The sequence below is a fragment of the Serratia sp. HRI genome, assembly GCF_010119335.3.
GTDB lineage: Bacteria > Pseudomonadota > Gammaproteobacteria > Enterobacterales > Enterobacteriaceae > Serratia > Serratia nevei.
Map to the genome: position 1 here is coordinate 5,436,008 of NZ_CP083690.1, position 54,494 is coordinate 5,490,501.

Below are 54,494 nucleotides of genomic sequence, written 5' to 3' on the forward strand. Positions count from 1 at the left end.
CGATGTTTGCGCTGATCGCGGAGCATCAGGGGCAGGTGGTCGGGTTGACGCACTATCTCCTGCACCGCAGCACCATCCAGCTGCAACCTAACTGTTATCTGCAGGATTTGTTCACTGCGGAGACGGTGCGCGGCAAAGGCGTGGCGAGGGCGCTGATCGCGGCGGTTTATGAGCGTGCGCGGGAGCTGGGGTTGCCGCGCGTTTACTGGAATACCCACGAAACCAACCAGACCGCCATGCGGCTGTATGACAAAGTGGCGGAACGCCCCGGTTTTGTGATGTACCGCAAGGTGCTTTGACGCCTGGCGAAAAGAAAACGGGCGCCAAACGGCGCCCGGAGAGAGCGGCTTAAAAATCGACCGTCGCCTGGAGGCTGAGGCTGCGCGGTTCGCCTTCAATCACGCGCAGGTTACCGGCGCTGGAGGCATAGTATTCGCGGTTAAACAGGTTTTTCACATTCAGTTTCAGCTGGGTATGTTTGCCAAGCAGCTTGCTGTCCCAGGCGACAAAGGCATCCGCCACGGTATAGGCCGGCATGGTGAAACTGTTCTCCGGATCGCCGGCGCGGCGGCCGACATAGCGTGCGCCGCCGCCGACGCGCACCTCGCCGGGCACCACCGGCAGCGTCATGCGGTGGCTGAGATACAGGCCGCCCATGTTGGTCGGGGCGTTGACCAGCCGGTTGCCGACGTTGGTCGGGTTGAGGTTGTCTTCGACGATCTCGGTTTTGTCGTAGCTGTAGTTGGCGGTGAGATCCCAGTTGCGCGCCACTTCGCCGTTCAACTCCAGTTCGACGCCGGTGGAACGCGCTTTGGGAATGCTGCGGGTCACGCCGTTGATAAAGATCGACATATTGCTTTCATCGATACGATAGAGCGCCAGCGTGGCGTCGAACGCCGGGGCGATCTGCCATTTGCCGCCCACCTCATAGGTGGTGCCGGTTTCCGGCGTGGCGACGTTGCCGTTATCGTCGATGGCGGTGGACGGCGTGAAGGAACGGCTGTAGTTACCGTACAGAGACAGGTTCGGCGTCAGCTTATACACCAGCCCCGCCTGCGGCAAAAACTGATCGTCTTTGTCATTGAGCGCATTTTTCGGCTTCTGGAAACCGTTGCTGTTGTTCTGGTAATACGACTGATAGCGCGCGCCCAGCACCGCGATCCATTGATCGGTGAGATGAATGCTGTCCTTGGCGTACAGGGAACGGCTGAACAGCGTGGCGCGCAGGTTGCTTGACGCGTCGCTGTAGGTGGTGCTGTCGGTGACCGGCGTTTCGCCATACGCCGGATCGTACATGTTGAAGGTCTTCGAGACCTTGCCGCGGTAGGAATAGGCCTTGTAAGTCTGGTTCTTCTCGTAGTCCACGCCCAGCAGCAGATCGTGTTGCATGCCGAACACCTCCGGCGAACCGGTCAGATCCCAGGAATAATAATCGGTCTGGTGATTGAAGCCGCGGTTGGCGTCGGCGCGGCGCGAGACGATGCCGGTCGTGGTGTCGACCGCGGTGGCGCGCACTTCGTTGCTGTCGTAACGGCGCTGCAGCCAGGCGTAGTTGAGGCGGGTGGTCCAGATCGGATCCAGCGCATATTCATAATGGGCGTTCAGGCGTTTGTTCTTGCCCCAGGCGCGGTTGGCGTAGTCATCCAGCCGGCGGTTATAGGGCACGTCGACCGGTTTGCCGTCGATAAACGCGGTGCCGCGATCGTAAGGAATGTCGTACTTGTATTCGCTGTAGGCGATGTTAAAGGAAGCCTGGTCGCCGAACCAGCTGAGTGAAGGCGCGATCAGCGTGTGTTCGTCGCTGCCGAAGTTGCGCCAGTAATCCTCGTGCTGGCGCTCGGCGATCAGGCGAAAGGCGAAGCCGCCGCCCAGCGGGCCGGTCACATCGACGCTGCCGCTGCCGCCGCCGAAGCTGTTGGTGGCGCCGCTAATGCGGGTGTTCCAGTCATACTGCGGTTTTTTGCTGATCAGGTTGATGACGCCGCCGGGGCTGAGGATGCCATACAGCAGCGAAGCGGAACCTTTCAGGACCTCGACGCGATCGGTGGTGGCGTCCATGCTCAGCCCCTGGTTGCTGCGCACGCCGTCGATGAACACCGAACCGTCGGAGTTAACCCCAAAGCCGCGTTTGACGAAGCCATCCTCGGTGCCGCCGAGCGTGTTGCCCTGGGTGACGCCGCTGACGAATTTCATCGCGTCATTGACGCTTTTGACCTGGAAGTCGTCAATCACCTGCGAGGTAACGACGCTGACCGATTGCGGCAGTTCACCGATTGGCGCGGCGGTTTTGCTGCCGGTTGAGGCGGTATCGGCGCTATAGCTGCCGGCAGGCAGGGCGGTGGCGGTCACCGTGATGGCGTCTTCCTTTTTTGCGTCGGGCGCGGCGGCGATCGCCAGAGCGGGGAACAGGCCGGCAAGCAGGGGCAGCGTACGCAGAACGTGATTTTTATTTCTTTTATTGGGGTGGCGAAGAACTAACTGGTGCATATCATTCCATGGTGAATTATAAATAATAACGATTATCATTATAATTATTATTTACCTGGCTTGGATAGAGGGCAAAGGAGAGATCCGCGCATTGCCCGATTTTATTTTGTCATCAAAGAAAAAGACGGTGGTTTTAGCGGTAAAAATCCGACGAGTTGACCATAATGATCAAGACGGTCGGGATGCCTTGGCAGTTTCTGCGCCAGATGGGTGAGTATCGTCAATATATTGATACACAAATATATTTTTCCTTGATGAATAAACAGGTGTCCAGGCCGGCAAAACTGGCAATAATAGGCGGGTCGGCCGTTTATCTTCTCCTCATCGCCGACGGTTGTGACACGCAAAGACTGTCACCTTACGCTAGCGGAAGTCTCTGGATCCAAGATGCAAACCACCTCGTTGTCCGATACCCGGAAAATCTGGCCCGCGCTCATTATTTTTTTACTGGTGTTCACTCTGTGTCTGCTGGGCATCGTGAGCCGTCCCGGCAGCTTTCTGGCGCTATTCTGGCCGGCTAACGCCGTGCTGCTGGCCGTTTTGGTGCGCCGCCCGCAGTGGGCGACGCGCGCCGGCTGGGGAATGGCGGTGCTGGGCTACCTGGCGGCGGATCTGTTGACCGGCAGCGCGTTGGAGAAAGCGCTGCTGCTGAACGCCGCCAATCTGGCCGGCGTGGTGGTGGGCTATCTGCTGTTCATGCGGCTGTCGCCGCCGGCGCGCATGTTGCAACGCGGTGCGTCCAGCATGTATCTGTTCGGTATCTGCCTGGCCGCCGCCGCCGCTACCGGCTTGGTGGGGGCCGCTGCCTCGCAGTGGCTGTTCGGCAGGCCCTATTTGACCTCGCTGGCGCTGTGGTTCTCATCTGAATTCACCAACTACGTCACGCTGATGCCGTTCATTCTGGTGTTTCCCGCCGATTGGCGACATCGCCTGCGCGCGGCCTGCGCCATGTTGATACAGCGCAGCCAATGGCCGCAGGCGGGGGGGAAACTGGCGGTGTTGGCGCTGCTGGCGCTGGCGGCGGTCTGCAGCGTGCTGATCGGCGGCCCCGGCGCGGTGATCTTCCCGATGCCGGTGCTGCTGTGGCTGGCGATGTCCTTTTCGCTGTTCAGCACCATGATCGCGGTGCTGGTTTACGTGCTGTGGTGCCATCTGGCGATCGATTTCGGGTTGCTTAGCACCACGCTCGACATGAAGGTGCTGCAGAACGCGGTATCCATGCGCCTGGGCATCGCGCTGCTGGCGCTGGGGCCGATCGCCGTCGCCAGCATGAACTATGCGCGCAACGCGTTGTTGCGCACGCTGGAGCACGTGGCGAATCACGATGCGTTGACCCACGTGCTGACGCGCAATGCGTTTATGCAGCGCGGCGAGCGGGTGATCGATCAGAAAGGCGAGCTGGTGTGCGTCATGATGCTCGACATCGACTATTTCAAATCGATCAATGACCGTTTCGGCCACGCCGGTGGCGATCAGGCACTGATGGCGTTTACCCGTGCGATCGCCGCCGATCTGAACGTCAACGATCTGTTCGGCCGCATGGGCGGCGAAGAGTTTGCCATCGTCTCGACGCTCGGCCAGCCGCAGCAGGGGTTGCAGCTGGCCGAACGGCTGCGGCAACGCATTGAGGCGGAATCGATCACCATGCCGGCCGGCCATCCGCTGCAGATCACCGTCAGCATCGGCATGGTGACCTGCCCGGGCGGTTCCGGCCATAGCCTGGCCGACCTGCTCAAACTGGCGGATCTGGCGGTATACAAAGCGAAAAATGCCGGCCGTAACCGGGTCGCCACGCCGGAATCTTACCCGCCGAACGATCCGGACCGCTGAACTTCCGATCCGGGCCGCGCGCCCGCCGTCTAAACTGGTAGGGGGCACGGGCAACGTCCGCCCGTGCTGAACCGACTGTCCTTAATCAGACAAGAGGATACCAGGATGAAATACGTAGACGGGTTTGTGGTGGCGGTGCCGGCCGCCAACAAGGAGGCTTATCACCGGCTGGCGGCCGCTGCAGCGCCGTTGTTCAAAGAGTTTGGCGCCACGCGCATCGTGGAGTGTTGGGGCGATGACGTGCCCGACGGCAAACTCACCGACTTTCGCGGCGCGGTGAAGGCGCAGGAGGGCGAAGTGGTGGTGTTCAGCTGGATAGAGTACCCCTCCAAGGCGGTGCGCGATGCCGCCAACCAGAAAATGATGAACGATCCGCGCATGAAGGCGCTGGGTGAAATGCCGTTTGACGGCAAACGCATGATCTTTGGCGGGTTCGCGCCGATCCTCGATGCCTGAAGGAGGCGCCGATGGCCAGAATTACGCAACATCTGTGGTTTGAAAAAGACATGGAGGCGGCGCTGAATTGCTACGTCGCGCTGATCCCCGGTTCGTCCGTGAACTGGTTTTCCGTTCTGCCGGCGGATACGCCGAGCGGCCCGGCCGGCAGCGTGAAGCTGGCCTCCTTCACCTTGGGCGACCAGCGCTATGCGGCGATCGAGGCCGGGCCGTTGGATCCGTTCAATCACAGCTTTTCCGTGATGGTGGAATGCGACGATCAGGCGGAGGTTGACCGGCTGTGGGATGCGTTGAGCGAGGGCGGCGAAGCGGAACAGTGCGGCTGGCTGCGCGATCGCTGGGGGTTGTGCTGGCAGATCGTGCCGCGGCGCCTGACCGAGTTGATGAACGACCCCGACGCCGCGCGAGTGCGACGGGTCACGGAAGCGATGCTGCTGATGGGCAGAATCGACATCGCCGGCCTGGAAGCGGCGGCGCGGGGCTAGCGGAAAGAGAACGAGGGAGAGAAAGAATGCATCGAGAGCGGCACAGTATTGAACGCATCGGCTGGCTGCGGGCGGCGGTGCTCGGCGCCAACGACGGCATCGTCTCAACGGCCAGCCTGCTGCTGGGCGTGGCGGCGGCCAGCGCCTCGCATTCCGCGCTGATGATCGCCGGCGTCGCCGGGTGGGTGGCGGGCGCGATGTCGATGGCCACCGGCGAGTACGTGTCGGTGTCGTCGCAGGCGGACACCGAAAAGGCCGCGCTGGCCGAGGAACAGGCGGAGCTGCTCGAAGACTATCCGGGGGAGTTCCGCGAACTGACGTCTATCTACGTGCATCGCGGGCTGGATCCGGCGCTGGCCCGGCAGGTAGCGGAAAAGCTGATGGCGCATGATGCGCTGGAGGCCCACGCGCGCGACGAACTGGGCATTTCCGCCGCCACGCGCGCCCGGCCGCTGCAAGCCGCGTTGGCATCGGCCCTCAGTTTCTCTCTCGGCGCGCTGTTGCCGCTGCTGGTGGCGCTGTGGCTGCCGGTTGCCTGGACACGGCCGGCGCTGGTGGCATCGGCGCTGATTTCCCTCGGCATTCTCGGCGGCATCGCTGCGAAAACCGGCGGTGCGCCGATCTTGCCGGGCGTGGCGCGTATCCTGATCTGGAGCGCCCTGGCGATGGCGGTTTCCTCCGGCGTCGGCATGCTGTTTGGCGTCGCGGCCGGCTAGCGCCGCGCTTGCATCAATCTGCTGCACCTCAAGTTCAGTATTTATCATTTGTCAGCCGCCGGCGTTCACGGCATGGTGACGGCAACGCCAAATCAGTCAGGGACATTTATGCAAAAATCACAGATTCAACCGTGGGTTGCGCAGCATCCGCTGTTGCAACGAATGGTCGCCCTCGAGCCTATCACCTGGTTCAATCCGCGTGCGACAACGCTGGCCGCAGGCTTGCCCCATGTCGGCCTGACCGCCGCCGACGTCGCCGCAGCGGAGCAGCGCCTGGCGCGCTTCGCGCCTTATCTCGCCGCGGCCTTTCCCGAAACCCAGCCCACTGGGGGGATCATCGAATCCGAGCTGGTGGCGATCCCCGCCATGCAGCAGGCGTTGGATCGGCGCTATGGGCTGCAACTTGGCGGGAAGCTGCTGCTGAAAAAGGACAGCCATCTGCCGATCTCCGGCTCAATCAAGGCGCGCGGCGGCATCTACGAGGTGCTGACGCACGCGGAAACGCTGGCGCTGGAGGCGGGGCTGCTGCAGACCGGCGACGACTATACCCGGCTGTTTTCCGACGAGTTTCGTCAGTTCTTCAGCCAGTACCGCATCGCCGTCGGATCGACCGGCAATCTGGGATTATCCATCGGCATCATCAGCGCCCGGCTGGGGTTTGACGTCAGCGTGCACATGTCGGCGGATGCGCGGGCGTGGAAGAAGCAAAAGCTGCGCGAAAACGGCGTCACGGTGGTGGAGTACGCCGAAGATTACGGCGTGGCGGTCGAGCAGGGGCGCAAGCAGGCGGCGAACGATCCGCGTTGTTTCTTTATCGACGATGAAAACTCGCAAACTCTGTTCCTCGGCTACGCGGTGGCCGGCGGCCGCCTGAAGCGGCAGTTCGCCGAGCAGGGCATCGTGGTGGACGCGCAGCACCCGCTGTTCGTGTATCTGCCGTGCGGCGTCGGCGGCGGGCCGGGCGGCGTGGCGTTTGGCCTCAAGCTGGCGTTCGGCGATCACGTTCACTGTATTTTCGCCGAACCGACCCATTCGCCCTGCATGCTGCTCGGCGTCTACAGCGGGCTGCATGACGGCATTGCGGTGCAAGATCTCGGCATCGACAACCGCACCGCGGCGGACGGGCTGGCGGTGGGGCGCGCCTCCGGCTTTGTCGGCCGGGCGATGGAGCGCCTGCTGAGCGCGTTTTACACCCTGAGCGATGAAGAGATGTTTGCGCTGCTCGGGCTGTTGGACAAGCACGAGCATCTTCAGCTGGAGCCGTCCGCGCTGGCCGGCATGGCCGGGCCGTGGCGCGTTGCAGCCCATGCGAAGGCGCTCAGCGAGCAAGGCATCAGCGCCGAGAGTCTGGCGCAGGCGACGCACCTGGTATGGGCGACCGGTGGCGGCATGGTGCCGCCGGCGGAAATGGCGAAGTATCTCGCCGCCGGGCAGGCGGCGGAATAAGGCGCAGTAAAAAGGGGCGAAAATCGCCCCTGATTGCCTGCCGTGCGGTTACAGCTGTTCGCCGTTGCTGGCGATCACCCGGCGGTACCAGTCGAAGCTCTTCTTGCGTGAACGCTCGAGCGTGCCGGTGCCGTCGTCATGCTTGTCGACGTAGATGAAGCCGTAGCGTTTGCTGTACTCGCCGGTGGTGAACGATACGCAGTCGATGCAGCCCCACGGCGTATAGCCGATCAGGTCTACGCCGTCTTCAATCACCGCTTTCTTCATCTCTTCGATATGGGCGCGCAGATAGTCGATGCGATAGTCATCGTTGATCCGGCCGTCCGCTTCCACCTTGTCGAAGGCACCGAAGCCGTTCTCCACGATAAACAGCGGCTTCTGGTAGCGTTCATACAGCACGTTCAGCGAATAGCGCAGCCCGACCGGATCGATCTGCCAGCCCCAGTCGGAGGCTTTGACGTGCGGGTTAGGCACGTTGCCCGGGAAGCCGAACATGCCGTCACTGCCGTCCACCGCGTTAGCCTGCAGGGTGTTGCTCATGTAATAGCTGAAGCCGATGTAGTCGGTGCAGCCCTCGCGCAGGATCTGCGCGTCCTGCGGCTGCATCTCGATCTTCAGCCCTCTGCGTTCCCAATCGCGCAGCAGGTAGCTTGGGTAGTAGCCGCGCATCTGCACGTCGGTATACAGATAGCGTTGGTGCATCGCCTCGACGGCGTACATCACGTCGTCCGGCTTGCAGGAATACGGGTAGAACGGCACGCAGGCCAGCATGCAGCCGATCTTGAATTCCGGGTTGATCTGATGGCCGAGTTTGACCACCTGCGCGCTGGCGACGAACTGGTGGTGCAGCACCTGGTACAGCGCCTGTTCCGGATTGTCTTCCTGGGTGTAGTCCACGCCGGAGCAGCAGTAGCCGAACAGCGGATAGCGGTAGTTGCTCTGGTTATTGATCTCGTTGAAGGTCATCCAGTACTTCACTTTTTCGCGGTAGCGGCGCATCACCACCTCGCTGAAACGCACGAAGAACTCCACCACCCGGCGATTTTTCCAGCCGCCGTAGGCCTTCACCAGATGGTAAGGCATTTCGAAGTGGGACAGGGTGATCACCGGCTGGATGCCGTATTTCAGCAGTTCGTCGAACAGATCGTCGTAAAACTGCAGGCCGGCCTCGTTCGGCGTCGCTTCGTCGCCGTTCGGGAAGATGCGCGTCCAGGCGATCGAGGTGCGGAAGCATTTGAAGCCCATCTCGGCGAACAGCGCCACGTCCTGCTTATAGCGGCCGTAGAAATCCACCGCTTCGTGGTTAGGGTAGCGATAGCCGTCGAGCACGCCGTCGGTCATCACGCGATCCACGCCGTGCGAGCCGCCGGACAGCACGTCGGCGATGCTGGGCCCTTTGCCGCCCCGATCCCAACCGCCTTCAACCTGGTGCGCGGCGACCGCGCCCCCCCACAGAAAATCCTTCGGCAACTGTTTCATCGTCAATGTCTCATCGGTTTATTTAATGAAGGGTAATAACGCTGCATTGGGAATAGAGTAGCAAGACCGAAAGAAATGTCACGATATAACAAATCACCGTGGAAAGTGATTTGTCACAATAAAAAAACAGCCTGTTTTATTTTGCCGAATTAATATGCCCGAGCCGTTTACCGATGGTTTCAATAATGTAAAGTACGGGGATCTGCGTGGTGATATTGTGATGCCCGCCGATCAAATGCTGCGGAACGTGGTAGGAGAGGTTGAAGTCCGCCAGCCGCGCCAGCGAAGAGGTTTCGTTGTTGGTGATGCTGATGATCTTGCAGTGGTGCAGGCTGAACTGGCTGGCCAGCCGCAGGATCTCTTCGGTTTCGCCGGTGACCGACAGTATGATCGCCACCGCGTTTTTATACATGTTGCTGTTGACGGGATAATAAGGATCGTCGATGTGGGTGCTGAATTTCCCGACGTTGGAAAAGAAACGCGCGCCATATTTCCCCAACGCGCCTGAGGTGCTGATACCGACGAAAATAATCCGCTCGGCGGCGGCGATATGGTGCACCGCCTGATCGATCAGCTGATTAAACTCTTCGTTGCTGACGCTTTTAAAAAAACTGAGGATTTCGCCGATGCCGGAATCGGCCGGCGGCGCATCGGTTTGTTCCAGGTACAGCTTGAAACGGATGCGAAATTCCGAATAGCCGTCACAGCCCATTTTCTTGCAAAACCGCAGCACGGTGGTGGTGGACACGCCGGCGGCCTCGGCCAGCTCGCGGATGGTCATGTACATCACTTGATTCTTGTGTTTGCTGACGTAGGTATAAACCATCAGCTCCAGGGCGTTGAGCTCGGCGATTGCTTTATGGGTAAACATGAGTCGGTCCGGCGGCTGAAAACGGGAAGCTTATCTGCGGGTTAACATAGCAAAATTCACCGCCGCTGGCACTGCCGGGCAAAAAGAAAAGCCGCACCAGTCAGGCGCGGCCCAGGGTTCACGACGAACAAATAAAGCAAAACGTTCCGGAAGACATGCCATGAAAACGCGTTTCATCACACCGGGTTAGCATAGGTCAGCTTACTCCGGCGGCAAAATGCCGGTTTCTGCTTTCTAAAGTGAAAGAACGGCAAAGTTATGGCGCCGCATCCCTGGCGCGTGAGCGTGCCAGCAGCGGCGGCACCACCAGGTACAGGGCGGCGGCCAACGCCCACACCAGGCCGGGCCAGACATCGCGCGTGGCGGCATACAGCGCTGTCGCCACCAGCGGCCCCGCGACGCCGATCAGGCTGCCCATGCTGGCGAGCGTCCCTTGCAGCTCGCCCTGATGATCGTCGTCCACCTTGTGCGCCATCAGCGCCTGCAGCGCGGGCAACGCCATGCCGCCCGCAGCGAAAAACGGCAGCAGGGCGAACGGCACCCAGCCGCGCGTGGCGACAGACAACAGCGCCAGGCCCACGGCGTCGGCGGCCAGGCCGATCAGCAGCGCCTTGCGCTCGCCAAGCCGCGCGACCAGCGGGCCGATGGCAAAGGCCTGCGACAGCGCGTGGCAGGTGCCGTAGCCGGCCAGCGACAGGCCCGCCACCATCATGCTCCAGCCGAAACGATCCTGACCGTATAAAATCCACAGCGTGGCCGGCGCCTGCGAAACCAGCGCCATAACCAGATAAATGCCGGCCAGCGGTAGCAGGCCAGGCTTGCCGTGCAGCCGGCGCAATGACGAGAAGGGATTAAGGCGAATTTTCTCGGCGGCGCGGGGGCGGGATTTACGCGATTCGGGCAGCAGGAAAAACGCCATCACCAGGTTGAGGGTATTCATCATCGCCGCCGCCAGGAAGGGCGCATGCAGATGCCATTCGCCCAGCGATCCGCGGCCCGACGATAAAGCCGACGCCGAACACCGCGCCCACCAGGCCGAAACGCCGCGCGCGCTGGCCGGCGGGGGTAATATCGGTGACGTAAGCGGTGGCGACCGCCATGTTGGCGCCGGTGATGCCCGCCAGCAACCGCCCCAGATAGAGCCAGGCCAGCGTCGGCGCGAACGCCATCAGCAGGTAGTCGGCCGCCGCGCCGGCGAGCGAAATCAACAGCACCGGCCGCCGCCCGAAACGATCGCTCAGCGCGCCGAGGATCGGCGAAAACAGAAATTGCATCAACGCATAGGCCGCCAGCAGGGCGCCGTAATGCACGCTGCCGGCATCGAGACCGCCCAGCGAGCGCAACAGCGCCGGCAGAATAGGCATGATCAGACCGATGCCCACCGCATCCAGCAACACCGTCAACAAAATAACCAGCATGGGTTTTTTCAAAATTGTGACTCTAACAGTGATAGAGTATGGAGTATTCCACAGTTACCCTATCAGTGATAGAGAGATGAGCGAAAAAAATACTACGGCGCGTTTAACGCGTGAAACCGTCCTGCGCGGGGCGCTGGCGTTACTGGATGACATCGGCATCGACGCCCTGAGCACCCGTCGCCTGGCGCAGCATCTGGGCGTGCAATCCCCACGCTCTATTGGCACTTCAAAAACAAGGCCGAGCTGCTGAAGGCGATGGCGGAAACCATCATGTTGGACCACCGCGAAGAGGTGCCCGCCGACATCCCCTGGCAGGCCTGGGTGACCGCCAATGCGATCAATTTCCGCCGCGCGTTGCTGGCTTACCGCGACGGGGCGCGCCTGCACGCCGGCACCCGGCCGCAGGAACCGCAATTCGCCATTATCGAGGCCAAGGTGGCGCTGCTGTGCCGGGCGGGCTTTACGCCGGAACACGCCGTTAATCTACTGTTCGCCGTCGGGCGTTTCGTGGTGGGTTGGGTGCTGGAAGAGCAGCAAATGCAGCCCGACGATGCGCTGAACGAAGCCGATCGCCGGCGCTACCCGCTGCTGTGTGGAGGCTGGGAAAAGCTGCAGGACAAGGGGGCAGACGCGCTGTTCGAAGCCGGCCTCCGGCTGTTGGTCGACGGCGCCGAGGCCGCGTTGGCGAACGCCAATAATCACGGTTAGCAATCATAAAACCGGGCTTATCTATACCGCAATACGAGTATCCGCACATGCGGGTGATCTGCCAGGACGCCGCGCCGATCGTGCGGGCTTCGTGGATGCGCGGCGTTTCGGCGCTGCCCAACGTGTTCGCCCATGAGTCCTGGATCGACGAGCTGGCCTGGCGCGCCGGTGAGGATCCGATCGCGTTTCGTTTGCGCTATCTGAACGATCCGCGTGCGGTGGCCTTGATTGAAGCCCTGAAACGGCAGGCGAACTGGCAAGACGGCCCGGCGTCGATCGCCAGGGCCGCTACCTTTACCCGGCGTTTCCCTATACCGCCTTTACCCGCACCCGCGACGACGATCTGCAGGCGCTGTACGCCTACCTGATGTCGCAGCCGCCGGTCAACTCCCGGCCGCCGGCCACCGATCTGCACTTTCCGTTCAATATCCGCCAGGGCATCTTCGCCTGGAACCTGCTGTTCCTGACGCCGGGCGCGATGCAGGAAGACCCGGCCCAAAGCGCCGCCTGGAACCGCGGCGCTTATCTGGCCGAAGGGCTGGGGCACTGCAGCGCCTGCCACTCGCCGCGCAACGCGCTGTTCGGCGAGAAAACCGGTAGCGACCACCTGGCCGGCGGCGTGGCGGAAGGCTGGACGGCGCCGGCGTTGACCGGCCGCTCGCCTGCGCCACTCGATTGGACGCAGCAGGATCTGGTCGATTTCATGCGTACCGGCTACTCAGCCAACCACGGCGTGGCCGCCAGCCCGATGGCGCCGGTGATCGAAGAAGGGTTGTTCCGCTTGCCGCAGGCCGATCTGCAGGCAATCGCCGTCTATCTGCGCAGCTATCATCCTGAAACGGCGGCGGGCGCGACGGCGGCCGCGTTGAACGCTCAGGCGGAACGGCAGGTGGAGCCCCTGAGCTCGCAAGGCGAGCGGCTGTTTTCCGGCGCCTGCATGGCTTGCCACGCGCAGGAAAAAGGCGCGCAGATGGCAGGAGTGCGGCCGTCTCTGGCGCTGAACACCAACCTGTTTGCCGAGGCGCCGGACAACGCCATTCGCGTGGTGCTGGATGGCATACAGCGGCCGGCGAACGCCGAGCTGGGCTATATGCCGGGCTTCCGCCATAACCTGGATGACGCGCAGATCGCCATCCTGCTCAACTACCTGCGGCAGCACTACGCCGGTCAGGCGCCGTGGCCCGATCTGGCGGCGCAGGTCGGCCGCCTGCGCGCCGAAACCGCGCAGAAATAGCCGCAGGGACTGGACAGGCACGCCGCGTTGGCGACAATAGGACCTTTCACATGGACAGAGGCAGTAAAATGAATACGTTAGATGCAATCCGCCAGCGCCGCGCCACCAAGCAGTTCGATACGCAGCACGTGATGACGCTCGAAGAGAAAAAAGCGTTGCTGACTATCGCGCTGCAGGGCGCACCCAGCGCTTTTAACCTGCAGCACTGGCGCCCGCTGCTGATCGAAGATCGCGCCCAGCGCGAGAAAATTCGCGAGGCGGCGTGGGGGCAGGCGCAGGTGACCGACGCATCGATGCTGGTCGTGCTGTGCGGCGATCTGTCGAGCTGGGAGTCACAGGTAAAAAACGTTTGGGCCGAGGCGGCAGAGCCGGTACAGCAGTTCATGATCCCGGCCGTCGATCAGTATTATCGCGGTAAGCCGCAGGTGCAGCGCGACGAAGTGATGCGCAGCAGCGGCATCTTCGCCCAGACGCTGATGCTGGCGGCCAAGGCGCAGGGCTACGACTCTTGCCCGATGGACGGGTTTGATTTCGACGCCGTGGGCGAAATCATCAACAAACCGGCGCACTATCAGATCGCGCTGATGGTCGCCATCGGTAAGGCGGCGGGGCAACCTTATCCGCGCATCGGCAAACTGCCGTTCGACGACGTGGTAAAAACCGACCGTTTCTGATCTGAACGGTGAATGACAAAAGGGAAGGCTTGCGCCTTCCCTTATTTTTCTGCGACGCACAGTTCGTTCCAGTAGCTGAAACGGATGCGCCGTTGCAGGCGGTGATGCCACATAGAACACTCCTTCTACCCTACACGGTTTAAATAAATAGCACCGCGCCGGGCGCAAGACGAATGCCTTATTGTGCATAGCTTGCCCGCCGGATGGGATTAGCGGTATTTATTGACGTTGGCCACGGCGGAATCTAAAGACGTTACCTTATATTTCCAATAGGTTATTTTATTGGCCTGCGCTGCGCCCACCGCACCGAAATAGGTTTGCCACGCCGTGGCGCTGGTCAACAAATCGCTAAACATCTGCGCCAGGTCGGTCACGCTCCAGACGGTACGATAGCCTTTCACCGCAGAAGGCGCCGGCGGCGTATGCTGAACATAGCCACCAACCGAATACCGGTTCTCGTAGGCCATAAATACGGTGTAGACCCGTCCGTGCGGCGCCGTATGCTGGTACCAGGGGATCACCACAAAATGGTGGACGGGCGGGCCAATCATGAAATGCCAAACGGCGGTTTCCGAGTTCGCCCCAGAGAACCCCAGCGCGATATTGATATTCTTTTGCATGTCACGGTTATTTTCGATCGCGGTTCCGGCCCCGCTATCGTCCTGCGTTTTGCCATAAACGGCCCGGCTCATTTGGGCGGGGACGCCAGGGCAATTATTTATTGCCATCAGATAATTATTGCTGACGATGGCATTGATTAATGTCTCACCGGTATTGCTCATATTGATATTTTCTCCACACGCAAGGTAAATATTCTAATTATTTTCATGCTTAATAATTAGAATGGATTAAATAGGCTGAGTGGCGGCATCGATAATAAGGTTAGACAAAAAAGACTTTGGCATTCGTTTATGCTCACTTATTTTTCTGTCTCACGACGGCAGGCTCGGCTGCTGCTGAGATTGAATGGCGTTTGTAAAACATCATGCCCGCCGCGGCGCCCAGGATCGCCAGCGAGCCCAGCAGCTGCAGCAGGCTGAGGCGGTGGCCGAACACCGCCCAGTCCACCACGATCGCCACCGCCGGGTAGATGAACGACAGGGCGCCGACCAGGGCAGTGGGGATCTTCTGAATGGCGCCATACAGCAGCGTGGACATCAAACCGGTATGCACCAGGCCGAGGGTTGCCAGCAGCAGCCAGTCTATGGGGGCCGCAGGCGGCGTAGCCAGGCCGGCGAACGGCGCCAGCGCCAACGTGCCGACGGTCAGCTGAATCAACACGATCAGCTGCGGCGGCAGCGCGGCCAGTTGTTTGACGATCGCCGCCGCAATGGCGTACATCAGGGCTGCGCCCAGCGCCAGCGCCACGCCAAGCAGGTAGCCATCGCCGCTGCCGCCGTTTTGCCGGCCGGCGACGATCAACACCATCCCCGCGAACGCCAGTAGAAGCCAGCCCAGCCGATCAGCCGTCAGTTTTTCGCCGAACAGCAGCGCCCCCAGCGCCACCAACATGAACGGCTGAACGTGGTAGGTGACGGTAGCGACAGCGATCGAAGCATGCTTATAGGCGGCAAACAGCAGCGTCCAATTGAGCACCAGGGCGATCCCTCCCAGAATGGCGAAGGCCAGCTGGCGGCGGTTGATCGCGCCCTGTTTCAACTGACCGAGTGCGGTGCAGGTCGCCAGCATGGCCAGCGCGCCGAACGCGCAGCGCCAAAACACCACCGTCGCAGGCGGCTGCCCCAAAACGAGCACCGGCCACCCCACGGTGCCGGAGATGGTCATGGCGAGGATCATTTGCACTGCACCGCGCGTTTTCGTTTTCATGTTGTTTCCTTCGTTGCCTGGCCGTACTTGTGGTGAAGCGGCTTAATCATTAAAATGAACAATCGAACATTATGATGAACATGAACACGAGCGTTCGTCAAGTCGAACAAATGGATGGTATAGCGAACAATGAGTGACGATCGGATGCAGAACATCACGCCTATCGGCCTGCTGTCGGCGGCAATCCGCCGCGAGCGGGAGCGGTTGAACCTGTCGGTGACCGAACTGGCGAAGCGTGCGGGCATCGCCAAATCCACGCTGTCGCAGCTGGAAGCCGGCAGCGGCAATCCCAGCCTGGAAACGCTGTGGGCGCTGGCGATGGCGCTGGACGTGCCGGTCAGCCGGCTGATTTCACAGCCGAGCAGGCAGGTGCAAGTGATCCGCGCCCATGAAGGCACGCCGGCGCTGTCGGAGCAGGGCAACTACGCCGCCACGCTGCTGGCCACCTGCCCACCGGGGGCGCAGCGCGACATTTACCGGCTGCGGGTGCAGCCCGGCGAAGCTAAACTTTCCCGGCCGCATCCCCCCGGCACCGTCGAGCATGTGATTATCAGCAGCGGGCGAGCACGCCTCGGGCCGGCGGACCAGCCGCTGGAGCTGAGCGCCGGCGATTACATCAGCTACTCCGCCGATCGCGAGCACGTTTTCGAGGCGCTGGAACCGGAGACCACCGCCGTAATGCTGATCGAACAGGGCTAGCCCCGGCGTTGAAGGTCCGTTTATTGAAAATGATTCTCAATTATATTAGTGTGCCCGCCTGTTTTGACGCCGGGACGGGCGCGTAGCCCGGCATCGCCGTTTATTGCCCTTCAAGGACCGAAGATGAAAATCGCTATTCCTTCACTGCTGTTATTCGCCGGTTTGACGGCAACGCACCCGGCCACCGTGTTGGCCGTTGCACCGCCCGCCGCGGCGGATCAGGGCCAGAACGACACGGCCAACAATGATTTCAGCTTCGTACGCTATCGCGCGGATTACCGCGTCAACGCCAACGCCACCAACGTGAAGACGGAAAGCTACGAAGTGTTGCTGAAGACCAAGGCGGCGGTCGAGAAATTCAGCCAGATCCGCCTGAGCTACAGCGAAAAAATGGAAACGCTGGAGGTGGTCGCCGCCTACACGCTGACCGCCGACGGCCAGCGCCACGACGTGGCGCCCGATCGCATCTATACCCAGGAAAGCTACTCCAGCGCCACGGCGCCGCTGTATGCAGACCGCAAAGTGCGCGTCATCGTGTTCTCCAACCTGGCGCCGGGATCGCGCGTGGTGTATGAGCTGCGCCGCACGCAAAACACCCCGTATTTCCCCGACTATTTCGGCCTGTGGGAGACGTTCAGCGTTTTCGATCAGTTCGACGACGCCGAAGTGACGCTGCAGGCACCGGCCAAGCTGCCGATGCATATCTTCACGCGCGGCGTGGAAGGCGGGGACCAGCCGCAGATCCGCGACGGGCAGGCGCACTGGCGCTGGCATTATTCGCGCAGCGCGCCGATGAAATCACAAAACTGGGCGGCGGACAGCTGGACCTTCAGCCCGACCATCATGGCCAGCACCTACCGCGAGTGGCCGCAGTTGGCCAAGGCCTACCAGCTGAAGGCCGGCGCGGCGGCGCAGGTGACGCCGGGCATCCAGGCGCTGGCGGACAACATCACCGCCGGCATCAGCGATCGGCGCGAGCAGGCGGAGGCCCTCTATCGCTGGGTGGCGCAAAACATTCGCTACGTGGCGGTGTATCTTGGCAACGGTGGGCTGGAGCCGAATTCGGCGCAGAGCATTCTCGACAACCACTACGGCGACTGTAAGGACCACGTGGTGATCCTGGAGGCGCTGCTCGCTGCCAAAGGCATTGCAAGCTCGCCGGTGCTGATCGGCATGGACGAAGGCCCGATACTGCCTAAGGTGCCGCTGCTCAGCCGCTTTAACCACGCCATCACCTACGTGCCGGAGTTCAAACTGTACCTGGATTCCACCAATCCGTGGGCGCGGTTCGGGCAACTGCCGGAAGGCGACCTGGGGGCGCCGGTGCTGCTGACGCGCGACGCCAAACTGGCGCGTACGCCGGGCAGTGACGAGCAGCCGGTCAAGAGCGCGCTGAGCGTCGATTTCGTGTTCGACAAAGCGGGCAATCTGCACGGGCAAACCGAGCGTCGGCTGAGCGAAGTGGAAGAGATTGACCTGCGGGGCTACTTCTCGCAGATCAACCGGCAGAACCGGGCGCAGGCCGAAGCGTCGATCATGTCCGCCTCCGGCATCGACGGCAGCGGCGAGGTGGCGATGAACAGCGATCCGCTGGATCTCAAAAAACAGTTCGGTTACCGCTTCCGCTTCAAGGCGGACGACTACGTCGATTTCGGCGTAGTGGGCGGCATGACGCTGCCGAATCCGCCCGGCGGCAAATCGTTCCGCACGCTGTATACCACCACGGCGGCGCCGAGCAACGAAACGCCGTTCTACTGCAGCGCACAGCGCTACGACGAAACCTACCGTCTGCAGCTGCCGGCTAACGTGCCGATCATCGCCATTCCGCAAGACAGACAGTTCCGCAATGCGGCGGGCGACTATCGCGTAGCGTGGCGACGCGACGGGCAACAGGTGATCGTCAATCATCAGCTGCAGGTGAACGCCATTCGCGGCAAGGAAGCGCTGTGCCAGGCGCAGGATTACCCGGCGTTCCGCGAGCTGTTCCAGCAGGTGCGGCGCGGTTTCCGCGGCCAGGTGGTGTACGGCGAATTGGCCAACGGAAAATAAGCTGCTGCCCCGTCGCGTTAAGCGGCGGGGCGCAGGCCTCAATTGAACTCGCCCGCAACCTCGGACCACAGGCTGACGCGGCAGCCGCGCGCGGCGAAAGAGTCCATCTCGCGCTTGATGCCGCTGCTCTCTTGCCAACCCGGCAAGTCGAGCACGATCAACTCATCCATCGCCGCCATGAACAGGGCGTCGATCGGCGCCCACAACTTGCCGATGGCGGTTTTGTCGAGTTCTTGCAAACACAGGTTGATCGGATGCGACATGCTGACCTGGCTAAAAACGGCGCTGCCGGCGCGCACGATAGCGGCGGCGACCTCGTTGCAGGCGATAAAGCGTTGCTGCACGACGTTGGCGTCGGCGTGGCTGTAGGGGCAGGCCAAAAATATCTTTCTCATTACCGTTTGCTCTCTCGCCGATTACGCCATCATCGGCGCCGGCGCGGTCAACGTGCAGACCGGCGTAATGGATCAGAACGTCAATGAAGCGGCCATCGCGCGCAAAATGATTGCGCAGAGCCGCAAATGCATCGTGCTGGCGGACGAAAACAAGCTGCGCGGACATGCGATGACGTTGGTGGCCAAATGGCCCGAAGTCGATTATCTGGTGACCTCCGACAGCGGCAACGCGTTGGAAGGGCTGATTTTCCCGGCCAACGTCAATGTGTTGGTGGCACAGGTATAAAGGGTTATGAGAAGCCTTTCTCCGGGCCGAGCAACCCGGAGAAGGCCTCCAAACCGCTTTCCTCTAGGCGATGTTGACCTCGCGCACCTCTTTGGATCTCAGCGTTACGCGGATCGGCACCGATTTGTACGAAGGCGTGCCGCTTTCCTCATCGATGTAATGCAGCGGCACCAGCACGTTGGCCTCCGGATAGTAGGCGCCGACCGAACCGGCTGAAATGTTGTAGGCGATCACCGTGATGCCCTCCAGGCGTTGAGTGCAGCCGGGCAGCGCCGTTTCCAGATCGACCACGTCGCCATGCTCCAGCCCCAAACGTTGCAGATCGCTGTCATTCATGAACAAGACGTCGCGCCGGCCGAAGACCCCGCGATAGCGATCGTCCAGAGCATAGATGGTGGTGTTGTACTGATCGTGGCTGCGCAGCGTGATGAGCCGCAGCGTGTCTTTGTCTGCCGTTGTCTCGTCCTCATGCAGCCCGCTGAATACGGAAAACATCGCCTTGCCCGTCGCCGTCGGCCACTGGCGCTCAGTCGGCGGCAGCGGCATGCGGAAACCGCCGGGTTGACGAATGCGCGCGTTGTAATCGTCGAAGCCGGGGATGGTTTTTTCGATCAAATCGCGGATCACGTCGTAATCTTCGATCAGTTCATCCCAGGGCACCTTGCTGGCGGGCATCACCGCTTTGGCCATGCCGGCCACAATGGCGGGTTCCGAACGCAACAGCTCCGACGCCGGTTTGAGTTTGCCGGACGAGGCGTGAACCATCGACATCGAATCCTCCACCGTCACCGATTGCCGTCCGCCGGCCTGCAGATCCAGCTCGGTACGCCCCAGGCAGGGCAGAATGAGGGTTTGTTTCGCCACCAACAGATGACTGCGGTTGAGTTTGGTGCCGATATGCACGCTTAATTCCAGCGCTTTCATCGCCGGGAAACTCTGCTCGGGGTCCGGCAGCGCCACGGCGAAGTTGCCGCCCAGGCAGATCAACGCCTTCGAGGCGCCGTCGATCATCGCCTGCATGCATTTCACGGCATCATGCCCGTGGGCTTTGGGCGGGGTGAAGCCAAACACCGTTTCCAGCTTCGCCAAAAAATCGGCCGAGGGTTTTTCGGTGATGCCGACGGTGCGGTTGCCCTGCACGTTGGAATGGCCGCGCAGCGGGCAGATGCCGGCGCCCGGTTTGCCGATGTTGCCGCGCAACAGCAGCAGATCGGCGATCAGGCGCACGTTGGCGGTGCCTTTGTTGTGCTGCGTAATGCCCATGCCGTAGGTCACGATGGTGGCGTTGGATTTCGCGTAAGCGGCGGCGACCTGTTCCAGATCCCGGCGCGCCAGGCCGCTCTCCGCCTCAATCGCATCCCAACCGGTGGTCTTCAGATCGGCGGCAAAATCCGCAAAACCTTCCGTGTGCTCGGCAATAAAGGCGTGGTCCAGCGCATTGCCATGTTCGTCATCCAACTGCAGCAGCGCTTTGGCGATGCCTTTGAGCGCCGCGGCGTCGCCGCCGGCTTTGACCTGATAGTAGGTGGAGGCGATAGGGGTCGAACTGTAGGTCGCCATTTCGATGACGTTTTGCGGATCGGTGAAACGCTCGAGCGCCCGCTCGCGCAGCGGATTGAACACGATAATCGGCACTTTTTTGCGCGCCAATTCATGCAGCGTGCCCATCATGCGCGGGTGATTGGTGCCCGGATTGTGCCCGATGGAGATAATCAGCTCCGCGCTGTCAAAGTCATCCAGCGACACGGTGCCTTTGCCGATGCCGATCGACTGCGGCAGGCCTACGCTGGTCGGCTCATGGCACATATTGGAACAGTCGGGGAAGTTATTGCTGCCAAATTCCCGCGCAAACAGCTGGAACAGATAGGCCGCCTCATTGGACGCGCGGCCGGAAGTATAAAACTCCACCTGCTCCGGCAGCAGCGTCTGCAAAACGGCGGCGATGCGTTGAAACGCCTCATCCCAAGCCAGCGGGCGCAGCGTGTCGGTCCCGGCGTCATAGAACAGGGGCGTGGTCAGGCGACCATAGTCCTCCAGTTCATAGTCGGTTTTCCGCAGCAGTGAGGTCACGGTATTTTGCGCCAGGAATTCGGCCGTCACGCGTTTGCTGGTCGCTTCCCAGGTCACGGCTTTGGCGCCGTTTTCGCAAAACTGGAAGGTGGATCGATGTTCTTTATCCGGCCATGCGCATCCCGGGCAATCAAACCCGTCGGGCTGATTGGTGCGCATCAGCGTTACCGGCGCCTCCAGGGTATCCATCTGTGTGCGCACGGCGATGGCCGTCGCTTTCAGCGCGCCCCAACCGCCGGCGGGCCCATCGTAGGGATGAACCCCGGGAACTGCTCGTCTTTTCGCCATTATTGATTGCCTCCGACACCGCTTACGATAAATACAGGTGATTGATTTACTATGAATATTATCCTTATCGTCCAAGGCGGACCGCAGGCGCCGCCGTCGTTGAACGCAGGCCTGTCGATTCAGTATAGATGAGTAAAAAAGGAGACAGCGGCCATCTGTGCGGGGAGAGCGGCGGCCCGTTTAACCGGAGGTGGGCCGCCGGAGGGTTACTTTTTCACCACCAGCCCCACGCCGCGGCCGCGCGGATCGGACGCGGTTTCCGGCGTGCGGCCATCGATGCGGATAGCCTGAATGTCCCCCATGTTCCAGCCCTGATCTTCGAGGGTGTAGCCCATGGCTTTCAGCTCTTCCGCCGGTTTGCCGGTCAGCGGCGCAAAGCTGTCATAGTACAGGGTGTCCTTCGGCAACAGCTGATGGTGCACACGCTGGGCGGCCACCGCCTGCGCCAGCGGCAAATGGTAATCGTAGAGGTTGTTGATCACCTGGAAGATCGACGTGAAGATGCGCGATCCGCCCGGCGTGCCGATCACCAGGCTGACTTCGCCGTCGCGGGTGATGATGGTCGGGCTCATCGAGGAGAGCATGCGCTTGCCCGGCTCGATGGCGTTGGCGTCGCTGCCCACCACGCCGAAGGCATTGGCGACGCCGGGTTTGGCGCTGAAGTCGTCCATCTCGTCGTTGAGCAGGAAGCCGGCACCTTTGACCACCACGCCGCTGCCGAAGTCCCAGTTGAGCGTATAGGTGTTGCTGACCGCGTTGCCGGCGGCATCGACGATCGAGAAGTGGGTGGTTTGGTGGGTTTCCAGCCCCGGCCGCACCTGTTCGGTCGGCGAGATCGCCGTCGGGTTGATTTCTGCGGCGCGTTTTTGCAGGTAGTCGGGGGCGATCAGCTGCGCTTCCGGCACTTGAGTGAAATCCGGGTCGCCGAGGTAGTCGGCGCGATCGGCGAACACGCGCTTTTCGATTTCCGCCAGCAGGTGGATATAGCGCGCCGAGTTCAGCGGCACGCCCTTGAAGTCGGCGGCGCGATCTTCTTTTATCCCCAGCAGCTGCGCCAGCGCAATGCTGCCGGAGCTGGGCAGAGGGGCGGTATACACGGTGTTGCCGCGCCAGCTGATGCGCATCGGCTCACGCCATTTCACCCGATAGTCGGCCAAATCCGCCGCGCCGATCAGCCCGTTGTCGCGCTGCATTTGCGCCACCAGCAGGCGCGCGGTTTCGCCGTGATAAAAATCGTCGGCGCCCGACTTCGCAATGCGCTCGAGGGTGGCGGCCAGCTCCGGCTGTTTGAACACCGTGCCGGGCTTCATGGCGCCGAAATAGTCGCCAAAGTTGGTTTTACCGGCGAACAGCTTGTTGGCGTCTTCACGGTACTGATACTGCTGATCCGCCACGGTGAAACCTTGCCGGGCGTAGCCGATCGCCGGCGTCAGCAGTTCGGCCCACGGCAGCTTGCCGAAGCGCTTGTGGGCTTCCCACAGCCCCAGCACGGTGCCCGGCACGCCGGCGGCGCGGCTGCCCACCAGGCTGAGATTTTCGATCACTTCGCCTTTCTCGTTCAGGTACAGGGTTTTGCTGGCGGCCTTGGGGGCCACTTCGCGGTAGTCGAGGAAATAGGGTTTGCCGTCGATATACAGCGTCATAAAGCCGCCGCCGCCGATATTGCCGGCTTCAGGGTAGGTGACCGCCAGGGTAAAGGCGGTGGCGACCGCCGCATCGACCGCGTTGCCGCCGGCCTGCAGAATGTGCGCGGCGACTTTTGCGCCATACTGATCCGGGGCAGCGACCGCGCCAGCGGTCAGATCGGCGGCAAAGGCGGTGGGAACGGTGCAGGCCAGGGCCACGCTCAGAGCTATCGTTTTCAATAAACCGGCAGACATAGAAGATCCTTTTAGCGATTTTCAATTATCAGGTGAATTCAACTAATTATTTTGAAACAGCAGGTTAGCGCGTTTTCTTCGGGCTGTTGCGGCGCTTTATTGAAGGTAGCAGCGGTCAGGCGGGGCCGCCTGACCAGAGTAGCGAATCGTGACGTGGCGCGTTATGCACCGGCGGGCAACGCCGACTGCAGCCATTGGCAGAAGTGCCGGGTGAGCGGGTTGTGTTCGCTGTCGCGGTGTAGCAGCCACGCCCAGTTGGCGCCGCGCACGCGTTGCTCGGTTAACGGTTGCAGCAGCCCGGCGTCGCGCGCTTGCTGCGCCAGCAGTTGGCTGACCAACGCGACGCCCAGCCCCTGGCAGGCGGCGTCCAGCAGCAGACCGGGATCGGAGAAGTTCAGCCCGCTGTCGCGCTGGCCGACGTGCGCGCCGCCCGCCACCGTCCAGTGGCTCCAGTCCATCTCCCGTTCGCCGTGCAGGGTCATGCGCTGCTCCGCCGCTAGCGCCAGCAGGCTGGGGTGGCAGGCGGGATAGAGCCGGTCGCTGCAGAGCACGTTAAAGGTGCAGTCCGCCTGCGCGCTGAGATCGTCGCGGATCGCCAGATCGATACTGTCCGTCGCCATATTCGGCGGTTCAAAACTGGTGAACAGCCACAGGTCGACCTGCGGATGCTGCCGATTGAAGTCGCCCAGCCGCGGCATCAGCCAGTGCCGGGCGAAAGCCGGAGTGGTGTTGACGATCAGCTGATTGGGTTTGCGGTACTGATCCAAACGGCGAATGCCGACCGCCAGCTGTTGCAGCATCACCTGTGCGGTGCTGAACAAATCGTGGCCGGCGTCGGTCAGCGTTACGCTGCGGCCGGTGCGGAAGAACAGCGGCTGTTCCAAAAATGCCTCGAGGCTGCGGATCTGCTGGCTGATGGCCGACTGGGTCAGGTGCAATTCTTCGGCGGCCTGATGAAAACTGCCCAGGCGCGCCGCCGCTTCGAAACCGCGCAGTGCGCTCAAGGGGGGCCAGTGTTTTAACATTATCGATAAGCCTGTCTAATCAGATATCCACTAAATATATCGTTTGTCGCGGTGGCAGGGGAAGACTAGCATAAGATTCAACCGCATAACCGTGAATTATTCGGTTAACTTTTTGAATTATAAATGATTAAAAGAGGTCTTTAATGTCAACTCGCCGCGTGTTTATTAAACAGCTTTCCGCCGTCGCCGGAGTCGGTCTGACGGCCTCGCTGGGTGTTTCGTTACACGGTCACGCAGAAGCTGCGCTTAATCCGGCCTGGCGGATGCCCGACGAAGGGGAACCGCAGCAGCGGGCATTTCTCGCCTTCGGCGCGCAGCGGGCTATCTGGGGCGAATTCACGGCGGATGTGCAGGCGGCGCAGGGCCGTATCGCCCGTGCCATCGCCGAGTTTCAGCCGGTGACGGTATTTTGCCGCGAGCGTGAACGGCAATTGGCCGAGGCCACCTGCGGCAGTCACAATGTCAGCTATGTCGTCACCGAGCTGGATGACATCTGGGTGCGCGACTTCGGCGCCAATTTCGTCGTCAACGGCGCCGGCGAACTCGGGGCGGTGGATTTCAACTTCAACGGCTGGGGCAATAAACAGCGGCATGCCAAAGATGCGCGCCTGGCGGCGTTTGCCGCCAACCGCTACGGTGCCGCCCAACTGCGTCGCAGCGCACTGATAGGCGAAGGCGGCGGTATCGAAGTGGACGGGCACGGCACCGGCATCATGACCGAAAGCAGCTGGGTGAATGCGAACCGTAATCCAGGCTGGAGCCGGGACCGGGTGGAGCAGGAGCTGAAAGCGATGCTCGGCCTGCGCAAAATTATCTGGCTGCCGGGCATTAAAGGCCGGGACATCACCGACGCCCACGTCGATTTTTACGCCCGCTTCGTGCGGCCGGGTGTGGTGGTGGCCAATCTGGACACCGATCCGGACTCTTATGACCATGCAGTTACCCAGCAACATCTGGCGATCCTCAAGGCGGCGACTGACGCCGACGGCCGCCGGCTGCAGGTGCATACGCTTTCGCCGCCGCTGGCGCCGCGCGACAGCCGATTCAGCCGCAACAACCCGGATTTTGCGGCGGGCTACATCAACTATTTCGTCATCAACGGAGCGGTGATCGCCCCGGAGTTTGGCGACCCGCAGGCGGACCGGGCGGCGCTTGAGCTGCTGACGGCGCTCTATCCGCAGCGCAAGGTGGTGCAGCTGGAGATCGACGCTATCGCAGCCGGCGGCGGCGGCATTCACTGCGCGACCAACCAGCTGCCGGTGTAAGGCATTCACCGCGTGCGCGTCTGCGAGCCAAGCGCTGCTTGCAGCGCCATATTCAGCTTGAGCACGTTGACGCGGGGTTCGCCAAATATCCCCCAAGTAGGTGGCTGAATATGCGCGTTGATAAGCGATTCGACCTCTTGCCGGTTTTGTCCAGTATCAGCGTATTGACATCTCCGGCGGCCTCAACCGCTTTTCCTGACGTTGCCAGCATATTAAAGCGCATTGTTCTGTCGATGCCGGCAATACCGATGGTAGAACGCCATTTTGATCGTCGAGTTCGCCGAGGAGATGCACCAGCGGGGTGAAACGCTGATTGGCGCGGCGGCACCATCACCGCCACCGCATTGGCCATCTTTTTCGTCCCGCTGTTTTATGTGTTGGTGCGCCGTATGTTTACCCGTCGGCCCGCCAACCCGCCGTCACAGGCAGGAGAATAACGTGTTGCCACGAGTCATGATGTTAACTTTACCGCTGCTGACCGGCTGTATGTCGCTGGATCCGCACTACCAGCGCCCGGTGGCGCCGGTGCCCGCCGACCGCGCGCGCCAGGCATTTGGCTGCGCGCGTTTTTTTATGGAAAGTGTAAAGAAACAGAAAACCCGGCCGGCGGCCAGAACTCGCTGCGGTGAGCAGAGTCAGACAGAGAACCGCATTCATCTTTTACTCATATCGGCTCGAGGTCGTCATGGCAGAAGACATTCAGCAACAGGTCATCGCGCTTATCGCCGCCTTCAACGCATCAGGGCGGCTGAAGAAGGGCGTGGCCATTACCCCGGAAACCGAGATCAACACCGCGCTCAACCTGTCGTTCAGCGATTCCAACACGCTGATGCGCCGCTACTTCGATACCTTCGGCGTCGACAGCGGCAACTACAACCACGAACTGTATTTCCGGCCGCCGACCAACACCGGGCGCTGGTTTTCCCCCTCCGCGTGCAAAGAGCATCCCCGGCCGCTGTGCGTATCGATGCTGGTGCGTTCCGCGCGCGCTAAGCGGTGGCTGTACGACATCCACTTCCTGATCGAGCAGCTCCGCTAGCGCCGCGTTATTGCTCCAACACCTCGGCGAACTTCGCCAGCCACTGCGGATGCGCCGGCCAGGCCGGGGCGGTGACCAGATTGCCGTCGACGTGCGCCTGATCGATGCCGATCTCCGCATAATGGCCGCCGCCCAGCCGCACTTCCGGCGCGCAGGCCGGGTAGGCGCTGCAGGTGCGGCCTTTCAACACCCCGGCCGCCGCCAGCAGCTGCGGGCCGTGGCAAACGGCGGCGATCGGTTTTTTCGCGGCGTCAAACGCCTGCACCAGTGCGATCACGTCGGGGTTCAGACGCAGGTATTCCGGCGCCCGGCCCCCGGGGATCAAGAGCGCATCGTAGTGCTCTTCTTTGGCGGCGGCGAAGTCGGCATTTAAGGTAAAACGGTGGCCGGGTTTCTCGCTGTAGGTCTGCGCCCCGTCAAAGTCGTGGATTGCGGTTTGGATATAATCGCCGACGGCTTTGCCGGGGCACACGGCGTCCACCCAATGGCCGATCATCTGCAATGCCTGAAACGGCACCATGGTTTCGTAATCTTCGGCGTAGTCGCCGACCAGCATCAGAATCTTTTTCTTGCTCATGATCACAACTCCTGCGGGATAGGGATTGCCTAAGGTATAGCCCAGCGCCCCTGGGAATGCGAACCGCAAAGCGCCTATCTATACTCGTGATACTGCGGCGCTTTTCTCGCCGCTCAACCCCAGGGAGGATCCTCGATGCTGAATCTGGCTACCTTGCTTGAAGAGAGTGCGCGCACCTGGCCGGAGCGGCCGGCGGTGATACAGGACGACAACCCGCTCAGCTATCGGGCGCTTAACGAAATGGCCAATCGGGTGGCGAATTTGTTGGCTGCGCGCGGCGTGCGGCCCGGTGAACGGGTGGCGCTGGCCTGCCCGAACCGGCCGGAGTTTCCGGCTATCTATTACGGCATTCTCAAAAGCGGCGCGGTGGTGGTGCCGCTGAATATTCTGCTTAAAAGCGCAGAGTTCGACTATTACCTGGCGGATTCGGCGGCGGTGGCGCTGTTTTGTTTCGAGGGCAGCAGCGGCCTGCCGCTGGGGGAGGAAGCGCTGAGGGCGGCGGCGAAGGCGGAGCAGTGCCGCGAGGTGTTTATCATCGGCGATCGGTTGCCGCTCGAGGGGGAGCGTTTCAGCGCGGCAATAGCCGAACAGGCTACCGAATTCGCTTCGGCGACGACGCTCGAAAGCGACACCGCGGTGGTGTTGTATACCAGCGGTACCACCGGCCGCGCCAAAGGGGCGGAGTTGACTCACGCCAATCTGGTGCTCAACGCCTTGGGATCGGTGCGGCTGTTCGACGGTTCGGAGACGGCCCCCGATCGTCACCTGGTGACCTTGCCGCTGTTTCATACTTTTGGTTCGACGGTGCAGATGAACGCCGGGTTTGCCGCTGCCGCCACTCTGGTGCTGGTCGAGCGCTTCGATGCCGCGCAGGCCATCGCGCTGATGCAACGGTACGGCATCACCTTCTTCGCCGGGGTGCCGACCATGTATTGGGCGCTGTTGAATGCGCTGGATGAACACACGGATATCGAGCGCTTGCGCAGCACGCTGCGTATGGCGGTGTCCGGCGGCGCCAGCCTGCCGGTGCAGATCCTGGAGGATTTCTCGCGCCGCTTCGGCGTCAACATTCTCGAAGGGTATGGGCTGTCGGAGACCAGCCCGGTCGCCACCTTTAACCATCCCCATCGGGTAACCAAACCCGGCTCCATCGGCCAACCGATCTGGGGCGTGGAGGTGCGCCTGCTCGACGCCACCGGGCAGCCGGTCGACGGCACCGACCAGGTCGGGGAGATCGCTGTGCGCGGTTACAACATCATGAAAGGCTATCTGAACCGCCCTGAGGCGACGGCGGAGGTGCTGGAAAACGGCTGGTTCCGCACCGGTGACCTGGCGCGCCGCGACGCCGACGGCTTCTATTTCATCGTCGATCGGGCCAAGGACATGATCATCCGCGGCGGGTTCAACGTCTATCCGCGCGAGATTGAAGAGGCGCTGATTCGCCATCCGGCGGTGTCGTTGGTGGCGGTGATCGGCGTTGAACACCCGTCGCTGGGCGAAGAGATCAAAGCGGTGGTGGTGTTGAAAGAGACGGAAGAGCCGATCGAGGAAGAAACGCTGATTGCCTGGAGCCGGGAGCGGCTTGCGGCGTACAAGTATCCGCGTATCGTCGAGTTCGTCGAGCGTTTGCCGATGACCAGTACCGGTAAGGTGTTGAAGCGCTGTTTGCGCTGAGGAAAATCCGGCCTGCCGGGGCAGGCCGGGATACGGGCATTAACCTGGGTAGATGCCGCGCTCTTTACGTGCGGTCAGGATGCGCTCACAGGCCACGATGTAAGCCGCGGTGCGCAGGCTGCACTCTTTCTCGGCCGCCTTGTTCCAGACGTGGACCATGGCGTCGGTCATGATCTTGTCCATACGCTCGTTGATCTCTGACTCGCTCCAGAAGTAGCTCGCCATGTCCTGCACCCACTCGAAGTAACTGACCGTTACGCCGCCGGCGTTACAGATAACGTCCGGGACCACGGTGATGTTACGGGAACGCAGAATGTCGTCCGCTTCCGGGAAGGTCGGGCCGTTAGCGCCTTCCAGCACCAGCTTGGCGCTCAGGATTTCGGCGCGCTGACGGGTGATTTGGCCTTCCAGCGCCGCAGGGATCAGGATGTCCATGTCGACCGACCAGAACGCTTCGCTTTCGATCTCGCTGGCGCCAGGGAAGCCGGCGATCTGCTTGTGCTTGGCCTGGTATTCGGTCAGCGCGGCCAGATCGATGCCGTTGGCGTTGAACAGGGTAGCGGAGTGGTCCTGGATGGTGACGACGCGCGCGCCGACGCCGACGAACAGGCGAGCCGCTTCGCTGCCCACGTTGCCGAAGCCTTGCACCGCCACTTTGGCGCCTTCAATCTGCACGCCCAGACGCTTGGCCACTTCGCTGCCGGTGACGAACACGCCGCGGCCGGTCGCTTTCTCACGGCCCAGGGAGCCGCCGAGGTGGATAGGCTTACCGGTGACCACGCCGGTGATGGTGGTGCCGTGGTTCATGGAGTAGGTATCCATCATCCAGGCCATCACTTTGGCGTTGGTGCCGACGTCCGGCGCAGGAATGTCTTTCTGTGGCCCGATGATGAAGCCGATTTCGCTGGTGTAGCGGCGGGTCAGTCGCTCCAGTTCACCTTCAGACAGTTTGAACGGATCGACGCGGATGCCGCCCTTGGCACCGCCGTACGGCAGGTTGACCGCGGCGCACTTGATGGTCATCCAGGCGGACAGGGCCATCACTTCGTTCAGATCGACGTCAGGGTGGAAGCGGATACCGCCTTTGCCCGGCCCACGCGACAGGTTGTGCTGTACGCGGAAACCTTCGAAGTGACGGATGGTGCCATCGTCCATCTGCAGCGGGATATCGACAATCAAAGCGCGCTTAGGATGACGCAGCGTATCAACCCAGCGTGACAGCTCGCCGAGGTAAGGGGCGACGCGATCGATTTGTTGCAGATATGTAGCCCAAGCGGTGGTGCTGCTGTCTGAAGCGTAGGATAGCTTTTCCATAACCAACCTTTATATATTAGAGGTATTTATTTCGTTTAACCGTGGATTAGCAAGCGCATAACACTTTGCGACGCTAAATTTACCACTAATTATGCCGGTTGTTAGCCCCCCTCTCATCGGGCCAGCGGACGGTTTTTCGCCGCCTGCAGGGCGGCAAATGAATAGTTAATTACTTTTCATTGGCACTGAGCGGGTGCATGCATACTTTATGCATATAAAGCGCATAAAAACCCTTTTCATCTATTTTTCAGAAGCTTGAATGTGATCAAAAAGTTTCATTTTATTTAACTGCTATGTTGACAATGGCGTTTCCCCTCGGCAGCGTTAAAATCCTGTTAAAACGCCGTCTGCGGCCGTGTTTTTATCGTGCAAAGAGAAGCATAATCCGAGGCTGTTTTAATGTGTTGCGGTCGTCGAGGTAGGGTCTGACAAATGTGCTCACCTGAAACGGACGGATGACCGCGAGCGGCCACCCGTTCAGGTTTTGCCAATCAGCGTTAAAGAAGACCGCGCCGCCGTGGCGTGGTCATCCGGCACGCATTACGCGCCGGTATGCTGATAGCGTTTTAATTCCACCGGCTCAGCGCCGATACTCGCCAGATATTCTTTGACGGACGCCGGCGCGGAAGCCCGTGTAAATTGGTAGATGTTTTCATCTGCATCCAACAGCGTCTCCCATTTTACAATGTTCACCCAGCGAGGTTCATTGTCTACGCTGATGCCTGAGTCACGCGAAATGAACCCGTTCTGGTTTGAGATAAATTCCTCTTCTACACGCTTGTCCAATACGGCAAACGCTTCAGGGCTGAGTGAGGCCGGCAGTTTAAAACTTGAAACTTCAATAATGTAGCCGTTGGCGGAACAGTCCGCCATGGATTCATGGTTCATAGTAAAAGTCCTTTAAATTAAATTGCTTATACAACTCAAATTAAGCTGCATCCTTATTGCAGTACTGCAAGTTAAATTTATTCTCTATGCCAGAAGGAAATAGTTAGGAATAGTCCGAATTGACGTTTTTCTTTATGCGAAAGATGATGATTTTTATGAGATTCTTCTTGTATAAAGGAGTCCGCTAATCAATTCGCGATCGGCATGAAGTGAATAACTCAATAAAGGGATGGTGATTAATGTCATTGGAAAAGATGCGGCTTTTAAATAACAAAATGGCATGTAAATAAAGTGACTTTAAATATTTCCCTTTCCTCTTTCGTCTGGCGGGGGATATTTTTCCGACGACCGGCAATGGACAATCCTGATCCCGGGTGTGAACAATAAGGGCGCTTGCAGCGCCGCCGTCGGAGCAGGGAGCGCAAACGCCATCCACTCGGCAAGCGGCGGCAACTGCGGTATGCTAAGCGGCTGAACAGCAAACCAAACCGGGCTATACGGAGACACCCCAGCGTGCCGAACTCTTCTTCTCAACTCGAACTTTTGCGCTCGGTCGCCGACGGCGTCGCGGCGCTGTTTTTCCCGAATGCGGAAGTGGTAATCCACGATCTGGCCACCAACAAGATTGCCTATCTGGCGAACAACCTGTCGAAGCGCAAACCGGGTGACGACGCCGGGCTGGACGACTTCGAACTTGCCGGCGGCGCCGGCGTGACCGGCCCCTATGAGAAGCTGAACTGGGACGGCAAAAAGATGCGCTCGGTGAGCATCGCCGCGCGCGACGAGCAGGGCAAGCCCAGCTATCTGTTGTGCATCAACCTGAGCACCGCGATGTTCGAGGACGCCCGCAACGCGCTGGACATGTTCCTGTCGGTCACCCGGCTGCAGCCACAGCCGCAAGCGCTGTTCAAAGATGACTGGCAGGAGAAGATCAACACCTTCCTGCTCGACTGGCTGCGGCGCGAAAACGCCGCACTCGGCGCGCTGAGCCGCGAACAGAAACGACGGCTGGTCAGCGATCTCTATCATCAGGGGGCGTTCAAGGCCAAAAGCGCCGCGGACTACATCGCCAACGTGCTGTCGATGGGGCGCGCCACGGTGTACAAGCATTTGCGAGAGCTGAAGCAGGAGTAAAGGCGGCGGGAAAGGCGGAAGAAATGGGCGGCGCTGGCCGCCCATTTTAGTTACCAGCGGTAGTTGACCGAAGCGATGATGCTGCGGCCACTGCCGTAGATGCAGGCGTACTCGCCGCTGCAGGATGAAACGTATTTCTTGTCCGCCAGGTTCTGTTCGTTGAGCTGAAGCGCTGCACCGCGCAGCGCCGACGAGGCCTGGCCGAGGTCATTTCTCACGGCACCGGCTGTTCCGGCCGGTGCTGCTCCCCCCAGTTGCACATCATGTCGATCACCGGGATCAGCGAACGCCCGCGCTCGGACAGGCTGTACTCCACCTTGGGCGGGATCTGCGGATACTCCTTTCTCACCACCAGGCGATCTTTTTCCAGCTCTTTGAGCGTCGAACTCAGCGTTTTGTACGAAATGGTGCCGATACAGCGCTGCAGCTCGTTGAACCGTAATACCGGCTTATACAACGCCAGCCAGTAAAGAATAATCATTTTATATTTGCCGTTGATCACCGACAGCGTATAGCCATAGCCGGTGTCTTCGAGGCTGATGCCCGTTGGGCTGCAGTGGGATTCAGCGGTCATTGGGTACTTTCTCCAGGGTAAGTATGTGTCGTGAGTGTGCGTATTTTACATTGTTCCAGCATAACCTATGATGCGCCGGTAGACACCTGACTGGAGAAATCGATATGAAAACCTTGGTAGTGGTGACCCATCCCGATATAGCGAACTCGGTGGTCAATAAACGCTGGCTGGAGGAGCTGCGGCGCTATCCGGAGCGGTATACCGTGCACGAACTGCATCAGGTCTATCCGGATTGGCAGATCGACGTCGCCCAAGAGCAGCGGCTAATTGAAGCCCATGACAACATCGTACTGCAGTTCCCAATTTTCTGGTTCAGCAGCCCGCCGCTGCTGAAAAAATGGCTGGACGACGTGCTCACCTACGGCTGGGCCTACGGTTCCCGCAGCGGCTACAAGATGCAAAACAAGAAGCTGGCGTTGGCGGTCACGGCGGGGGTGCGTGCAGAGGATTATGCGCGCGACGGGCGCTATCGTTATTCGCTGGAGGAAATCTTCCGGCCGTTTGAAGTCACCGCCGGCTACGTGCGGGCCGACTATGCTTCGTTCTTCGCCTTTTACGGCAAGGAGGCCGCGTCGGACGGGACGGTGGAGCCGCTGCAATCCAACGAATTGGATCGCAGCGCGCAAGGCTACCAGGCATTTCTCGCCGCCCTGAATTAACGCCGCGCCTCGGATGCGCCAGGGCGCGCGCATCCTGCTACTCGATGTGAACGCCGAAACCGTCTTGCCCCGGCGCGAGATGCGCTTTCAGCGTCAGCTGCGGGATCAGATAGTCACCGGCGTTTTGCCGCCGGAAGCGGATTGGCTCGGCGTTCCACAGATTATCCAGCCGCTGCCCGAGCTGCTCGCACAGGGCGGCAAAGCGTGCCTCATCGGTTTTGCCGGCGCGGTAGGTGACGAACGGCGGCAGCACCTTGAAGCCTGGGTAGTGCAGCATGCCGTGCTGGATCGGGAACAGGATATCGTCGATCGGCCCGTTGATGCCGCGCGGGGCGTAATGAGACTCCCAGCCGCCGGCGGTAACGATCAGCATCGCCCGTTTGCCCGCCAGCGTCCCCTCGCCGTAACGGTCACCCCAATGGGTGTCGGAATGCTCACCCACGCCGTAGGCAAAACCATAGGCATACACGCGCTCTACCCAGCCTTTGAGGATCGCCGGCATCGAGAACCACCACAGCGGAAACTGCAGCAGCACCGCATCCGCCCAGCGCAATTTTTGCTGCTCCCGTTCGATATCGGCGCTCTGCATGCCGTTGGCGAACGCGCGCTGCGAATCCAGCGAAGGATCGAAACGAGCCGTTGCCGGGCCTTCCAGACTGTCGTCAGCGTCGAGCGCCGCTTTCCACTTCATGGCGTACAGGTCGGACACCTGTACCTGATGGCCGGCCTGCGTCAGGCGTTCAACGGCGAAATTTTTCAGTGAGCCGGTCAGCGACAGCGGCTCCGGGTGGGCGTATACAATCAGCACATTCATAACAGCTCTCCTTGGTGTGAGAGCTGCAGGTTAGGGCGTTAGTCGGTATATTAGAAATGAATTACTGTTATCCCAGGTATAACTATGAATAATTTAAGGCGGCTGGATCTCAACCTGTTGGTGACGCTCGATGCGCTGCTGGCAGAGCACAATGTCACGCGCGCGGCACAGCGGCTCAATTTCTCCCAGCCGGCGGTCAGCATGCATCTTGCCAAACTGCGGGCGATCTTTGACGATCCGCTGCTGTTGCCCGGCCCACGCGGCATGCGTCCGACCGCCAGAGCGGAACAGCTGCGGGAACCGTTACGTCAGGCATTGGCGGCGCTCGAGTTGGCGGTAACGCCGGCGACGCCGTTCGATCCCGCCGTGGCGACCGATACCTGGCGCGTGGCCGCCTTTGACTACGGCGAATCCACCATCGTGCTGCCGGCGCTGAACGGTTTGCGCACGGCGGCGCCCGGCACCCGGCTGGCGGTGCTGGAGATCGCCCCGGCGCACCTCGCCAAACGGGCGGAGCAAGGGGAAATCGACCTGGTGTTTCATACCCGAGAAGGTGCGCCATCAGGCCTGCGGCAGCGCACGCTGTTTAGCGAACGCTATGTGCTGGTGGGCCGGGTCGGCCACCCCAAGCTGCATGCCAGGCTGACGCCGGCGCAATTTTGCCAATTGGAGCAGGTGATGGTCTCGCCGGACGGCGGCGGGTTCTATGGCATGACCGACAGGGCGTTGGCGGACGTGGGGCTGACGCGGCGGGTGGTGCTTTCCGTGCCGCATTTTCTGTTCGTTATCTCGGTGCTGACGCAGTCCGATTTGGTGGCGATGCTGCCGGAGCGGCTGGTGCGCAACCAGCCTTTATTGCAACGGCTCGAGCCGCCGCTGGCGGTGCCGGGCTTTGAAATGACCATGCTGTGGCACGAACGATCGCATCGGGATCCCGCTCACCGATGGCTGCGCGAACATATCGTGCGTTCAGTGTGAGCGGGTTGGCGGGTTAAAGGGAGAAGCGTTTTTTGATTCTGTCGATCGGCGTGCCATCGCTGAGCGGCACCTGCGGCAAACGATCGTAATCGCGAAAGCCCATTTTGTGATAGTAGGCGAGGCCACCGACGTTATCCGCCCGAATGGTGGCGTTGATGTGCTTGAAACCGTGAGACTTCGCCGCCGCTAATGTGGCAGGGAACAACGCACTGCCGACGCCACGTACCTTCGGCGACAGGCGGGAGAAGGTGGCAATATCTGCGGTATCGGGCGGTAGGGCATCATCTGCGCTCAGCGCCTGGAAGCCCACCAACAGCCCATCTACCTCCGCGACCTGGCAGCTCAGCGCATTGCTGCCGCTGATGAACCATTCGCTGAATTCGGCGGGGGTGAGGGGCGTTTCTATCGCCGTCGTGCCGCCGGCGCCGATCACGTCATTCAATAACTGCGTCAGGGCTTCAGTGTCTTGCGCGGTTACCGTTCTGATCTTCATTGCGTTGCTATCTCCTATGATGAATCGGCTGGAACCATCGAAAGAAGATAGACGCAGGCGGCCGATAATGAAATATCGGAACGTGCCGGACCAAAAAACAGTGAGGGGAATTACATGAACAGGAAGCGGTCGGCCAGCGGAACCCCACGTTCGAGGCGCGGTGGCAACGCGTCGTCGCGATCGTCAGGCTGAGCAGCCTGCGGCGCGGCGTCTTCGGCTTTTTCAATCATCAGCTCGCCGAGCAGGGCCAGAAAACGAGTGAGCTTTTGCATATTCCCTCCGGATCCTTGATTACATTGAGAGTGATACTAATCGCCGCTCAACCGAATGGGAAAAACTTAAAACTCATATCCTAAGAACCGGATCGCATATCGCCTGACCGGGCGACGGTTGCCCATCGCCCGGCGTACGGTTTAGAAGGTGACGTTAACCTTGGCCCACAGGGTGCGGCCCGGCTCATTCACCGCGCTGTTGGCCGAATACCCGAAGGCGCTGTTGCCCGCCAGGTTGAGGTGTTCGCTGTAGGTCTTGTTCAGGATGTTATCCAGACCGGCGCTCAGCTTGACGTTTTTATTCACCTTGTAGGCGGCATTGGCGGAAAGCACACCGAAGCCGGCGCTTTCGGCAAAGTCTTTGCCTACCACGTTGCCTTCGTTGATCGCCACGCGGTTTTGGCTGCTGACCAAACGCCACAGCCCGGTGCCGCTCCAGTCGCCGTACTCATAGGTGAGCCCCAGACGCGCCTCCAGCGGCGGGATCTGCGGCAGCGGCCGGCCGTCGCTGGTGTTTTTGCCCCAGGAGTAGGCCAGGCTGGCGTCGGTTTTCCAGTGCTCGCTTAGCTGGTAACCCATGCCCATTTCACCGCCCATGATGTTGGCGTTGACGTTATCGGCCTGGCTGAGACGCGCGTTGTGCGGATCGTATTTGAACAGGATGAAATCATCGACGCGGCCCACGTAAGCGGAGACCCAGCCGTTGAAGCGTTTGCCGTTGTACTGCGCGCCGATGTCGAGCTGCGTGGTTTTTTCGCTCTTGACGCTGGAGAACGGATCCTTGCTGCCGTTCGGGCCGAGCTTCGGCGAGAACAGCTCCCAATAATCCGGGAAGCGCTCGGTGTAACCGACACCGGCATACAGCATCAGCGGCAGGTCGGCCAACGTATGCTCAAGGCGCATAAAGCCGCTCGGCAGGGTGTCTGAACGTTCCCCATCGCTGCCGCTGCGGAAATTTTCCACCAGGGTGCGGTCGAGGCGCGCGCCGCCGATCAGTTTATCCTGTTCGCTGGTGGACCAGGTCAGTTCACTGAAGGCGCCGTAGCTGTTGAACTGGGCGTCTTTTTCCCAGCTGCCGCGGCTCATGCTGCGGTGGGTGTTGGTTTGGGTGTCCAGGCCACTTTCAAGTTTCACGTCCTGCCACTGCCAGGTGCCGATCACGCGGCCGCCGACGGTGCGGCGATCGAGCTGCATCGTCATGCCGGAGGACATCATGTGCCCGCCGTGGCCGCCCATACTCATACCGCCATGGCCCCCGTGGCCACCCATGCCGCCGCTGCCCGGCGAGCGCAGGGTGACGTTGTCCATCACGTGGTTGGCGTAGTTGTAGTAGACCTGCGCTTCCAGCTTATCCAGCACCTCGCCGATGTTGGATTTTTCCACCCGCATGCCCAGGCTTTCGCGCTTGAACTGCGAACCGTCCATGCTGCGGCCGGCATAGCGCGCTTCGCCGTTGCCGCGCCCCATGGTCACTTCCAGCAACGTGTCGTTGTCCGGCGTCCAGCCGAGCGCCAGATCGCCGTTCCACTTGTCCCAGCGTGACGGCACGCGCGTATTCGTTCCGTCCTGATAGTCGTTGGAGCGGGATTTGTTGGCCATCACCCGCAGGTAGCCTTGTTCGGCACCGAGGCTGGCGTCGATATTCTCATCCCAGCGGCCATTGGAGCCGGTCAGCACGCTGGCGCTGCCCTTGATGCCCGGCTTGTCGAAGCGCGGGCGCTCGCGCTCGAAACGCACCGTGCCCGCCGACGATCCCGGCCCCCACAGCACCGTCTGCGGCCCCTTGGTGATGGTCAACAGATCGAAGCTTTCCGGCGAGATGTAAGAGGTCGGCGCATCCATCCGCGATGGGCAGGCGCCCAGCATTTCCGAACCGTCGGTGAGGATCTTCAACCGCGAACCGAACATGCCGCGGAACACCGGATCGCCGTTGGTGCCGCCGTTGCGGATCTGCGAAAAGCCGGGGATGGTTTTCAGGTAGTCCGAACCGTCGCTGGCCGGCACCGGCTGGCGCGGGGTTTTCGGCGAGGTGACGATGGTCAACGGAGAGTAGAGCGGCGCGGTAACGGTGATCACGTCGCCATCATTAACCTGTGCGTCGGTAGGGTGCTGATGCGCCTGCGCCGCGTGGCCGGCCAGCAGGAACAGCGGCATGGCGGTGGTGATGGCGCGGGTAACGGCGTTCTTTTTATAAGTCGGTTTAAACATCATCTTTCCTTAAGCTAACTTTTTTCCGTTCTTGGCCGTGGGATTATTCAGGCGTGGGGCGGCCTGGCGAAAATCACCATCGGAAAATACGGGGGTTAATTCCATCAACGTGGAAATAACCGGATTAATAATGTCGTCTCGATGATTAACCGTTGGGCGAATTAATTCCGCCGGGTTGAAGCGATCAACGGCAATACAGAGAACGGCAATGGGTTTATTGTTAAATCAGAGGAAAGAGACGGGGGCGCGCGCGGCTGTAATTCGGTGTGAACGACGTGGGCAAACAGGGGAACGAGATAGTGAATCGGCGGCGGGCGCGAAGCCAGCAACCGGGACCAGAACAGCGGGGCGTGGCTCACGTCCAGCAGCGGCGCGTGCAGCAACAGCACGCAGTAGCCGCAGGCGCTGTCGTCCATCATCATCGCCATGTTGTGATGGCCGCCGCCGTGCTGCATCAGCGGCTGTGAGGCTTTTTCAGGCTCAGGCGGCGGCGAGTGCATCCCGTGATGCATCGGCATCTCCATGCCGCAATCCGCCATGACGGTCGTTCCAGCACTTCCGGCGCGTACATGCTCCAGGGATCGCGAGACCACCGGCGCAATGAACAACATCAGAATGGCAAACATCCCTAACCAGGCGGCGGCCCGATGTCGCGATGCAGAGCGCTGAACTAACGACACAATCAACCTAAAAAAAGGGTTAACACAGGGTAGCGAATTGTACTGGTTTATGTCGAAATGTTAAAACCTTTTATTTCTGGTCAACGGTCTGTTGATGAATATATTATCGGATAAGCGCTTTAATTCTGACCAAAGGCTATTTTTTTGGCGCCAATCACGTGACGGGGACAATATTAATGACGGAAAAACTGGCGAGCACCATTATCCGAACATGCCGCCGCCTGGGAACGTCTCAGACCCACCACGCTGTTTGAACGGCCGTGGCTCGATCGCTTTTTGCAGTTCACCCCGGCCAATGCGCGGCTGCTCGATCTCGGCTGCGGCAATGGCACGCCGATCGCCGCCTATTTTATCGAACAGGGGTATCGGGTCACCGGCGTCGATGGTGCTCAGGCGATGATCGCGCGCTGCCGGCAGCGTTTTCCGCAGCAGGAGTGGCGAAAAATGGATATGCGCCAGCTGGATTTGGCGACGAAGTTCGATGGCCTGCTGGCCTGGGACAGCTTCTTTCATCTGGCGCGCGACGATCAGCGCCGGATGTTTCCGCTGTTCAGACGGCATGCCAGGCCGCAGGCCGCACTGATGTTCACCAGCGGCCCAGCCGACGGCGTGGCGATCGGCAGCTTCGAAGGCCAGCCGCTGTTTCACGCCAGCCTGGCGCCGGAGGAGTACAGACGTTTATTGCAGGTGAACGGCTTCCGCGTGGTCGACCATGTGGTGGAAGATCCCGCCTGCGGGGGAAGAACGGTCTGGTTGGCGCAGCTTGTTTAGTGACAATGTCACGGGCAGATTCCCCAGAACCTGCCCGTGAGCGTTATTTAGCGCTGACGCGCCAAACGGTGTTGCCCACGTCATCCGCAATCAGCAGGGCACCGGTCTTGTCGACCGCTAATCCTACCGGTGCGCCATAGAGTTCCTTCTCGTCGTCGGAAACAAAGCCGGTGACCACCGCTTTGAGTTTGCCGACCGGTTTACCTTGCTCGAACGCCACGTAGCTGATCCGGTAGCCGTTCAGCGGCGAGCGATCCCAGCTGCCGTGCTCACTGACAAAGGCGCCGCCGCGATACTCGGCCGGCAACGCGTTTGCCGTATAGAACAGCAACCCCAGGGGCGCGACGTGCGAGCTGAGGGCGTAGTCCGGCTTGATGGCTTTTGCCACCCGATCCGGCCGCGCCGGCTGCACCCGCCGATCGACGTGCTGGCCGAAATAGCTGTAAGGCCAGCCATAGAAGCCGCCGTCCTGTACCGAGGTCAGGTAGTCCGGCACCAGATCGGCGCCGATCTCGTCACGCTCGTTGACGATGGCCCACAGCTTGCCGCTGTGCGGTTCCCACTGCAGCCCGGTCGGGTTGCGCAGGCCGCTGGCGAAGACACGGCTGGCGCCAGAGGTGGTGTCCACTTCCAGCACGGCGGCGCGCCGGTACTCTACGGCCAGGCCGTTTTCGGTGATGTTGCTGTTGGAGCCGACGCCGACATACAGCTTTTTACCGTCCGGGCTGGCCAGTAGGGCCTTGGTCCAGTGGTGGTTGATGGTGTCCGGCAGATCGGCCAGCTCTTTACCCGCATCACTGATGCGCGTTTCGCCCGGCTGATAGGTGTACTGCATGATATTGCCGGTGTTGGCCACGTACAGGGTGTTGCCAATCAGCTGGACGCCGAATGGGGAATCGAGCCCCTCGAGGAAAACATGCTTTTCCCAGCTGCCGTCGGCGGTTGGGCGCAGCAGGGTGATGCGGTTACCGCCTTTGCCGCCTTTACCGGACTGGCCTTTCACCAGCCCGGCGATCAGCTGCTTGGGCGTGCTCACCGCCTCCGTACCCGGCCCGTTGGCTTCCACCACCAGGACATCGCCATTCGGCAGGGTAAGCAGCTGGCGCGGATGCAGCAAACCGTCCGCCACTTTATCGATTTTCAAACCCTCGGCCACTTTCGGCATCTGGTTTTGCTGCCAGCCGACGCCTTTTGGCACCTGCATCGGCGGCATCAGGAAGTTTTGCGCCGCCGGCAACACCGGATCCGGCCCCATTTGTTGTTCTGGCGAAATGACGGCGCTGTTATCGCAGCCGGCCAGCGCCAGCACGGCCGAAAGCGCAATCGCGGTGGATGATAGCTTCATGAAAACCTCCTTATTTTGCGCGGGCGCCCACGGCCAGCAGAATGTTGGCGAGGCTCAGCAACGCGACCACGATCGCAGACAGCACCAGGCCTTGCGGCACCACGGCATACGCATCCCGGCTATGCACGAAAGCGTTAATGATGGCGAGAACGATGGCGATCAGATTCAGCCAGAAATGGAGCCTGACCGGTGAGCCCTGCAGCCGGCCGCTGCCGAACCACACCTGAACCAGGTTAATCAGCCGGGGAATAATGGCAAAAACCAGGCCGATGGCGATCAGCCAGCTGGCACCATTGACCCACTGAATATTCGCCGTGCAGGCATAGATGATGTCGAAAATCAGCGCCGCGGTGAAAAATCCGTAGGGTAGCGGATTGAGCCATTCATAGACGGCCACCGCGACCGCTGAAGGCCTTGCTGTGGTTTGCGTGGTCATGCAGGTATCTCCATGAAAAATGATAGGTAAAAAGGCGTAGGCCCCTTAAAGCTTTGTTCAGATTCACCGATTTGAACAATTTTGATTCTCATTTTTAGCATGCGATGTTAAAACCTGAACCCTCACTGCGGCATTATCAATGGCTTAGCAACATCGGGAGGAAGGGCATGAGTATAGAGCGCGTTCAGCAATTTCTGGCCGAGCACGCCCCGGAAACGGCGGTAACGGTGCTGACAAAGAATACCGCCACGGTGGCGCTGGCGGCGGAAGCCTTTGGCGTGGAAAGTGGGCAGATCGCCAAGACGCTGTCGTTTCGCGTGAACGACGGCGTGGTGCTGTTGGTGATGGCGGGAACCGCCAGAATCGACAACAAGAAGTACAAACAATTCTTCGGCGTAAAGGCGCGCATGCTGCCGGCGGAGGAGGTGGAGGCGCTGACCGGCTATCCGCCCGGCGGCGTTTGCCCCTTTGCCGCACCGGCAGCGGTGAGAATTTACTGCGATCGCAGCCTGTGCAGCTACGGTGAAGTGCTTCCGGCAGGTGGCAGCGATAACTCCGGCGTGAGAATTGCGCCACAGCGGCTGGCCAGCATCACCGGAGCAGAGTGGATTGACGTGACGGGGTAACGTTAAGTGACGATGTCACAATTGCATTATGTTAAATTCAATGTGTTACTCATGATTAATGTGCTGTTTTAACTGGAAAAATCACTAGATCATCGGGTTATGGCAAACCGCTTCGATATTGTGGCCATCCGGGGCGATCACAAATGCCGCATAGTAGTGGGCATGGTAATTGGGCCGCAAACCGGGCGCGCCATTGTCTATGCCGCCGGCATTTAGCGCGGCGTGGTAGAACGCATCGACCTGTTCACGGCTGCTTGCGGCAAATGCCAGGTGCAGGTGTGCCGGTTTTTCATCGGTTTGAAACAGGCACAATGACACGTTATCCCGATCGGGACAAAGTTCGACGCCATAGCCGGGCTCGCCTTCGGCAACGATCTTTACGCCCAGCGGCGCCAGCGCATTGAGGAAACTTGCTGGACGTTGAAAGCCTGGCGGCGTTGGATGGTGTGAATAACAGGATGCATGACATGAGGTCTACGCCGCGTGGCGAGAACGGCATTACCGGCAGGCGTTGCTGCAGCAAGTGAACAGGCGATCAGACAGTTGGCGTTCAGAGATTTTCTGCGCAAGCATCATGGTATTGCTGAGCAACACAAACACCAGGCAGCAGAAGACCGCCGGCAAAACCGGCGGCTTATGGTCGGTTGAAAAACGAATTAGTTCAGCGGCATGAGCAGCCGGCGCCAGCATGGCTGGCCGCAGGAGAAAACCCATGAATCAGGCCCGGACGGCAGAATCCACATATCATCACCTTTGTCTAGCCAATGTTGAAATGTCGTGCTGAAAACAAAGCTGACCTGACGTCAGTGGAGAGTCTGGACAATGCCTTTTTAAGGTTGAGTCAGGCTTTGGAGGAAGAACGTGGTTGCCAGGTTTTCTCGGCTATCATCAGTTTACGTACGGTCTCTTTTGAAATCCGGACACCGTATTCTGTGGTCAGAATTCGCCAGATGGCTGACGGATTCATACCCCGGCCGCGTGAGCGAATAAGCTGCAGTGCCTGATCTCTGATGGTGGTGTTTAACTGATGATTGCCGGGCTTTCCACGGCGCCGGCTGACCAGACCGGCTGGCCCCAGCTCGCGATAGCGCTTAATCAGGCGGGAGCACTGACGACGGGTGAGCTCCATGGACTCTGCCACTTCTGCCAGCGTGATTTCCCGCGCCATATAGGCTTCAATCAAATCCAGGCGTAGCGCTTCGTGAAGTGTCAGGAGCACTGGTTTGTTGTCGTCCATTTTTCTCTCATCTGTCGGCCATATCAGATCCACAGGTGAGGGAAGGGCTCATCGCTTCAGGCTGGGGATAAAATCCTGCGGACTGGCCAGCACCGGGTTGATCGCCCTGAGCTCTTCCAGTGCACGCTCCTGAGCGCGCCTGCGGGGCATTTTTGTACTGCGCATTCGCTTTCCTTCAGCCTCCAGCTCGTCCTGTTTCTGCTGTGCCAGCCTCAGAACGGCACCCAGTCGTTTGTTATCAACAACCGCCCCCTGATCAACGCAGGTCAGTTTATCGAAAATCTTATAACCCAGTGGCCGGTGCTGATGCCGGAAAGTAATGCTTCCGTCAGGGTAATCATAAACGGTAATTTTTTCACCTGCTATGCGCGTATTTTGTTCGGTGGGTTCAATGATATACATGACTTTATCATACTGAAAAGTCAGTGCTTTCGATAAGGTCCGCAGCTCCTGCCAGGCGAAGATATCATTCAGCTCCAGTGGACTCTGTGTGACCGCACGGTGCAGATCTTTAGGGTATTTTGCCGGCCGGGAGAAACGACGGTTAAAATCAGACATGAAATGTTCAATCCACTGATTGGCTTCAGCAACCGAGCTGATGTTCTGCAGGCGCATCTCTTTAATCAGTCGATCCTGGAGCGTTTTATTTACCCGTTCCACGCGACCTTTTGCCTGGCTGCTGTTGGCACAAATCAATTCGATCGCCAGTTCCCGGAGAGCCCGTCCGAACTGGGTTGTGCCGGTACGTCGGCTCTCGGGTCCGCTGACCCTGAACACCGCATGCTTGTCGCTGTAAAATGCGACAGGTTTACCATGTTTATCAATGTATTGCCGGGTAGCCATCATGTAGTCAAACGCGTTTTCTGAATCACAGAATCGCAGGTGCATCAGGCGACCTGTGGCGTCATCCATGAAGACCAGAAGACAGCATTTTGGGGCTCTTCCTTCGAACCAGTCATGGTGAGAGCCATCGATCTGAACCAGTTCGCCGAAACAGTCGCGACGATAGCGCGGCTGGTAAACCCGGGTTCGCCGGCGGGAATGAGGACGCCAGAGACCGTCGGCTGTCATCCAGTTACGGATGGTTTCAACGGAGAGATATATATGATGGCGTTCAGCCAGTTTTTCGGTTGCGAGCGTTGGGCCAAAATCTGAATAGTGGCACCGGATCAAATCCAGGGCTTTACAGCGTGTTTCTTCATCGATCCGGTTGTTTGCAGGACGTCCACGGCGGGAAGATGCAAATGCGGTTGCGCCATCTGTCCGGTACAGACGCACAAGACGCTGCACCTGACGAACACTGAGCTTAAGTATGTCTGCTGCGTCGCGCTGAAGCAAAGCCCGGTCAAATACTCGCTGAATGATGCCAAGCCGGTAAAGTTCTTTGTCTGTCATAGTCACCAACATAAGATCGCGGTCCTGTGCTGAGCAAAATGAAGGCTTAGCGTACACGACGCGTGTGAATTGTGCTGAGACGACAATAACGCTTTGTGCTGACAACCTTGGTGCGCATAATGTGTGACTCGTTATGTTGAAAAGGCCGCTGCGAAAATAGAATCCCGCAGCGGCCTCTTTAGCATAACGTCATTATGCGCATTAGGGCGTCATTCCTCAGGGTTTCTTCTTCCAATCCCCTGTTTTTCATGGCTTTCTTTTATCATGTTAAAGTAGTGGTTTTCTGCCGCATCTACAATTTTTCCCATGCTGCGCCTTTCTGGGCCATCACGTCCGTCCAGACCTTCACCTTCTGGCCTCTCCATTTTTACAAAATTGTAGATTGTTTTTACGAGGAATCTTGCTAATTCTGCTCTTGCTACGGGGCTGTCATTCTCTGTTTCATTAAGTACTTGTATTATCTGGTCTTTGTTCATTACCTATACCTTTTATAGTGTGTCATTTGATCTTTGCATAATGGCGTATTTTTGTTTAATCGTTTGACGTCCAGCTTATCTTAATTCCGATTTCGCAAGCTCTGCTGTTGTTCGTTTTTTCGCCGCGAAGCGGTTCGGGGTTCTGTGACACCCGAACTTTAGTACGGTTTCCCGTATTTTCTTCCTGCTCGCTTATTTTTTTTTGCTTTCTGTCTTCAGGAACTTGCGGTAGTCGTCTTCTGTGATCGTCTCTAGCCCTTTGGCGATTATCCATTCGAGCATTTTGGTATCTTTAACTGGAACAGCTAGGGTTGATACCGCTCTAACGGTTTCTTTCTCTATTTTTCGCCATTGAACATCGTTTATGTGCTTTGTAGGCATGCTCTTTCCTCATTCTGCAAGCCTTTCATCATATCTCTAAATTCTTAGAAATGTTGACACTTAGTTTCTCAGGTCTTATAAAAGCACCATGAAATAATTTCTGAGAATCTAAGAAAGGGCGCAATGTTCTTCGACTGGTTAAGTATTGAACAGGATTTCGGCTTTCAACTTCCTATTCTCTCGGATGTTGCTTACCAGCGTATTCATCTTGAAAGTGGTGAGGCTAGTGCGCTTTCTCAGCCAACTTTTCAGCACCGGGGATCTTTCTGTGATGTCGTTTCTATTTCTATCCGTGGATCTGTTCTAAAAATGACGGGCAACCCTTCGCGGTGGGGGCGGCTTGATAATTTATTTGGCTTACCTACCGTTGATGCTTGCGTTATGGTTTTCAATAAGATCCTTCTTGATCTTAAATTGCCTGTTTTTACAAAATGCACTCGTTTAATGCCCGGTCAGTCTAAAGAAACCGAAAAAGCTCATATGGTCAGTGATGGGGCGTTAATTAAAGAGCTTCACATAACATCTAATAAATCTGTTGGCAAAGGGAATGAGGATGATTATATTTCAGGGCTTTCGACTCAACCCTATAGGAATAGTGTACCACGGTTGCATTCTAACGGTAAATCTGTTGACTGGTTGTCTAAAAAAGGGAATGTTAATCTTATTTATCCGACTGTATATAATAAGTCACATGAGATTGAGTTACATAGTTTATTAAAAATAAAAAATAAATTCTCTGAGCAGTCAAAAGAGTTTAATTATATTGTTAGTGTGATTGATTATTGTAAGGAAAATGGAATAGTCAGATTTGAACAAAAATTGAAGTCTCGTTTTATTCAAAAACACTCTCTAGGTTTTTGGGGGTTATCTGATTATTCTGTGTTAAATAAGTTACATTCTGATTTTCTGGCGCTTGATGAAAAGTTATCGGTGAATGCTATGGATTTTGAAACTATTAGTGAACATCTTATTACCCGTGGAATAGTTGAAACTACACGGGCAGCTAATACTACAGCTATGTACGCGATCCAATGGTTTCATGGTCATATTTTTGATTTAAGTAAAAATCAAGTTCGTATTCATCGGGCAAGACTCCGCAAGATTGGTATTGACATTGCGCAAAAATGTAATGTTTCGAAATTCTCTCTTGTTGTTGTCAAGCAAACGCGAGAGATTAAAGTGTCTGATTGTGTTATTCCATCGTGGTATGTAAAACCGTCTCATTTACGAGTTGCATAGAATATAAGGTGTTATTATGAGTAATTTACTTAATTTAGAAACTACTGTTACCGGAAAGATTAAACGTTTTAATAATAGTGGCGGTTTTTATTATACAACAATTGTTTCTCCTGCGGCTGATGCTTATAGCTTTCCGCCTGTCATTCGTATTAAATCAAAGAAATCACTAGGCCGTATTGGTGATGAAATTACCGATGTACATTGCCGCATTACTGGTTATGAACGGAGTTTCCCATACACTGATAAGCAAACAGGTGAGCAGTCTAAAGGGTATAACGTTGATATGCTGCTTGAATTATTAGAATGAGCTAAGGCGATACTTTTATGTCAGATGAGGTAATCATCAGGACAAAATACTGCAATCCGAATATGAGTTTTGGCAGCCCTGACGGATGCGATGAAGTGACTTTGAAATTACCGAAGTCAGAAGTCGTTAAATTACAGTCTTCGGTAGTTTCTCAGGATAAGCCTGTTCCCGATATTGATTATTCAGTCGCGGCTCAATTCTGGGGACTGGCTTTTACGACAACCTTTTTCCTGTGGCTCTTTGCAAAGGGAATAGGTGAAATTCTTAAACACGTAAGAAATGCATAAAAGGAGTTTTTATGTTTGGTAAGACTAAACAGGCTTTAACCCGTATTGGTGCTTTTACTCTGGCAGTTGCTGCACCTGCTGTATTTGCTGCTGATCCGGTGCATGGTGGCAGTGGAAACGGCATTGATCTCTCTTCGCTGACCAACAGCGTTAATTTCGGTTCTGTACTGACCGGGATTATGGCGGTAGCGGGTTCTCTGATTGTTCTGTATGCAGGTTCGGCGGGTGTTCGCTGGATTTTGCGTATGGTTCGTGGCGCTTAATTCATAAAGGTAAGGGGCGTAACAGCCCCTTTATATTTATGGCTCAATATCTTTTTGATTTTATGTGTTTTTTATGGGGGCTTTTATGCGCCTGGGCGGTCATTCAGGGTCTGGAAAGTTAGGTATTACTATATTGTCTTTACTGGTTTCATCCGGTGTACATGCTGATGCAGTAACAGCAGACGGATTTGGACGTGTAATCCAGCAAATGGTTGAAACCCGTGAAGCTCAGGTTGTTTCTCAATCTGCGGGGCGTGTATTCGCAACGGGTGCCAGTTCTCTCGGTATGGGCGCGGGTATCGCTGTCGCTGCGGAGGTTATACGCGAACGTCCTGACGTTTTTGATTCAATCCGCATGTGTGGCGAGAAAGTGGGTAATCCTCAGCTTTGCACCGGAACGTCAGTTTTCGCGGCTGCTTATGGCCTTGCGAAGCATACAATTGACGATTCGATATCTACGGGTATTTCAGGTTTTGGCAGTAATATGATGGCTGCCGGACAGACAACATGGGGATTGCTGGGGCAGGCTGCGGGTGTTATTTCCGTTGCTGACCTTGCTTTAAAGCAGGGCGCAAAAGCTGTTGAATATATTACAAGTGGAATAAAACAGGATGATGGAACTTATTTACTTAATTTGTCCAATGGCGCTACTGTTACTTCTTCTGTTGCACCTTCACCTAAAAGCCCTGTTGCTGTTTATTTGCCCTCTGATGCTACTGGCTTTTCTGCGAAGAATATTCAGGACTCGATAAGCCCTTATAATCATCAGGTTAAACCTGTTCAGATTGCGCCAACCTATTACAATATTGATGCACCACCGCCGATAAGCCAGCCATTTCCGAATGATGTATATCGTGTGTCAGTTAAGGGTACTAAATATCCTTATTCGACTGATATCAGGGATGCAAAGGGCGATGCTGTACTTGTCAGTGATAATCCGGTAATGATTGCGCTTTATAAGTCGATTAATGGTTATTCTCATTCCAATGTGACTTATCATGAGGCTTCTGACGACAATAACTTACATATCAGGATGCCAAGAAATTTTAAGGTTTATTCGGTTTCCGTTAAAGACTTTCAGTATGAAAAGCCGAATCCTTATTTTGGTGGATATTCATCGATTGTCACTGTTGTTTTATCTGTTGCGACAACAACGGTTACGCTTGAAAATTCATGGGATTTATGTAAAAGCGAGAAAGTACCTGCGCCGGGCAGTACGGCTGATAATCCCAAAATGCAGTGGAAAAGTATTTGCCACCCTGAGAAGGCCGTGTATAAAACGACGAATGATGTTCAGGATGTTAAAGACCAGATATTTTTTAATACAGAATTTGATACATCAAATTTACCTCAGGTAATTAATGGCGAGGTTATTGATAATATAGATTTCAAGCCAGAGGAACAGTTAAACCCGGCTGCGCTGGTTAATCTTATTAATGGCCTTGCAGGTCAGACTGTTGTTCAGGAAGGATATCAGGGGATACCGCTTGATAAACCTTTTACGGCGGCTGAACTGACGGCTGCGGCTAATGCTGTTGGCGTAAAACTTGATAAGGGCTTGCTTTATAGTCCTGTTGTTGTTCCTCAGTCATGGGTCAACGCCAGACCGGGGGCGGGAACGGATACTGGTGTTCATCCTGGCACAGGCACTGATACCGATACTTCTGTTGATTTAGGCGAAGACCCCGGCATTAAAGCGCCGGAACTTGAAAAACCGCCTACAGGTGAGGAAATTCTCAAGCCAATTACGGAATTAATGCCGGACATTAAAAACCTGAGTATTTCATCGAAGGATGTACAGTGCCCGGTGTGGTCGTTCGAACTCTGGGACAATAAATATTCCATTGATTCACACTGCGAACTTCTGGAAAAAATCAGGCCACTTCTGAAAGCGGTATTCCTGCTTATCTGGGGCATTATTTCGCTGCGTATCATTCTGACGGCGTGACGGAGGCGTTATGTTCGGTATTCTGGTTTCAGCCTTTAACGTGGCGCTGGGTTTTGTGCTGCGAACTGTGGTTGTCAAATTTATTTTGTTCTTTGGCCTGTACTTTGTCGTACAGGCGTTTGTTCCGGTTCTGGCGTCATTGCTGCCAAAGTCTGTTGATATTGCCGGGTTATTTTCTTCACTGCCTGACAGCGTATGGTATTTCGTGAATCTGTTTATGGTCACGGAAGGGATTAAACTGATGTTTTCAGCATTGTTAACGCGCTTTATTATTCGTCGCATTCCTCTGATTGGTTAATTTATGGCTATTTCTGCGTATGTGGGTATTCCGGGTAGCGGTAAATCTTACGAAGTAGTGGCAAGCGTCATTATTCCCGCCTGTATCGCGGGGCGTCGCATTGTCAGTAATATTTACGGCCTTGCCACGCAAAGTATTTATGATTACTGCGTTGATATTAAAAAGGCAGACAGGGAATCACTTGGTGAAATTTTACTTGTTCAGAATGAAGACGTTCAGAACGATAATTTCTTTCCCTACAAAACGGATTCAGGCATTGCGGATGATACGTTCTGCCGTCCGGGGATTTAATCTGTATTGATGAAGCATGGCGCATATGGGAGAACGATAAAGGGATTCCTGCAAATCATCGCTCTTTCATTGCAGAACATCGCCATTTTGCCGATGAAAAAACGGGCGTAACCTGTGATTTAGTGGTTATGAATCAGTCTGTTGCCAACCTTCCGCGATTCATTAAAGACCGGGTGGAAACAACGTATCGCATGAGTAAGCATGTGGCGCTGGGTCTGCATAACCGCTACCGTGTGGACGTATTTACGGGTATCAAACTGTTTAAGTCGAATCTGACGAACAGTTATCAGAATAAATATGACAAGGCGATATTCCCCCTATATAAATCCCATGAGAACGGGCAGGGAAGGGAACTTGTCACCGATAAACGTCAGAATATTTTCAGTTCTAAAATGTTGTGGTTTAAAGCTGTCGGGTTACTGATTCTGGCGGTAATTGCCATTTTTTATCTGTTCTGGTTTTTCACGTCAAACGGTAATTCAGAGCCTGAACAGCAGACTAAAGATTTACCCGCCGCAAATAATTCAGCGTCTTTTGTACCTGCCGCGCCATCTAAGCCCGTTGTGTCGGACAAATGGCGACTTGCCGGACGGCTTAAACGCGATGGTCAGGCATGGGTTGTTGTTGCAGACACGTCAGGCAGATTGCGTATAGAGCCGGCTTCGCAGTTCAGCTTTGACGGCATGATGATGACGGGTGAAATCGACGGCGAAACGGTGACGGTTTATTCAGGGGCGATACGATGAAGCTGATAACAGGTTTACTTTTTTTACTGGTTCCGGGGCTGGTTATGGCGAAGGGCGTTAGTCTGGAGCTCAACGCTGTTCCGCTGCCGCAGGCGCTGAACATGATTTACGTTCAGGTGCTCGATAAGCCGTTTATGCTTGACCCGGAGCTTGCCAAATCCGATAAGGTGGTGACGTTCCGTATCACGCCGGATATCGATGAACGGGCATTTATTAAGCGCTATCTCGGCAACATGAACATTGCGATTTACAACAAACAGGGCATTGACTACGTGGCGCCGTTCACGCCGAAAGCGTATGTGCCGCCGCAGGAGACCTTTGTTTATCGGCCTCGCTTCCGTTCCGTGGCGTATCTGTCTGACATTCTGGCCGGACAGTTTACCGGGCAGTTTAACAGTCAGCGTAACTCGTTACCGTCCGGGCAGATATCGCCGGAAGCGGCCGTAGCGGGTACGGCATCGGACTTTATGAACCGTACCGGGGATGTGCTGGTTTATTATGGCCGGAAGTCAGAGATTAAGCGGTTGCAGACGCTTTTACCGCTGATTGATACTGCCTCTGAAGAAGTGATTGTCGCAGCTTACGTGTTTGAGGTTCAGACCAGTGAGCGTAACGGTTCCGGGCTGGCACTGGCGGCGAAGCTGCTTTCCGGCAAGCTGAATATACAGATTGGCGCGTCTGGCGGCTTTGATAACTTTATCCGGGTGAATACAGGCTCTCTTGATGCGCTGTATGAGCTTTTCAGGACGGACAGTCGTTTTCATGTCGTCAGTTCCCCGCGGCTCAGGGTGAAGGATGGCGCATCTGCCACGTTTTCAGTCGGTAACGAGGTTCCGGTGCTGGGTCAGGTGAGCTACGCCGACAACAGGCCGATCCAGTCGATTGAATACCGCTCCAGTGGCGTTATCCTCGACGTGAAACCGCAAATCCGGACTGACAATATTGACCTTGTGATTAAGCAGCAGCTTTCCAGCTTTGCGAAGACGGATACGGGCGTGAATAACAGCCCGACGCTGATTAAGCGCGAGGTGAATACGGAGGTATCAGCGGCTGACGGGGATATTATTCTGCTGGGTGGCCTGGCTGAATCGAAGGTCACAAACGCCGATACCGGGTTCAGCTTTCTGCCAAAAGGCTGGCTCACCAGTTCATCTGACGAGAAGAACAAGACGGATATTCTTGTCGTGTTACAGGCGAAAAAAGTCAGGCGCGCCAGCGCCGCGCACGCACCGAGTTCCCACGAGGAGCGCGCGCGGTGATGGTGGCGACGGACGTATCATGCGGTGACGTGGCGGCATATCCGTTTTTTATGCCGTCAGGCATGGGAGGCGCTTAGCGCCGGAAGCCCCGCAGCGAAGCGAGGACATAAACAGCATTATGGCGTCAGCCATAATAATTCCCGGCACTGCAAAGCCTGTTTTTCATTCCGGCGTACTCAGAAGCGATACGGATGGCTGACGGTCGAAGACGAAAGAACGTACCAGCGATGACCGTTTAATGCCGTGGTGACGGTTACAGGCTGATTTCTGGCTTATCTGCGCACTGGTGCGCATAATGTGTGACTCGTTATGTTGAAAAGGCCGCTGCGAAAATAGAATCCCGCAGCGGCCTCTTTAGCATAACGTCATTATGCGCATTAGGGCGTCATTCCTCAGGGTTTCTTCTTCCAATCCCCTGTTTTTCATGGCTTTCTTTATCATGTTAAAGTAGTGGTTTTCTGCCGCATCTACAATTTTTCCCATGCTGCGCCTTTCTGGCCATCACGTCCGTCCAGACCTTCACCTTCTGGCCTCTCCATTTTTACAAAATTGTAGATTGTTTTTACGAGGAATCTTGCTAATTCTGCTCTTGCTACGGGGCTGTCATTCTCTGTTTCATTAAGTACTTGTATTATCTGGTCTTTGTTCATTACCTATACCTTTTATAGTGTGTCATTTGATCTTTGCATAATGGCGTATTTTTGTTTAATCGTTTGACGTCCAGCTTATCTTAATTCCGATTTCGCAAGCTCTGCTGTTGTTCGTTTTTTCGCCGCGAAGCGGTTCGGGGTTCTGTGACACCCGAACTTTAGTACGGTTTCCCGTATTTTCTTCCTGCTCGCTTATTTTTTTTTGCTTTCTGTCTTCAGGAACTTGCGGTAGTCGTCTTCTGTGATCGTCTCTAGCCCTTTGGCGATTATCCATTCGAGCATTTTGGTATCTTTAACTGGAACAGCTAGGGTTGATACCGCTCTAACGGTTTCTTTCTCTATTTTTCGCCATTGAACATCGTTTATGTGCTTTGTAGGCATGCTCTTTCCTCATTCTGCAAGCCTTTCATCATATCTCTAAATTCTTAGAAATGTTGACACTTAGTTTCTCAGGTCTTATAAAAGCACCATGAAATAATTTCTGAGAATCTAAGAAAGGGCGCAATGTTCTTCGACTGGTTAAGTATTGAACAGGATTTCGGCTTTCAACTTCCTATTCTCTCGGATGTTGCTTACCAGCGTATTCATCTTGAAAGTGGTGAGGCTAGTGCGCTTTCTCAGCCAACTTTTCAGCACCGGGGATCTTTCTGTGATGTCGTTTCTATTTCTATCCGTGGATCTGTTCTAAAAATGACGGGCAACCCTTCGCGGTGGGGGCGGCTTGATAATTTATTTGGCTTACCTACCGTTGATGCTTGCGTTATGGTTTTCAATAAGATCCTTCTTGATCTTAAATTGCCTGTTTTTACAAAATGCACTCGTTTAATGCCCGGTCAGTCTAAAGAAACCGAAAAAGCTCATATGGTCAGTGATGGGGCGTTAATTAAAGAGCTTCACATAACATCTAATAAATCTGTTGGCAAAGGGAATGAGGATGATTATATTTCAGGGCTTTCGACTCAACCCTATAGGAATAGTGTACCACGGTTGCATTCTAACGGTAAATCTGTTGACTGGTTGTCTAAAAAAGGGAATGTTAATCTTATTTATCCGACTGTATATAATAAGTCACATGAGATTGAGTTACATAGTTTATTAAAAATAAAAAATAAATTCTCTGAGCAGTCAAAAGAGTTTAATTATATTGTTAGTGTGATTGATTATTGTAAGGAAAATGGAATAGTCAGATTTGAACAAAAATTGAAGTCTCGTTTATTCAAAAACACTCTCTAGGTTTTTGGGGGTTATCTGATTATTCTGTGTTAAATAAGTTACATTCTGATTTTCTGGCGCTTGATGAAAAGTTATCGGTGAATGCTATGGATTTTGAAACTATTAGTGAACATCTTATTACCCGTGGAATAGTTGAAACTACACGGGCAGCTAATACTACAGCTATGTACGCGATCCAATGGTTTCATGGTCATATTTTTGATTTAAGTAAAAATCAAGTTCGTATTCATCGGGCAAGACTCCGCAAGATTGGTATTGACATTGCGCAAAAATGTAATGTTTCGAAATTCTCTCTTGTTGTTGTCAAGCAAACGCGAGAGATTAAAGTGTCTGATTGTGTTATTCCATCGTGGTATGTAAAACCGTCTCATTTACGAGTTGCATAGAATATAAGGTGTTATTATGAGTAATTTA

The 54,494-nt window shown here is 57.3% G+C and carries 57 protein-coding genes and 8 pseudogenes (2 of these 65 running past the window's edge); 34 read left to right on the forward strand and 31 right to left on the reverse strand.

The genetic code is table 11. The features are described from left to right. On the forward strand, positions 1-299 hold the 3' portion of the coding sequence (locus tag GF111_RS26060) for a GNAT family N-acetyltransferase (protein ID WP_038871698.1). Its footprint begins 163 nt before the window's first position; the window shows 299 of its 462 coding nt (coding positions 164-462); the start codon falls outside the window, past its left edge; the stop codon is at positions 297-299. A gap of 49 nt (positions 300-348) precedes the next feature. On the opposite strand, the gene GF111_RS26065 is transcribed toward GF111_RS26060, so the two are convergent. Continuing rightward, a complete protein-coding gene (locus GF111_RS26065) occupies positions 349-2,487 on the reverse strand; it encodes a TonB-dependent siderophore receptor (protein WP_370633536.1) in 2,139 nt (712 codons plus the stop codon). Positions 2,488-2,874: 387 nt separating this feature from the next. Between GF111_RS26065 and GF111_RS26070 the strand changes: the two genes are divergently transcribed. The 5 genes from GF111_RS26070 to GF111_RS26090 all read left to right on the forward strand — a co-directional run bounded on the left by GF111_RS26070 (position 2,875) and on the right by GF111_RS26090 (position 7,420). Next, on the forward strand, positions 2,875-4,317 hold the full coding sequence (locus GF111_RS26070; RefSeq protein WP_038871539.1) for a diguanylate cyclase: 1,443 nt from the start codon (positions 2,875-2,877) through the stop codon (positions 4,315-4,317). Between the two features lie 105 nt (positions 4,318-4,422). Beyond that, positions 4,423-4,773 (forward strand): DUF1428 domain-containing protein, encoded by a 351-nt coding sequence (locus GF111_RS26075; protein WP_038871540.1) that lies wholly within the window; start codon positions 4,423-4,425, stop codon positions 4,771-4,773. An 11-nt stretch (positions 4,774-4,784) separates the two neighbouring features. Continuing rightward, the gene (locus GF111_RS26080; RefSeq protein WP_038871542.1) at positions 4,785-5,258 is read left to right on the forward strand and encodes a VOC family protein; all 474 of its coding nucleotides are present in this window, start codon (positions 4,785-4,787) and stop codon (positions 5,256-5,258) included. A gap of 26 nt (positions 5,259-5,284) precedes the next feature. Continuing rightward, positions 5,285-5,974, forward strand: a complete 690-nt coding sequence (locus GF111_RS26085; RefSeq protein ID WP_147191418.1) for a VIT family protein — start codon at positions 5,285-5,287, stop codon at positions 5,972-5,974. A gap of 108 nt (positions 5,975-6,082) precedes the next feature. Beyond that, positions 6,083-7,420 (forward strand): D-serine ammonia-lyase, encoded by a 1,338-nt coding sequence (locus GF111_RS26090; protein WP_102779975.1) that lies wholly within the window; start codon positions 6,083-6,085, stop codon positions 7,418-7,420. A gap of 48 nt (positions 7,421-7,468) precedes the next feature. Here GF111_RS26090 and GF111_RS26095 read toward each other — a convergent pair whose 3' ends face one another. The 3 genes and pseudogenes from GF111_RS26095 to tet(41) form a co-directional block, all read right to left on the reverse strand. Further along, positions 7,469-8,905, reverse strand: coding sequence for a 6-phospho-beta-glucosidase (locus tag GF111_RS26095; RefSeq protein WP_102779976.1), 1,437 nt, complete (start codon positions 8,903-8,905; stop codon positions 7,469-7,471). A 130-nt stretch (positions 8,906-9,035) separates the two neighbouring features. Further along, positions 9,036-9,770: a MurR/RpiR family transcriptional regulator gene (locus GF111_RS26100; protein WP_102779977.1), complete on the reverse strand. Its 735-nt coding sequence runs from the start codon at positions 9,768-9,770 to the stop codon at positions 9,036-9,038. A 256-nt stretch (positions 9,771-10,026) separates the two neighbouring features. Beyond that, positions 10,027-11,200: pseudogene (tet(41), locus tag GF111_RS26105) on the reverse strand (tetracycline efflux MFS transporter Tet(41)). 64 nt (positions 11,201-11,264) lie between these two features. On the opposite strand from tet(41), the gene GF111_RS26110 reads away from it, so the two are divergent. From GF111_RS26110 to GF111_RS26130, 5 genes and pseudogenes are all read left to right on the forward strand, one after another. Beyond that, on the forward strand, positions 11,265-11,438 hold the full coding sequence (locus tag GF111_RS26110; RefSeq protein WP_224217785.1) for a hypothetical protein: 174 nt from the start codon (positions 11,265-11,267) through the stop codon (positions 11,436-11,438). A 20-nt stretch (positions 11,439-11,458) separates the two neighbouring features. Then, complete coding sequence (locus GF111_RS26115; protein WP_229704747.1) at positions 11,459-11,896, forward strand: TetR/AcrR family transcriptional regulator C-terminal domain-containing protein; 438 nt, start codon at positions 11,459-11,461, stop codon at positions 11,894-11,896. A 20-nt stretch (positions 11,897-11,916) separates the two neighbouring features. Then, positions 11,917-12,186: pseudogene (locus GF111_RS26120) on the forward strand (xanthine dehydrogenase family protein molybdopterin-binding subunit); the annotation flags it as partial. Beyond that, positions 12,141-13,130: pseudogene (locus GF111_RS26125) on the forward strand (cytochrome c); the annotation flags it as partial. The pseudogenes GF111_RS26120 and GF111_RS26125, both read left to right, overlap by 46 nt. 68 nt (positions 13,131-13,198) lie before the next feature. After that, positions 13,199-13,804 (forward strand): nitroreductase family protein, encoded by a 606-nt coding sequence (locus tag GF111_RS26130; protein ID WP_038871554.1) that lies wholly within the window; start codon positions 13,199-13,201, stop codon positions 13,802-13,804. Positions 13,805-14,013: 209 nt separating this feature from the next. On the opposite strand, the gene GF111_RS26135 is transcribed toward GF111_RS26130, so the two are convergent. Continuing rightward, positions 14,014-14,586: a hypothetical protein gene (locus GF111_RS26135; RefSeq protein WP_055317251.1), complete on the reverse strand. Its 573-nt coding sequence runs from the start codon at positions 14,584-14,586 to the stop codon at positions 14,014-14,016. 133 nt (positions 14,587-14,719) lie between these two features. Next, complete coding sequence (locus GF111_RS26140) at positions 14,720-15,631, reverse strand: DMT family transporter (protein ID WP_055317252.1); 912 nt, start codon at positions 15,629-15,631, stop codon at positions 14,720-14,722. 129 nt (positions 15,632-15,760) lie between these two features. Between GF111_RS26140 and GF111_RS26145 the strand changes: the two genes are divergently transcribed. Continuing rightward, positions 15,761-16,330 carry a helix-turn-helix domain-containing protein gene (locus tag GF111_RS26145; protein WP_047730677.1) on the forward strand — a complete coding sequence of 190 codons (570 nt, stop codon included), beginning with the start codon at positions 15,761-15,763 and terminating at the stop codon, positions 16,328-16,330. A 123-nt stretch (positions 16,331-16,453) separates the two neighbouring features. Then, a complete protein-coding gene (locus GF111_RS26150; RefSeq protein ID WP_147191233.1) occupies positions 16,454-18,379 on the forward strand; it encodes a DUF3857 domain-containing protein in 1,926 nt (641 codons plus the stop codon). A 38-nt stretch (positions 18,380-18,417) separates the two neighbouring features. Here GF111_RS26150 and GF111_RS26155 read toward each other — a convergent pair whose 3' ends face one another. After that, the gene (locus GF111_RS26155; protein WP_047730679.1) at positions 18,418-18,774 is read right to left on the reverse strand and encodes a DUF1937 family protein; all 357 of its coding nucleotides are present in this window, start codon (positions 18,772-18,774) and stop codon (positions 18,418-18,420) included. A gap of 28 nt (positions 18,775-18,802) precedes the next feature. Between GF111_RS26155 and GF111_RS26160 the strand changes: the two genes are divergently transcribed. Next, positions 18,803-19,060, forward strand: a complete 258-nt coding sequence (locus tag GF111_RS26160; protein WP_255606825.1) for a hypothetical protein — start codon at positions 18,803-18,805, stop codon at positions 19,058-19,060. Positions 19,061-19,123: 63 nt separating this feature from the next. Here the strand turns inward: GF111_RS26160 and GF111_RS26165 are convergent, their stop codons facing one another. The 3 genes from GF111_RS26165 to GF111_RS26175 form a co-directional block, all read right to left on the reverse strand. Next, the gene (locus GF111_RS26165; RefSeq protein ID WP_110611298.1) at positions 19,124-21,421 is read right to left on the reverse strand and encodes an FdhF/YdeP family oxidoreductase; all 2,298 of its coding nucleotides are present in this window, start codon (positions 21,419-21,421) and stop codon (positions 19,124-19,126) included. A gap of 203 nt (positions 21,422-21,624) precedes the next feature. Beyond that, complete coding sequence (gene ggt / locus GF111_RS26170) at positions 21,625-23,298, reverse strand: gamma-glutamyltransferase (protein WP_110611168.1); 1,674 nt, start codon at positions 23,296-23,298, stop codon at positions 21,625-21,627. A 161-nt stretch (positions 23,299-23,459) separates the two neighbouring features. Continuing rightward, positions 23,460-24,323 (reverse strand): LysR substrate-binding domain-containing protein, encoded by an 864-nt coding sequence (locus GF111_RS26175; RefSeq protein WP_038871573.1) that lies wholly within the window; start codon positions 24,321-24,323, stop codon positions 23,460-23,462. 143 nt (positions 24,324-24,466) lie between these two features. On the opposite strand from GF111_RS26175, the gene GF111_RS26180 reads away from it, so the two are divergent. Next, complete coding sequence (locus GF111_RS26180) at positions 24,467-25,588, forward strand: agmatine/peptidylarginine deiminase (protein WP_038871575.1); 1,122 nt, start codon at positions 24,467-24,469, stop codon at positions 25,586-25,588. Positions 25,589-25,593: 5 nt separating this feature from the next. Here GF111_RS26180 and GF111_RS26780 read toward each other — a convergent pair whose 3' ends face one another. Next, positions 25,594-25,710 (reverse strand): potassium-transporting ATPase subunit C, encoded by a 117-nt coding sequence (locus GF111_RS26780; RefSeq protein ID WP_080347998.1) that lies wholly within the window; start codon positions 25,708-25,710, stop codon positions 25,594-25,596. A 198-nt stretch (positions 25,711-25,908) separates the two neighbouring features. Between GF111_RS26780 and GF111_RS26785 the strand changes: the two are divergent. Both GF111_RS26785 and GF111_RS26195 read left to right on the forward strand, forming a co-directional pair. Continuing rightward, positions 25,909-26,025: pseudogene (locus GF111_RS26785) on the forward strand (hypothetical protein); the annotation flags it as partial. A gap of 248 nt (positions 26,026-26,273) precedes the next feature. Further along, a complete protein-coding gene (locus GF111_RS26195; RefSeq protein ID WP_038871577.1) occupies positions 26,274-26,627 on the forward strand; it encodes a DUF1493 family protein in 354 nt (117 codons plus the stop codon). A gap of 7 nt (positions 26,628-26,634) precedes the next feature. Here the strand turns inward: GF111_RS26195 and GF111_RS26200 are convergent, their stop codons facing one another. Further along, positions 26,635-27,204, reverse strand: coding sequence for a DJ-1/PfpI family protein (locus tag GF111_RS26200; protein ID WP_004937978.1), 570 nt, complete (start codon positions 27,202-27,204; stop codon positions 26,635-26,637). Positions 27,205-27,339: 135 nt separating this feature from the next. On the opposite strand from GF111_RS26200, the gene GF111_RS26205 reads away from it, so the two are divergent. Next, positions 27,340-28,878: a long-chain fatty acid--CoA ligase gene (locus GF111_RS26205; protein WP_047730685.1), complete on the forward strand. Its 1,539-nt coding sequence runs from the start codon at positions 27,340-27,342 to the stop codon at positions 28,876-28,878. A 39-nt stretch (positions 28,879-28,917) separates the two neighbouring features. Here GF111_RS26205 and GF111_RS26210 read toward each other — a convergent pair whose 3' ends face one another. After that, positions 28,918-30,192: a Glu/Leu/Phe/Val dehydrogenase gene (locus tag GF111_RS26210; RefSeq protein ID WP_047730686.1), complete on the reverse strand. Its 1,275-nt coding sequence runs from the start codon at positions 30,190-30,192 to the stop codon at positions 28,918-28,920. Between the two features lie 540 nt (positions 30,193-30,732). After that, a complete protein-coding gene (locus GF111_RS26215; protein ID WP_038871585.1) occupies positions 30,733-31,080 on the reverse strand; it encodes an antibiotic biosynthesis monooxygenase in 348 nt (115 codons plus the stop codon). A gap of 513 nt (positions 31,081-31,593) precedes the next feature. Here GF111_RS26215 and GF111_RS26220 point away from each other — a divergent pair. Further along, on the forward strand, positions 31,594-32,214 hold the full coding sequence (locus GF111_RS26220) for a transcriptional regulator (protein WP_147191423.1): 621 nt from the start codon (positions 31,594-31,596) through the stop codon (positions 32,212-32,214). A gap of 50 nt (positions 32,215-32,264) precedes the next feature. Here GF111_RS26220 and GF111_RS26225 read toward each other — a convergent pair. Both GF111_RS26225 and GF111_RS26230 read right to left on the reverse strand, forming a co-directional pair. Beyond that, positions 32,265-32,432: pseudogene (locus tag GF111_RS26225) on the reverse strand (hypothetical protein); the annotation flags it as partial. Continuing rightward, positions 32,429-32,788: a helix-turn-helix domain-containing protein gene (locus GF111_RS26230; protein ID WP_025302868.1), complete on the reverse strand. Its 360-nt coding sequence runs from the start codon at positions 32,786-32,788 to the stop codon at positions 32,429-32,431. The pseudogene GF111_RS26225 and the gene GF111_RS26230, both read right to left, overlap by 4 nt. Before the next feature lie 104 nt (positions 32,789-32,892). Between GF111_RS26230 and GF111_RS26235 the strand changes: the two genes are divergently transcribed. Beyond that, positions 32,893-33,447, forward strand: coding sequence for an NAD(P)H-dependent oxidoreductase (locus GF111_RS26235; RefSeq protein ID WP_147191421.1), 555 nt, complete (start codon positions 32,893-32,895; stop codon positions 33,445-33,447). Between the two features lie 37 nt (positions 33,448-33,484). Here the strand turns inward: GF111_RS26235 and GF111_RS26240 are convergent, their stop codons facing one another. Then, positions 33,485-34,261 (reverse strand): NAD(P)H-dependent oxidoreductase, encoded by a 777-nt coding sequence (locus GF111_RS26240; protein WP_134268440.1) that lies wholly within the window; start codon positions 34,259-34,261, stop codon positions 33,485-33,487. An 84-nt stretch (positions 34,262-34,345) separates the two neighbouring features. On the opposite strand from GF111_RS26240, the gene GF111_RS26245 reads away from it, so the two are divergent. Further along, on the forward strand, positions 34,346-35,239 hold the full coding sequence (locus GF111_RS26245; RefSeq protein WP_038871597.1) for a LysR family transcriptional regulator: 894 nt from the start codon (positions 34,346-34,348) through the stop codon (positions 35,237-35,239). Between the two features lie 13 nt (positions 35,240-35,252). Here GF111_RS26245 and GF111_RS26250 read toward each other — a convergent pair whose 3' ends face one another. From GF111_RS26250 to GF111_RS26265, 4 genes are all read right to left on the reverse strand, one after another. Further along, positions 35,253-35,732, reverse strand: coding sequence for a GNAT family N-acetyltransferase (locus GF111_RS26250; protein ID WP_055312658.1), 480 nt, complete (start codon positions 35,730-35,732; stop codon positions 35,253-35,255). A gap of 110 nt (positions 35,733-35,842) precedes the next feature. After that, positions 35,843-36,004, reverse strand: a complete 162-nt coding sequence (locus GF111_RS26255; RefSeq protein ID WP_162838235.1) for a hypothetical protein — start codon at positions 36,002-36,004, stop codon at positions 35,843-35,845. Positions 36,005-36,145: 141 nt separating this feature from the next. After that, positions 36,146-38,212 (reverse strand): TonB-dependent copper receptor, encoded by a 2,067-nt coding sequence (locus GF111_RS26260; RefSeq protein WP_038871602.1) that lies wholly within the window; start codon positions 38,210-38,212, stop codon positions 36,146-36,148. 161 nt (positions 38,213-38,373) lie between these two features. Continuing rightward, positions 38,374-38,838: a DUF2946 domain-containing protein gene (locus GF111_RS26265; RefSeq protein WP_071605293.1), complete on the reverse strand. Its 465-nt coding sequence runs from the start codon at positions 38,836-38,838 to the stop codon at positions 38,374-38,376. A 230-nt stretch (positions 38,839-39,068) separates the two neighbouring features. On the opposite strand from GF111_RS26265, the pseudogene GF111_RS26270 reads away from it, so the two are divergent. After that, positions 39,069-39,663: pseudogene (locus GF111_RS26270) on the forward strand (class I SAM-dependent methyltransferase). Positions 39,664-39,706: 43 nt separating this feature from the next. Here the strand turns inward: GF111_RS26270 and GF111_RS26275 are convergent. Together GF111_RS26275 and GF111_RS26280 are read right to left on the reverse strand one after the other, a co-directional pair. Further along, entirely contained in the window at positions 39,707-41,008 is a 1,302-nt protein-coding gene (locus GF111_RS26275; protein ID WP_038871605.1) for a sorbosone dehydrogenase family protein, read from the reverse strand. Positions 41,009-41,018: 10 nt separating this feature from the next. After that, complete coding sequence (locus GF111_RS26280) at positions 41,019-41,444, reverse strand: DUF2231 domain-containing protein (protein WP_038871607.1); 426 nt, start codon at positions 41,442-41,444, stop codon at positions 41,019-41,021. Positions 41,445-41,611: 167 nt separating this feature from the next. On the opposite strand from GF111_RS26280, the gene GF111_RS26285 reads away from it, so the two are divergent. Beyond that, positions 41,612-42,070, forward strand: a complete 459-nt coding sequence (locus GF111_RS26285) for a YbaK/EbsC family protein (protein WP_038871609.1) — start codon at positions 41,612-41,614, stop codon at positions 42,068-42,070. A gap of 84 nt (positions 42,071-42,154) precedes the next feature. Here GF111_RS26285 and GF111_RS26290 read toward each other — a convergent pair. The 6 genes and pseudogenes from GF111_RS26290 to GF111_RS26315 all read right to left on the reverse strand — a co-directional run. Continuing rightward, a pseudogene (locus GF111_RS26290) lies at positions 42,155-42,484 on the reverse strand (VOC family protein); the annotation flags it as partial. A gap of 84 nt (positions 42,485-42,568) precedes the next feature. Next, a complete protein-coding gene (locus GF111_RS26295; RefSeq protein ID WP_139145155.1) occupies positions 42,569-42,784 on the reverse strand; it encodes a hypothetical protein in 216 nt (71 codons plus the stop codon). A gap of 127 nt (positions 42,785-42,911) precedes the next feature. Next, positions 42,912-43,307 carry a helix-turn-helix domain-containing protein gene (locus tag GF111_RS26300; protein WP_004143398.1) on the reverse strand — a complete coding sequence of 132 codons (396 nt, stop codon included), beginning with the start codon at positions 43,305-43,307 and terminating at the stop codon, positions 42,912-42,914. A 48-nt stretch (positions 43,308-43,355) separates the two neighbouring features. Next, positions 43,356-44,702 (reverse strand): ISNCY family transposase, encoded by a 1,347-nt coding sequence (locus tag GF111_RS26305; protein WP_077253535.1) that lies wholly within the window; start codon positions 44,700-44,702, stop codon positions 43,356-43,358. A gap of 209 nt (positions 44,703-44,911) precedes the next feature. Beyond that, positions 44,912-45,178: a hypothetical protein gene (locus tag GF111_RS26310; protein ID WP_023277130.1), complete on the reverse strand. Its 267-nt coding sequence runs from the start codon at positions 45,176-45,178 to the stop codon at positions 44,912-44,914. 192 nt (positions 45,179-45,370) lie between these two features. Then, on the reverse strand, positions 45,371-45,559 hold the full coding sequence (locus GF111_RS26315) for a hypothetical protein (protein WP_003033726.1): 189 nt from the start codon (positions 45,557-45,559) through the stop codon (positions 45,371-45,373). Positions 45,560-45,682: 123 nt separating this feature from the next. On the opposite strand from GF111_RS26315, the gene GF111_RS26320 reads away from it, so the two are divergent. From GF111_RS26320 to GF111_RS26355, 8 genes and pseudogenes are all read left to right on the forward strand, one after another. Beyond that, positions 45,683-46,798, forward strand: coding sequence for a phage/plasmid replication protein (locus GF111_RS26320; RefSeq protein WP_047602324.1), 1,116 nt, complete (start codon positions 45,683-45,685; stop codon positions 46,796-46,798). A gap of 16 nt (positions 46,799-46,814) precedes the next feature. Then, on the forward strand, positions 46,815-47,105 hold the full coding sequence (locus GF111_RS26325; RefSeq protein WP_003033731.1) for a hypothetical protein: 291 nt from the start codon (positions 46,815-46,817) through the stop codon (positions 47,103-47,105). A 17-nt stretch (positions 47,106-47,122) separates the two neighbouring features. Next, positions 47,123-47,392 (forward strand): hypothetical protein, encoded by a 270-nt coding sequence (locus tag GF111_RS26330; RefSeq protein ID WP_021563063.1) that lies wholly within the window; start codon positions 47,123-47,125, stop codon positions 47,390-47,392. An 11-nt stretch (positions 47,393-47,403) separates the two neighbouring features. After that, entirely contained in the window at positions 47,404-47,655 is a 252-nt protein-coding gene (locus GF111_RS26335) for a hypothetical protein (RefSeq protein WP_071845394.1), read from the forward strand. An 85-nt stretch (positions 47,656-47,740) separates the two neighbouring features. Continuing rightward, a complete protein-coding gene (locus tag GF111_RS26340; RefSeq protein ID WP_047715884.1) occupies positions 47,741-49,603 on the forward strand; it encodes a hypothetical protein in 1,863 nt (620 codons plus the stop codon). A 10-nt stretch (positions 49,604-49,613) separates the two neighbouring features. Beyond that, positions 49,614-49,901: a DUF2523 family protein gene (locus GF111_RS26345; RefSeq protein ID WP_003033743.1), complete on the forward strand. Its 288-nt coding sequence runs from the start codon at positions 49,614-49,616 to the stop codon at positions 49,899-49,901. Positions 49,902-49,904: 3 nt separating this feature from the next. Beyond that, positions 49,905-50,938: pseudogene (locus GF111_RS26350) on the forward strand (zonular occludens toxin family protein). Then, entirely contained in the window at positions 50,935-52,197 is a 1,263-nt protein-coding gene (locus tag GF111_RS26355; RefSeq protein WP_047715891.1) for a type II secretion system protein GspD, read from the forward strand. The pseudogene GF111_RS26350 and the gene GF111_RS26355 overlap by 4 nt, the downstream one beginning before the upstream one ends. Positions 52,198-52,664: 467 nt before the next feature. On the opposite strand, the gene GF111_RS26360 is transcribed toward GF111_RS26355, so the two are convergent. After that, entirely contained in the window at positions 52,665-52,847 is a 183-nt protein-coding gene (locus GF111_RS26360; protein WP_224217787.1) for a hypothetical protein, read from the reverse strand. A 192-nt stretch (positions 52,848-53,039) separates the two neighbouring features. Next, positions 53,040-53,228, reverse strand: a complete 189-nt coding sequence (locus GF111_RS26365) for a hypothetical protein (protein WP_003033726.1) — start codon at positions 53,226-53,228, stop codon at positions 53,040-53,042. Positions 53,229-53,351: 123 nt separating this feature from the next. Between GF111_RS26365 and GF111_RS26370 the strand changes: the two genes are divergently transcribed. The 3 genes in view from GF111_RS26370 to GF111_RS26380 are tightly spaced (at most 26 nt apart) and all read left to right on the forward strand, a layout consistent with a single transcriptional unit that may run on beyond the window. After that, complete coding sequence (locus GF111_RS26370; RefSeq protein WP_224217788.1) at positions 53,352-54,080, forward strand: hypothetical protein; 729 nt, start codon at positions 53,352-53,354, stop codon at positions 54,078-54,080. Positions 54,081-54,106: 26 nt separating this feature from the next. After that, positions 54,107-54,466 (forward strand): phage/plasmid replication protein, encoded by a 360-nt coding sequence (locus GF111_RS26375; protein WP_224217789.1) that lies wholly within the window; start codon positions 54,107-54,109, stop codon positions 54,464-54,466. A gap of 16 nt (positions 54,467-54,482) precedes the next feature. After that, a protein-coding gene (locus GF111_RS26380) for a DNA-binding protein G5P (RefSeq protein WP_224217790.1) crosses the window boundary here: on the forward strand, positions 54,483-54,494 show its beginning. It continues 273 nt past the right edge of the window; 12 of the gene's 285 nt are visible here — the first part of the coding sequence; it begins with the start codon at positions 54,483-54,485; its stop codon lies off the right edge, out of view.

Excerpts from the sequence above, each read along its gene's own strand:
- GF111_RS26345 (WP_003033743.1), top strand. The coding sequence starts at position 49,614 with ATGTTCGGTATTCTGGTTTCAGCCTTTAACGTGGCGCTGGGTTTTGTG.
- GF111_RS26215 (WP_038871585.1), bottom strand. The coding sequence starts at position 31,080 with ATGAACCATGAATCCATGGCGGACTGTTCCGCCAACGGCTACATTATT.
- GF111_RS26115 (WP_229704747.1), top strand. The coding sequence starts at position 11,459 with ATGTTGGACCACCGCGAAGAGGTGCCCGCCGACATCCCCTGGCAGGCC.
- GF111_RS26335 (WP_071845394.1), top strand. The coding sequence starts at position 47,404 with ATGTTTGGTAAGACTAAACAGGCTTTAACCCGTATTGGTGCTTTTACT.
- GF111_RS26285 (WP_038871609.1), top strand. The coding sequence starts at position 41,612 with ATGAGTATAGAGCGCGTTCAGCAATTTCTGGCCGAGCACGCCCCGGAA.
- GF111_RS26275 (WP_038871605.1), bottom strand. The coding sequence starts at position 41,008 with ATGAAGCTATCATCCACCGCGATTGCGCTTTCGGCCGTGCTGGCGCTG.
- GF111_RS26200 (WP_004937978.1), bottom strand. The coding sequence starts at position 27,204 with ATGAGCAAGAAAAAGATTCTGATGCTGGTCGGCGACTACGCCGAAGAT.
- GF111_RS26235 (WP_147191421.1), top strand. The coding sequence starts at position 32,893 with ATGAAAACCTTGGTAGTGGTGACCCATCCCGATATAGCGAACTCGGTG.
- GF111_RS26110 (WP_224217785.1), top strand. The coding sequence starts at position 11,265 with ATGAGCGAAAAAAATACTACGGCGCGTTTAACGCGTGAAACCGTCCTG.
- GF111_RS26175 (WP_038871573.1), bottom strand. The coding sequence starts at position 24,323 with ATGTTAAAACACTGGCCCCCCTTGAGCGCACTGCGCGGTTTCGAAGCG.
- GF111_RS26360 (WP_224217787.1), bottom strand. The coding sequence starts at position 52,847 with ATGAACAAAGACCAGATAATACAAGTACTTAATGAAACAGAGAATGAC.
- GF111_RS26100 (WP_102779977.1), bottom strand. The coding sequence starts at position 9,770 with ATGTTTACCCATAAAGCAATCGCCGAGCTCAACGCCCTGGAGCTGATG.
- GF111_RS26355 (WP_047715891.1), top strand. The coding sequence starts at position 50,935 with ATGAAGCTGATAACAGGTTTACTTTTTTTACTGGTTCCGGGGCTGGTT.
- GF111_RS26075 (WP_038871540.1), top strand. The coding sequence starts at position 4,423 with ATGAAATACGTAGACGGGTTTGTGGTGGCGGTGCCGGCCGCCAACAAG.
- GF111_RS26330 (WP_021563063.1), top strand. The coding sequence starts at position 47,123 with ATGTCAGATGAGGTAATCATCAGGACAAAATACTGCAATCCGAATATG.
- GF111_RS26090 (WP_102779975.1), top strand. The coding sequence starts at position 6,083 with ATGCAAAAATCACAGATTCAACCGTGGGTTGCGCAGCATCCGCTGTTG.
- GF111_RS26240 (WP_134268440.1), bottom strand. The coding sequence starts at position 34,261 with ATGAATGTGCTGATTGTATACGCCCACCCGGAGCCGCTGTCGCTGACC.
- GF111_RS26180 (WP_038871575.1), top strand. The coding sequence starts at position 24,467 with ATGTCAACTCGCCGCGTGTTTATTAAACAGCTTTCCGCCGTCGCCGGA.
- GF111_RS26320 (WP_047602324.1), top strand. The coding sequence starts at position 45,683 with ATGTTCTTCGACTGGTTAAGTATTGAACAGGATTTCGGCTTTCAACTT.
- GF111_RS26260 (WP_038871602.1), bottom strand. The coding sequence starts at position 38,212 with ATGTTTAAACCGACTTATAAAAAGAACGCCGTTACCCGCGCCATCACC.
- GF111_RS26205 (WP_047730685.1), top strand. The coding sequence starts at position 27,340 with ATGCTGAATCTGGCTACCTTGCTTGAAGAGAGTGCGCGCACCTGGCCG.
- GF111_RS26300 (WP_004143398.1), bottom strand. The coding sequence starts at position 43,307 with ATGGACGACAACAAACCAGTGCTCCTGACACTTCACGAAGCGCTACGC.
- GF111_RS26150 (WP_147191233.1), top strand. The coding sequence starts at position 16,454 with ATGAAAATCGCTATTCCTTCACTGCTGTTATTCGCCGGTTTGACGGCA.
- GF111_RS26140 (WP_055317252.1), bottom strand. The coding sequence starts at position 15,631 with ATGAAAACGAAAACGCGCGGTGCAGTGCAAATGATCCTCGCCATGACC.
- GF111_RS26195 (WP_038871577.1), top strand. The coding sequence starts at position 26,274 with ATGGCAGAAGACATTCAGCAACAGGTCATCGCGCTTATCGCCGCCTTC.
- GF111_RS26230 (WP_025302868.1), bottom strand. The coding sequence starts at position 32,788 with ATGACCGCTGAATCCCACTGCAGCCCAACGGGCATCAGCCTCGAAGAC.
- GF111_RS26305 (WP_077253535.1), bottom strand. The coding sequence starts at position 44,702 with ATGACAGACAAAGAACTTTACCGGCTTGGCATCATTCAGCGAGTATTT.
- GF111_RS26245 (WP_038871597.1), top strand. The coding sequence starts at position 34,346 with ATGAATAATTTAAGGCGGCTGGATCTCAACCTGTTGGTGACGCTCGAT.
- GF111_RS26340 (WP_047715884.1), top strand. The coding sequence starts at position 47,741 with ATGCGCCTGGGCGGTCATTCAGGGTCTGGAAAGTTAGGTATTACTATA.
- GF111_RS26145 (WP_047730677.1), top strand. The coding sequence starts at position 15,761 with ATGAGTGACGATCGGATGCAGAACATCACGCCTATCGGCCTGCTGTCG.
- GF111_RS26365 (WP_003033726.1), bottom strand. The coding sequence starts at position 53,228 with ATGCCTACAAAGCACATAAACGATGTTCAATGGCGAAAAATAGAGAAA.
- GF111_RS26250 (WP_055312658.1), bottom strand. The coding sequence starts at position 35,732 with ATGAAGATCAGAACGGTAACCGCGCAAGACACTGAAGCCCTGACGCAG.
- GF111_RS26085 (WP_147191418.1), top strand. The coding sequence starts at position 5,285 with ATGCATCGAGAGCGGCACAGTATTGAACGCATCGGCTGGCTGCGGGCG.
- GF111_RS26130 (WP_038871554.1), top strand. The coding sequence starts at position 13,199 with ATGAATACGTTAGATGCAATCCGCCAGCGCCGCGCCACCAAGCAGTTC.
- GF111_RS26255 (WP_162838235.1), bottom strand. The coding sequence starts at position 36,004 with ATGCAAAAGCTCACTCGTTTTCTGGCCCTGCTCGGCGAGCTGATGATT.
- GF111_RS26265 (WP_071605293.1), bottom strand. The coding sequence starts at position 38,838 with ATGTTTGCCATTCTGATGTTGTTCATTGCGCCGGTGGTCTCGCGATCC.
- GF111_RS26135 (WP_055317251.1), bottom strand. The coding sequence starts at position 14,586 with ATGAGCAATACCGGTGAGACATTAATCAATGCCATCGTCAGCAATAAT.
- GF111_RS26370 (WP_224217788.1), top strand. The coding sequence starts at position 53,352 with ATGTTCTTCGACTGGTTAAGTATTGAACAGGATTTCGGCTTTCAACTT.
- GF111_RS26295 (WP_139145155.1), bottom strand. The coding sequence starts at position 42,784 with ATGGGTTTTCTCCTGCGGCCAGCCATGCTGGCGCCGGCTGCTCATGCC.
- GF111_RS26315 (WP_003033726.1), bottom strand. The coding sequence starts at position 45,559 with ATGCCTACAAAGCACATAAACGATGTTCAATGGCGAAAAATAGAGAAA.
- GF111_RS26080 (WP_038871542.1), top strand. The coding sequence starts at position 4,785 with ATGGCCAGAATTACGCAACATCTGTGGTTTGAAAAAGACATGGAGGCG.
- GF111_RS26310 (WP_023277130.1), bottom strand. The coding sequence starts at position 45,178 with ATGAACAAAGACCAGATAATACAAGTACTTAATGAAACAGAGAATGAC.
- GF111_RS26325 (WP_003033731.1), top strand. The coding sequence starts at position 46,815 with ATGAGTAATTTACTTAATTTAGAAACTACTGTTACCGGAAAGATTAAA.
- GF111_RS26210 (WP_047730686.1), bottom strand. The coding sequence starts at position 30,192 with ATGGAAAAGCTATCCTACGCTTCAGACAGCAGCACCACCGCTTGGGCT.
- ggt (WP_110611168.1), bottom strand. The coding sequence starts at position 23,298 with ATGTCTGCCGGTTTATTGAAAACGATAGCTCTGAGCGTGGCCCTGGCC.
- GF111_RS26070 (WP_038871539.1), top strand. The coding sequence starts at position 2,875 with ATGCAAACCACCTCGTTGTCCGATACCCGGAAAATCTGGCCCGCGCTC.
- GF111_RS26280 (WP_038871607.1), bottom strand. The coding sequence starts at position 41,444 with ATGACCACGCAAACCACAGCAAGGCCTTCAGCGGTCGCGGTGGCCGTC.
- GF111_RS26065 (WP_370633536.1), bottom strand. The coding sequence starts at position 2,487 with ATGCACCAGTTAGTTCTTCGCCACCCCAATAAAAGAAATAAAAATCAC.
- GF111_RS26155 (WP_047730679.1), bottom strand. The coding sequence starts at position 18,774 with ATGAGAAAGATATTTTTGGCCTGCCCCTACAGCCACGCCGACGCCAAC.